The 55,928-nt window shown below is 73.2% G+C and carries 54 protein-coding genes, 2 tRNA genes and 1 pseudogene (2 of these 57 cut by a window edge); 15 read left to right on the top strand and 42 right to left on the bottom strand.

The window, feature by feature from the left end:
* The 3 genes from ABD665_RS20065 to ABD665_RS20055 form a co-directional block, all read left to right on the top strand.
* Positions 1-742, top strand: the 3' portion of a protein-coding gene (locus ABD665_RS20065) for an ABC transporter permease subunit (protein WP_204912816.1). It extends 188 nt beyond the left edge of the window; the window shows 742 of its 930 coding nt (coding positions 189-930); its start codon lies off the left edge, out of view; it ends in the stop codon at positions 740-742.
* 86 nt (positions 743-828) lie between these two features.
* Positions 829-2,340 (top strand): arabinosylfuranosidase ArfA, encoded by a 1,512-nt coding sequence (arfA, locus tag ABD665_RS20060; protein WP_204912817.1) that lies wholly within the window; start codon positions 829-831, stop codon positions 2,338-2,340.
* Between the two features lie 117 nt (positions 2,341-2,457).
* Positions 2,458-2,910: a hypothetical protein gene (locus ABD665_RS20055; RefSeq protein ID WP_204912818.1), complete on the top strand. Its 453-nt coding sequence runs from the start codon at positions 2,458-2,460 to the stop codon at positions 2,908-2,910.
* Here the strand turns inward: ABD665_RS20055 and ABD665_RS20050 are convergent.
* From ABD665_RS20050 to ABD665_RS20030, 5 genes are all read right to left on the bottom strand, one after another.
* A complete protein-coding gene (locus ABD665_RS20050; RefSeq protein ID WP_204912819.1) occupies positions 2,886-3,932 on the bottom strand; it encodes a substrate-binding domain-containing protein in 1,047 nt (348 codons plus the stop codon). The genes ABD665_RS20055 and ABD665_RS20050 overlap by 25 nt on opposite strands.
* A gap of 29 nt (positions 3,933-3,961) precedes the next feature.
* Positions 3,962-4,987, bottom strand: coding sequence for an ABC transporter permease subunit (locus tag ABD665_RS20045; protein WP_204912820.1), 1,026 nt, complete (start codon positions 4,985-4,987; stop codon positions 3,962-3,964).
* 102 nt (positions 4,988-5,089) lie between these two features.
* Complete coding sequence (locus ABD665_RS20040; protein ID WP_204912821.1) at positions 5,090-6,631, bottom strand: ATP-binding cassette domain-containing protein; 1,542 nt, start codon at positions 6,629-6,631, stop codon at positions 5,090-5,092.
* 158 nt (positions 6,632-6,789) lie between these two features.
* Positions 6,790-7,149, bottom strand: a complete 360-nt coding sequence (locus ABD665_RS20035) for a universal stress protein (RefSeq protein WP_204912822.1) — start codon at positions 7,147-7,149, stop codon at positions 6,790-6,792.
* A gap of 99 nt (positions 7,150-7,248) precedes the next feature.
* On the bottom strand, positions 7,249-8,664 hold the full coding sequence (locus tag ABD665_RS20030; protein ID WP_204912823.1) for a sugar porter family MFS transporter: 1,416 nt from the start codon (positions 8,662-8,664) through the stop codon (positions 7,249-7,251).
* Between the two features lie 170 nt (positions 8,665-8,834).
* Between ABD665_RS20030 and ABD665_RS20025 the strand changes: the two genes are divergently transcribed.
* Positions 8,835-9,647: an IclR family transcriptional regulator domain-containing protein gene (locus ABD665_RS20025; protein WP_204912824.1), complete on the top strand. Its 813-nt coding sequence runs from the start codon at positions 8,835-8,837 to the stop codon at positions 9,645-9,647.
* Positions 9,648-9,665: 18 nt separating this feature from the next.
* Here ABD665_RS20025 and ABD665_RS20020 read toward each other — a convergent pair whose 3' ends face one another.
* The 3 genes from ABD665_RS20020 to ABD665_RS20010 all read right to left on the bottom strand — a co-directional run bounded on the left by ABD665_RS20020 (position 9,666) and on the right by ABD665_RS20010 (position 12,253).
* Positions 9,666-10,520, bottom strand: a complete 855-nt coding sequence (locus ABD665_RS20020) for an NAD(P)H-hydrate dehydratase (RefSeq protein WP_344742883.1) — start codon at positions 10,518-10,520, stop codon at positions 9,666-9,668.
* Entirely contained in the window at positions 10,513-11,253 is a 741-nt protein-coding gene (locus tag ABD665_RS20015) for a histidine phosphatase family protein (RefSeq protein WP_204912826.1), read from the bottom strand. Before ABD665_RS20015 ends, ABD665_RS20020 begins: the two co-directional genes overlap by 8 nt.
* A gap of 82 nt (positions 11,254-11,335) precedes the next feature.
* Entirely contained in the window at positions 11,336-12,253 is a 918-nt protein-coding gene (locus ABD665_RS20010; RefSeq protein WP_204912827.1) for a LysR substrate-binding domain-containing protein, read from the bottom strand.
* Positions 12,254-12,358: 105 nt separating this feature from the next.
* On the opposite strand from ABD665_RS20010, the gene ABD665_RS20005 reads away from it, so the two are divergent.
* Positions 12,359-13,579, top strand: coding sequence for an MFS transporter (locus ABD665_RS20005; protein WP_204912828.1), 1,221 nt, complete (start codon positions 12,359-12,361; stop codon positions 13,577-13,579).
* A gap of 156 nt (positions 13,580-13,735) precedes the next feature.
* Here ABD665_RS20005 and ABD665_RS20000 read toward each other — a convergent pair.
* From ABD665_RS20000 to ABD665_RS19980, 5 genes are all read right to left on the bottom strand, one after another.
* Positions 13,736-13,808 (bottom strand) — tRNA-Glu (locus ABD665_RS20000).
* A 15-nt stretch (positions 13,809-13,823) separates the two neighbouring features.
* Positions 13,824-13,895, bottom strand: a tRNA-Gln gene (locus ABD665_RS19995).
* 104 nt (positions 13,896-13,999) lie between these two features.
* A complete protein-coding gene (locus ABD665_RS19990; protein ID WP_204912829.1) occupies positions 14,000-15,040 on the bottom strand; it encodes a CPBP family glutamic-type intramembrane protease in 1,041 nt (346 codons plus the stop codon).
* 1 nt (position 15,041) lies between these two features.
* Positions 15,042-16,649 carry a glutamate--tRNA ligase gene (gltX, locus tag ABD665_RS19985; RefSeq protein WP_425562192.1) on the bottom strand — a complete coding sequence of 536 codons (1,608 nt, stop codon included), beginning with the start codon at positions 16,647-16,649 and terminating at the stop codon, positions 15,042-15,044.
* A complete protein-coding gene (locus ABD665_RS19980; RefSeq protein ID WP_204912830.1) occupies positions 16,646-17,497 on the bottom strand; it encodes a fumarylacetoacetate hydrolase family protein in 852 nt (283 codons plus the stop codon). The genes gltX and ABD665_RS19980 overlap by 4 nt, the downstream gene beginning before the upstream one ends.
* Before the next feature lie 54 nt (positions 17,498-17,551).
* Between ABD665_RS19980 and ABD665_RS19975 the strand changes: the two genes are divergently transcribed.
* Positions 17,552-18,835, top strand: a complete 1,284-nt coding sequence (locus ABD665_RS19975) for a thymidine phosphorylase (RefSeq protein ID WP_204912831.1) — start codon at positions 17,552-17,554, stop codon at positions 18,833-18,835.
* A 222-nt stretch (positions 18,836-19,057) separates the two neighbouring features.
* The gene (locus ABD665_RS19970; RefSeq protein ID WP_204912832.1) at positions 19,058-19,717 is read left to right on the top strand and encodes a GNAT family N-acetyltransferase; all 660 of its coding nucleotides are present in this window, start codon (positions 19,058-19,060) and stop codon (positions 19,715-19,717) included.
* Here the strand turns inward: ABD665_RS19970 and ABD665_RS19965 are convergent.
* Positions 19,699-20,667, bottom strand: coding sequence for a helix-turn-helix transcriptional regulator (locus tag ABD665_RS19965; protein WP_344742878.1), 969 nt, complete (start codon positions 20,665-20,667; stop codon positions 19,699-19,701). The two genes, ABD665_RS19970 and ABD665_RS19965, sit on opposite strands and share 19 nt — an antisense overlap.
* Positions 20,668-20,756: 89 nt before the next feature.
* Here ABD665_RS19965 and ABD665_RS19960 point away from each other — a divergent pair, with 89 nt between their 5' ends.
* A complete protein-coding gene (locus tag ABD665_RS19960) occupies positions 20,757-21,377 on the top strand; it encodes a TIGR03086 family metal-binding protein (RefSeq protein ID WP_204912833.1) in 621 nt (206 codons plus the stop codon).
* Positions 21,378-21,398: 21 nt separating this feature from the next.
* Here the strand turns inward: ABD665_RS19960 and cimA are convergent, their stop codons facing one another.
* The 3 genes from cimA to ABD665_RS19945 all read right to left on the bottom strand — a co-directional run bounded on the left by cimA (position 21,399) and on the right by ABD665_RS19945 (position 25,311).
* Positions 21,399-23,117, bottom strand: coding sequence for a citramalate synthase (gene cimA / locus ABD665_RS19955; RefSeq protein WP_204912834.1), 1,719 nt, complete (start codon positions 23,115-23,117; stop codon positions 21,399-21,401).
* A 172-nt stretch (positions 23,118-23,289) separates the two neighbouring features.
* Positions 23,290-23,952, bottom strand: coding sequence for an HAD-IA family hydrolase (locus ABD665_RS19950; RefSeq protein WP_204912835.1), 663 nt, complete (start codon positions 23,950-23,952; stop codon positions 23,290-23,292).
* A gap of 249 nt (positions 23,953-24,201) precedes the next feature.
* Positions 24,202-25,311: a branched-chain amino acid aminotransferase gene (locus ABD665_RS19945; RefSeq protein WP_344742914.1), complete on the bottom strand. Its 1,110-nt coding sequence runs from the start codon at positions 25,309-25,311 to the stop codon at positions 24,202-24,204.
* A 133-nt stretch (positions 25,312-25,444) separates the two neighbouring features.
* Here ABD665_RS19945 and ABD665_RS19940 point away from each other — a divergent pair, with 133 nt between their 5' ends.
* Complete coding sequence (locus ABD665_RS19940) at positions 25,445-26,497, top strand: 3-isopropylmalate dehydrogenase (protein ID WP_204912837.1); 1,053 nt, start codon at positions 25,445-25,447, stop codon at positions 26,495-26,497.
* A gap of 112 nt (positions 26,498-26,609) precedes the next feature.
* Here ABD665_RS19940 and ABD665_RS19935 read toward each other — a convergent pair whose 3' ends face one another.
* The gene (locus ABD665_RS19935; RefSeq protein ID WP_204912838.1) at positions 26,610-26,768 is read right to left on the bottom strand and encodes a hypothetical protein; all 159 of its coding nucleotides are present in this window, start codon (positions 26,766-26,768) and stop codon (positions 26,610-26,612) included.
* 141 nt (positions 26,769-26,909) lie between these two features.
* Between ABD665_RS19935 and ABD665_RS19930 the strand changes: the two genes are divergently transcribed.
* A complete protein-coding gene (locus ABD665_RS19930) occupies positions 26,910-27,473 on the top strand; it encodes an O-methyltransferase (RefSeq protein WP_204912839.1) in 564 nt (187 codons plus the stop codon).
* An 85-nt stretch (positions 27,474-27,558) separates the two neighbouring features.
* Entirely contained in the window at positions 27,559-28,119 is a 561-nt protein-coding gene (locus tag ABD665_RS19925) for a hypothetical protein (protein ID WP_204912840.1), read from the top strand.
* 109 nt (positions 28,120-28,228) lie between these two features.
* Here the strand turns inward: ABD665_RS19925 and ABD665_RS19920 are convergent, their stop codons facing one another.
* The 7 genes from ABD665_RS19920 to ABD665_RS19890 all read right to left on the bottom strand — a co-directional run bounded on the left by ABD665_RS19920 (position 28,229) and on the right by ABD665_RS19890 (position 34,877).
* On the bottom strand, positions 28,229-28,414 hold the full coding sequence (locus tag ABD665_RS19920) for a hypothetical protein (RefSeq protein ID WP_204912841.1): 186 nt from the start codon (positions 28,412-28,414) through the stop codon (positions 28,229-28,231).
* 13 nt (positions 28,415-28,427) lie between these two features.
* Positions 28,428-29,135, bottom strand: coding sequence for a type IV toxin-antitoxin system AbiEi family antitoxin domain-containing protein (locus tag ABD665_RS19915; protein ID WP_204912842.1), 708 nt, complete (start codon positions 29,133-29,135; stop codon positions 28,428-28,430).
* 225 nt (positions 29,136-29,360) lie between these two features.
* Positions 29,361-30,380, bottom strand: coding sequence for a ketol-acid reductoisomerase (gene ilvC, locus ABD665_RS19910; RefSeq protein ID WP_204914680.1), 1,020 nt, complete (start codon positions 30,378-30,380; stop codon positions 29,361-29,363).
* Positions 30,381-30,454: 74 nt separating this feature from the next.
* The gene (gene ilvN, locus ABD665_RS19905) at positions 30,455-30,997 is read right to left on the bottom strand and encodes an acetolactate synthase small subunit (protein WP_204912843.1); all 543 of its coding nucleotides are present in this window, start codon (positions 30,995-30,997) and stop codon (positions 30,455-30,457) included.
* Positions 30,994-32,748, bottom strand: coding sequence for an acetolactate synthase large subunit (locus ABD665_RS19900; protein WP_204912844.1), 1,755 nt, complete (start codon positions 32,746-32,748; stop codon positions 30,994-30,996). Before ABD665_RS19900 ends, ilvN begins: the two co-directional genes overlap by 4 nt.
* Before the next feature lie 303 nt (positions 32,749-33,051).
* Entirely contained in the window at positions 33,052-33,999 is a 948-nt protein-coding gene (locus ABD665_RS19895; protein ID WP_204912845.1) for an aminoglycoside phosphotransferase family protein, read from the bottom strand.
* 59 nt (positions 34,000-34,058) lie between these two features.
* Positions 34,059-34,877: an NAD-dependent epimerase/dehydratase family protein gene (locus ABD665_RS19890; RefSeq protein ID WP_204912846.1), complete on the bottom strand. Its 819-nt coding sequence runs from the start codon at positions 34,875-34,877 to the stop codon at positions 34,059-34,061.
* Positions 34,878-34,935: 58 nt separating this feature from the next.
* Here ABD665_RS19890 and ABD665_RS19885 point away from each other — a divergent pair, with 58 nt between their 5' ends.
* Positions 34,936-35,388, top strand: a complete 453-nt coding sequence (locus tag ABD665_RS19885; protein ID WP_204914682.1) for a MarR family transcriptional regulator — start codon at positions 34,936-34,938, stop codon at positions 35,386-35,388.
* Positions 35,389-35,535: 147 nt separating this feature from the next.
* Here ABD665_RS19885 and ABD665_RS19880 read toward each other — a convergent pair.
* Positions 35,536-36,450 (bottom strand): annotated as a pseudogene (locus ABD665_RS19880) (winged helix DNA-binding domain-containing protein); the annotation flags it as partial.
* A gap of 215 nt (positions 36,451-36,665) precedes the next feature.
* Between ABD665_RS19880 and ABD665_RS19875 the strand changes: the two are divergent.
* On the top strand, positions 36,666-38,432 hold the full coding sequence (locus ABD665_RS19875) for a protein kinase domain-containing protein (protein ID WP_204912847.1): 1,767 nt from the start codon (positions 36,666-36,668) through the stop codon (positions 38,430-38,432).
* A 27-nt stretch (positions 38,433-38,459) separates the two neighbouring features.
* On the opposite strand, the gene ABD665_RS19870 is transcribed toward ABD665_RS19875, so the two are convergent.
* From ABD665_RS19870 to hisF, 5 genes are read right to left on the bottom strand one after another with little or no spacing between them, the layout of a single operon-like run.
* Positions 38,460-38,879 carry a VOC family protein gene (locus tag ABD665_RS19870; protein WP_204912848.1) on the bottom strand — a complete coding sequence of 140 codons (420 nt, stop codon included), beginning with the start codon at positions 38,877-38,879 and terminating at the stop codon, positions 38,460-38,462.
* Between the two features lie 16 nt (positions 38,880-38,895).
* Positions 38,896-40,605, bottom strand: a complete 1,710-nt coding sequence (gene ilvD / locus ABD665_RS19865) for a dihydroxy-acid dehydratase (protein WP_204912849.1) — start codon at positions 40,603-40,605, stop codon at positions 38,896-38,898.
* Between the two features lie 9 nt (positions 40,606-40,614).
* Positions 40,615-41,907, bottom strand: a complete 1,293-nt coding sequence (locus ABD665_RS19860) for a glycosyltransferase 87 family protein (protein ID WP_204912850.1) — start codon at positions 41,905-41,907, stop codon at positions 40,615-40,617.
* The gene (locus tag ABD665_RS19855; RefSeq protein ID WP_344742868.1) at positions 41,904-42,419 is read right to left on the bottom strand and encodes an HIT family protein; all 516 of its coding nucleotides are present in this window, start codon (positions 42,417-42,419) and stop codon (positions 41,904-41,906) included. Before ABD665_RS19855 ends, ABD665_RS19860 begins: the two co-directional genes overlap by 4 nt.
* The gene (gene hisF, locus ABD665_RS19850; RefSeq protein ID WP_204912851.1) at positions 42,416-43,225 is read right to left on the bottom strand and encodes an imidazole glycerol phosphate synthase subunit HisF; all 810 of its coding nucleotides are present in this window, start codon (positions 43,223-43,225) and stop codon (positions 42,416-42,418) included. The genes ABD665_RS19855 and hisF overlap by 4 nt, the downstream gene beginning before the upstream one ends.
* Positions 43,226-43,290: 65 nt before the next feature.
* Between hisF and ABD665_RS19845 the strand changes: the two genes are divergently transcribed.
* Together ABD665_RS19845 and ABD665_RS19840 are read left to right on the top strand one after the other, a co-directional pair.
* The gene (locus ABD665_RS19845) at positions 43,291-44,808 is read left to right on the top strand and encodes a metallopeptidase TldD-related protein (protein WP_204912852.1); all 1,518 of its coding nucleotides are present in this window, start codon (positions 43,291-43,293) and stop codon (positions 44,806-44,808) included.
* Entirely contained in the window at positions 44,805-46,193 is a 1,389-nt protein-coding gene (locus tag ABD665_RS19840) for a metallopeptidase TldD-related protein (RefSeq protein WP_204912853.1), read from the top strand. Before ABD665_RS19845 ends, ABD665_RS19840 begins: the two co-directional genes overlap by 4 nt.
* Here the strand turns inward: ABD665_RS19840 and ABD665_RS19835 are convergent.
* From ABD665_RS19835 to ABD665_RS19785, 11 genes are all read right to left on the bottom strand, one after another.
* Positions 46,177-47,691 (bottom strand): glycosyltransferase family 39 protein, encoded by a 1,515-nt coding sequence (locus ABD665_RS19835; RefSeq protein ID WP_204912854.1) that lies wholly within the window; start codon positions 47,689-47,691, stop codon positions 46,177-46,179. The two genes, ABD665_RS19840 and ABD665_RS19835, sit on opposite strands and share 17 nt — an antisense overlap.
* Before the next feature lie 11 nt (positions 47,692-47,702).
* Positions 47,703-50,621: a DEAD/DEAH box helicase gene (locus tag ABD665_RS19830; RefSeq protein ID WP_425562191.1), complete on the bottom strand. Its 2,919-nt coding sequence runs from the start codon at positions 50,619-50,621 to the stop codon at positions 47,703-47,705.
* A 39-nt stretch (positions 50,622-50,660) separates the two neighbouring features.
* Positions 50,661-50,987 (bottom strand): hypothetical protein, encoded by a 327-nt coding sequence (locus tag ABD665_RS19825; protein WP_204912855.1) that lies wholly within the window; start codon positions 50,985-50,987, stop codon positions 50,661-50,663.
* Positions 50,988-51,303: 316 nt separating this feature from the next.
* A complete protein-coding gene (locus ABD665_RS19820; protein ID WP_204912856.1) occupies positions 51,304-51,783 on the bottom strand; it encodes a hypothetical protein in 480 nt (159 codons plus the stop codon).
* Between the two features lie 9 nt (positions 51,784-51,792).
* The gene (locus ABD665_RS19815) at positions 51,793-52,248 is read right to left on the bottom strand and encodes a diacylglycerol kinase family protein (protein WP_204912857.1); all 456 of its coding nucleotides are present in this window, start codon (positions 52,246-52,248) and stop codon (positions 51,793-51,795) included.
* Entirely contained in the window at positions 52,241-53,122 is an 882-nt protein-coding gene (gene tatC, locus ABD665_RS19810) for a twin-arginine translocase subunit TatC (RefSeq protein WP_204912858.1), read from the bottom strand. The genes ABD665_RS19815 and tatC overlap by 8 nt, the downstream gene beginning before the upstream one ends.
* A gap of 46 nt (positions 53,123-53,168) precedes the next feature.
* Positions 53,169-53,477, bottom strand: coding sequence for a twin-arginine translocase TatA/TatE family subunit (tatA, locus tag ABD665_RS21705; RefSeq protein WP_204912859.1), 309 nt, complete (start codon positions 53,475-53,477; stop codon positions 53,169-53,171).
* Positions 53,474-53,773: a hypothetical protein gene (locus ABD665_RS19800; protein ID WP_204912860.1), complete on the bottom strand. Its 300-nt coding sequence runs from the start codon at positions 53,771-53,773 to the stop codon at positions 53,474-53,476. Before ABD665_RS19800 ends, tatA begins: the two co-directional genes overlap by 4 nt.
* Positions 53,773-54,741 carry a WYL domain-containing protein gene (locus tag ABD665_RS19795; protein WP_204912861.1) on the bottom strand — a complete coding sequence of 323 codons (969 nt, stop codon included), beginning with the start codon at positions 54,739-54,741 and terminating at the stop codon, positions 53,773-53,775. The genes ABD665_RS19800 and ABD665_RS19795 overlap by 1 nt, the downstream gene beginning before the upstream one ends.
* The gene (locus ABD665_RS19790) at positions 54,738-55,709 is read right to left on the bottom strand and encodes a WYL domain-containing protein (RefSeq protein WP_204912862.1); all 972 of its coding nucleotides are present in this window, start codon (positions 55,707-55,709) and stop codon (positions 54,738-54,740) included. The genes ABD665_RS19795 and ABD665_RS19790 overlap by 4 nt, the downstream gene beginning before the upstream one ends.
* A gap of 124 nt (positions 55,710-55,833) precedes the next feature.
* Positions 55,834-55,928, bottom strand: the final stretch of a protein-coding gene (locus ABD665_RS19785; RefSeq protein WP_204912863.1) for a VOC family protein. The gene runs 349 nt beyond the window's last position; the window shows 95 of its 444 coding nt (coding positions 350-444); its start codon lies beyond the right edge, outside the window — the gene reads right to left on this strand; it ends in the stop codon at positions 55,834-55,836.

The following is a 55,928-nucleotide window of genomic DNA, read 5'->3' as shown; positions in this document are numbered from 1 at the left end:
CTTCGGCGGGGCCCACGGGGCGCTGTGGTTCGACTCGCGGTTCAACCTGTGGAGCAACCTGCGTGAGCTCGTCACCTACAACGACGGGATCTACCTGCGCTGGATCGGCAACTCGCTGCTCTACGCGGTGACCGGCGGGCTGGGCGCCACGGCGCTCGCGGTCCTGGCCGGCTACGGCTTCGCCAAGTTCCGCTTCGGCGGCCGCCGGGTGATGCTCGCGGTGCTGCTCGGGTCGGTCATGGTGCCGCTGACCGCGCTGGTCATCCCGACCTTCGTGCTGTTCAGCAACCTCAACCTGACCGACTCGATCTGGGCCGTGATCCTGCCGTCGCTGCTCAACCCGTTCGGCGTCTACCTGATGCAGGTCTACACGGCCGACGCGGTGCCCGACGAGCTGCTCGACGCCGCCCGCGTGGACGGGGCCGGGGAGATCATGACCTTCCTGCGGGTCGCCTTCCCGCTGCTGCGCCCGGCGGTCGTCACCGTGCTGCTGCTGTCGGTCGTCGGCACCTGGAACAACTACTTCCTGCCGCTGGCGATGCTGGCCAACACCAAGCTCTTCCCCATCACCGTGGGGCTCGGGCTGTGGCAGGGTCAGGCGTCGGCCAACAACGGCGGCGGCACCTCGCTGTGGGGCCTGATCATCGTCGGCTCCCTGGTGTCGGTCATCCCGCTGGTGATCGCCTTCCTGTCGCTGCAGAAGTACTGGCAGGGCGGCCTCTCCCTCGGTGCGCTGAAGTAGCCGGTCCCCCGACCGACCCCGCTCGACGCACCCCTCAACCCCTCCCCCGAACCTCCCCGCTCCGGCCCGACCCAGAAGGACCACCCATGCCCTCCGCCGACCTCACGCTCGACCCGCACTTCACCGTGGGGCGGGTCAACCGACGCCTCTTCGGCTCCTTCGTCGAGCACCTCGGCCGCTGCGTCTACGACGGCATCTACGAGCCCGGCCACCCGAGCGCCGACCCGGAGGGCTTCCGGACCGACGTCATGGAGCTCGTCCGCGAGCTGGGCGTCTCGGCCATCCGCTACCCCGGCGGCAACTTCGTCTCGGGCTTCCGCTGGGAGGACTCGGTCGGCCCGCGCGAGGAGCGCCCGGCCCGGCTCGACCTGGCCTGGCACTCCACCGAGAGCAACGAGGTCGGGCTCGACGAGTTCGCGGGCTGGCTGGAGAAGGTCGGCAGCGAGCTGATGTACGCGGTCAACCTCGGCACCCGCGGGGTGCTGGAGGCGGTCGACGTGCTCGAGTACGCCAACATCCGCTCGGGCACCGCGCTCTCCGACGCGCGCATCAAGAACGGCCGCGTCGACCCGCACCGGATCAAGATGTGGTGCCTGGGCAACGAGATGGACGGGCCCTGGCAGCTCGGCCACCGCAGCGCCGAGGACTACGGGAAGATCGCGTCCCAGACCGCCAAGGCGATGCGCCAGCTCGACCCCGACCTCGAGCTCGTCGTCTGCGGCAGCTCCAACGCGCAGATGCCGACCTTCGGCTCGTGGGAGCACACCGTCCTGCGCCACACGTACGACGACGTCGACTACATCTCCTGCCACGCCTACTACGAGGAGCACGACGGCGACGCCGCCAGCTTCCTCGCCGTCGCCACGAACATGGACCACTTCATCGAGTCCGTGGTCGCCACCGCGGACACGGTGCGGGCCGAGCTCGGCCGGACGAAGCGGATCGACATCTCCTTCGACGAGTGGAACGTCTGGTACAACACCCGCTACCACTCCGAGCAGCAGATCACCGACATCGAGCGCTGGCCCACGGCCCCCCGGCTGCTCGAGGACGCCTACTCCGTCATCGACGCGGTCGTCGTCGGCAACCTGCTGATCTCGCTGCTCAAGCACGCCGACCGCGTCACGTCGGCCTCGCTCGCCCAGCTGGTCAACGTCATCGCGCCGATCATGACCGAGCCCGGCGGCCCGGCCTGGCGCCAGACCACGTTCTTCCCGTTCGCCATCACCTCCCGGCTGGCCGTCGGGCACGCGCTCGAGGTGCGGCTGACCTGCGACACGTACGAGACGAAGGCCTACGGCGAGGTGCCGCTGGTCGACGCCGTCGCCACGCACGACCCGGAGACGGGCCGGACGGCGATCTTCCTCGTGAACCGGTCGCTGGACGCCCCGACCACGGTCACGGTCGACGTCGGCCGCCTCGGGGCCGTGGAGCTGCTCGAGACGCACACGCTCGCCGACGACGACGTCTACGCGGCGAACACCCTGACCGACCAGGAGCGGGTCGGCGTCTCCCCGAACCCGAGCGCCACGGTCGCCGACGGGCGCCTGACCGTCGAGCTGCCCGCCTGCTCCTGGACGGCCCTCTCGCTCGGCTGACCGGACCGCTCGCACCGCGGCCGGCCTCTCGTCCGGCAGCCGCTCGTCCGTCCGGCCCCTCGTCGCCTGGCCCCGCGCCGGTCGGCGGGGGGCGCGGCCATGCCCTAGGTTCGGGTCGTGGCCGCCGCGAGCAGGGTGCCGATCGTGCTCTTCGTCGGCGACGACGCGAGCTCGACCCAGATCGCGGAGACGCTGCTGCGCCGCCTCGTCGGCGACCGGCTGCAGATCCGTACGGCGGGCGCGCAGCTGCCCGACCCCGGTGGGCGGGCGGACCAGATGCTCGTGATGATGGGCCTCGACCCGGCCCACGAGGACCGGCTGAGCGTGTCCGCGCTGCACGCCGCCGACCGCGTGGTGATCCTCTCCACCCGCCTCGACGTCGCCCGCGTGCCGGGCCGGACGTACGAGGAGTGGGACGTCGAGAACGACGACCTGGCCGCCCGCGTACGCGCCCTCGCCATCGAGCTGCTGGGGGCGGAACCGGACCGGCGCACCCGTCCCGTGGACGTGGTGCGCCGGATCCTGGCCGAGCTACGGACGCGACTTCAGAAGATGCTCTTCGGGTCGTAGTACTCGTCGATGTTCTCGCAGCCGATCCCGACCGCCTTGGTGAAGGACTCCGGCGGGTAGTCCGCCGGCTTCTTCACGCCGGTGGCGATGTCGACGGCGTACCCCAGGGCCTGCTCGGCCGCCAGGGACGGGGAGTTGAGCCCGGTCGAGATGTAGCGACCGTTGCAGCCGCCGGACTTGATCAGCGCCAGCGCCTCCTTCTGGCCGTCGGCCGAGGCGGCGACGTAGACGTTCTTGTACTGCTCCTTGCCGTTGACGACGTTGTAGCCGCCCAGGGCCATCGAGTCGTTCAGCCCGAGCACGAGGTCGGTGTCCGGGTTGGCGGCCAGCATGTTCTCGGCCGCCACCTGGCCCTTGTCCTGCGCGTAGTCGCCGGACTGCTCGCCCTTGATCTCGTACTGCAGCCCGCCCTCCTTCAGCCCGTCGAGGAAGCCCTGGCGGCGGTTCGGCCCGACGAACTCGTCGGTGGCGGGGCCGGTGAGGATCACCATCTTGATGCTCTGCTTGCCCATGTCGAGGAAGCGCTTCGCGGTGATCTTGCCCGACTCGCGACCGATGGTGAGGTTGTCCGACGACACGCTCGTGGTGCCCGTCCCCGGGACGCCGGTGTCGATGTAGATGACGGGGATCTTGGAGGCGACCTGCGTCATCATCTCCTTCTGGCCCTTGACGCTGGTGGCGTTGACGACCAGGACGTTCGCGCCCTGGGCCATCATCGCCTGCATCTGGTTCAGCTGGATCGCCGGATCCTTGTTGGCCGCCTGGAAGAGCAGCTTGAAGCCCTTGTCCTTGGCGATCTGCTCCGACTGCACCTGCATGGCGGCGAAGTACGGCGCCTGCAGCTGCTGCTGCGCGAAGCCGACGACGACCTTCGAGACGTCGGGCTGCACGCCGCCCGCGGGTCCCTGCGCGGGCGCCGACGACGGGTAGATCTGGCCGCACGCGCTGGCGGCGAGCAGCACGGCCACGCCGCCCGTCGCGGCGGCCGCCCGGGCGGCCCGGGAGCGGAGACGGTTCCTCATCGGGGTCCTCCTGCCCGCCTCGCCCGGGCTCACTTGGCCGCCGGCGCGGTGGCCCGGCGCTTGCGCGAGAACTGGATGGTGGCCAGCGTGACGGCGACCAGGATCAGCGCGCCGCGGAAGGCGTCCTGGAGGAAGGTGGAGACGTTCAGCAGGGACAGCAGGTTGGCGATCACGGCGAAGATGATCGTGCCGACGACGGCGCCGAAGACCTTGCCGTAGCCGCCCGACAGCCGCGCCCCGCCGATGACGACGGCCGCGATGGCCTCCAGCTCGAGCAGGTTGCCCGCGGTCGACGTGCCGCTGGCGAAGCGCCCCAGGAACATCCAGCCGCCGAGCCCGACGAGCAGGCCGGCGAGGATGTAGACGGACCAGAGGGTGGTCTTGACCGGGATGCCCGAGCTGCGGGCCGCCTCGACGTTGCTGCCGATCGCGTAGACGCGGCGACCCCACACGGTGCGGTAGAGCAGGAACGCGATCAGGGCGACCATGACCAGCCAGATGATGGCGAGGACCGGGATGCCGATGATCGTCGTCTGGCCGAGCTTGGCGTACGAGGCCGCGGCGGTGGGGTTGATCGGGATGCCGTTGCCGTACGCGTAGACCAGGCCGCGGGCGAGGGCCAGCATGCCGAGCGTGACGATGAACGGCTCGAGGCCCCGGAACGAGACGAGGAAGCCGTTGACCGCCCCGATGATCGCGCCGATGATCAGGGCGACGACCAGCCCGAGGAACACCGACGGCCCGCCGAACAGGCCGGCGGCGATGACCGCGGCCAGCCCGAGCGCGGAGCCCACGCTGATGTCGATGCCGCCGGTGAGGACGACGATGAGCTCGGCGAGCGTCACCACGCCGATGATCGACATCTGCAGCAGCAGGTTCGTGAGGTTGGTGCCGCCCCAGAAGATCGAGCCGCGGGTGATCGTCGCCACCAGGAGCAGCGCGACCAGGATGTAGAGCGCGTACTGGCTCTTGAGCCAGCCGACGACGGGGCTGCCCCGCTGCGCCTCCGGCTGGGCCTGTGGAGCGGGGGCGGGTGCGGTCGCGGTGGCGCTCACGGGGTGACTCCTTCGTCGGTGCTGCTGGGTCTGCTGCGGCTGCTGGGGCGGAGCACGTCGTACGGCTCCGCCGGTCCGGTCCGGCACGAGGCCGGGCGGCGGCTAGTCCTGGTGGGTGAGGGCGGTGCGGATGAGGTCGTCGGTGTCGGCCTCGGCGGGGTCGAACTCCGCCACGATCTGGCCGTTGCGCATCACGAGGATGCGGTGGCAGAGCGAGAGCAGCTCCTCGGCCTCGCTGGAGATGACGAGGACGCCCTTCTCGCGGGCGGCCACGCCGTGGATGATCTCGTAGATGTTGGAGCGGGCACCGACGTCGATGCCCTTGGTCGGCTCGTCCAGCACCACGAAGTCGGGGTCGGACTCGAGCCACTTGGCGATGACGACCTTCTGCTGGTTGCCGCCGGACAACGAGCTCGTGTACGTCTTCGGCCCGCCCTTGACCTGGAACTCGTCGATGAGCTCGCGGACGCGGGACCGCTCCTTGGTGGCGTCGATGACGCCGCCCTTCGACCACTTCGGCAGCACGACCAGGCTCATGTTCTCGCCGTTGTCGAAGTCCTTGACGAAGCCCTCGAGCCGGCGGTCCTCCGTCAGGTAGACGACGGACTTGTCGAGCGCCTGCCCCGGGGAGCTCAGCGCGACCTCCTCGCCGCGGATCAGGATGGTGCCGCTCGCCGCCTTCTTCTGCCCGGTGATGGTGCGCCCGACCGAGGACCGGCCGCTGCCGACCAGCCCGTAGAGGCCGACGACCTCGCCGGGGAAGACGTCGAAGGACACCCCGGCGGCGGTCCCGCCGTGCAGGTCGCGCACCGAGACCAGGGGCTGCTTGCCCTCGGTCTGCGCCGGCTTGGGCCGGTCGAGCGCCTTGAGCGCCTGGCCGATCATGAGCGTGGTGACCTCGTCGGGGTTGGTCTCGGACGTCTTGAGCACGTCGACGAGCAGGCCGTTGCGCAGCACCGCGATCCGGTCCGACATCGCGAACACCTCGTTCAGCCGATGGCTGACGAACATGATGTGCGTCCCGGCCCCGCGCTCGCGCCTGACGAGGTCGAGGATGTCGTTGAAGTGCTCCTCGCTGGTCGAGGCCGTGGTCTCGTCCAGGATCATGATCTTGTGGGTCGTGACCTCGGCCCGGCTGAGCGAGAGCATCTGGCGCTGCCCGGGGCCCAGGTCGCGGGCCAGCTGGTTGGTCCGCAGGCCGCCCAGCCCGACCTTGGCGAGCACCCGGCGCGTCTCGTCGCTGTTCGCGTCCACCTTGGTCGCCCACGGGCGGATGTCGCGGCCCTCGCGCAGCTTGTAGAGCCACACGTTCTCGCCGACGGTGAAGTCGTCGATGATCAACGGCTCCTGGAACATCATCAGGACGCCGGCCTGCTCGGCCTCGGCCGCGTTGCGGACCGGGTGCGGGAAGCCGGCGATCTGGATCTCGCCCTCGGTGAGGGGCTGGACGCCGGCCAGCAGCTTGGCGAAGGTCGACTTGCCGGCGCCGTTCGCGCCGCAGACCGCGAGCACCTCGCCCGCGTAGCCCTCGAGGTCCACGCCGTCGAGGGCCTTCACGCCCGGGTAGTGCTTCTTCACACCGGTCGCCCGGAAGAGGACCTCGGGCTCGTCGGGACGTCCGTCCGGGGACGTGGACGTCGTCATCGGCTCGTACCACTCAACGTTGGGTGCACCTTAACGAACCTCACGCATGGCGCAGGTCCTGTCAATGTTCCCGCGCCGGAAGTTCGCCCCGAAGCCGGAACGTGATCAACTTCCGGGCCTCACGGCCCTGCGGAGGCGGCGCAGGGCCGAACCGCCTCCTAGCGATCGGCCTTGACCGCGAGCACCGGGACCGGGGACTCCAGCAGCAGGCGCTGCGACACGCTGCCGAGCACCGCCTTGCCGATCGGGGACCGGCGCCGCAGCCCGATGACCATGCGGGTCACCCCCGGACGCTCCTCGAGGGCGTCGAGGACCGCCTCGACCGGGTCGCTGTCGTCGCTGCCGACCCGGTCGACGACCTCGTGCGGGAGGTCGACCGGCAGGGCGGAGACGTCGAGCGGACTGAGGGTCAGGTTGACCACCACGAGGTCGGTGCGCAGCTGCTGCGCCTCCTCGGCGGCGACCGACAGCGCGTGCCGGCCCTCCTTGCTGTCGGCCACGGCGACGAGGATGCTCACGGGGATCCCTCTCGGGTCGGCGACCGGCGCACCGGTCGGCGGGGTCGGGCGTGCGGGGTCTGGGGTGCGGGGTCTGGTGCGGAGCGGGGCGTCCCGGCCTCAGCTGTACTGGCGGCGGAACTGGTCCTCGAGCTGCTCCAGCGACCGCCCGCGGGTCTCGGGGACCTGCGTGTAGATGAAGACCAGCGCGAGCACGCCGAGCCCCGCGAAGATGAAGAACGTCGGGGCGATGCCGAGCGCGGTGACCACGCTCGGGAAGCCGAGCGCCACGACCGCGTTCGCGATCCAGAGCATGAAGACGCACAGCCCGATGGCGAAGCTGCGGATCTTGAGCGGGAAGATCTCGGCCAGCATCAGCCACACCAGCGGGCCGATGGTGCCCTGCATCGAGAAGACGAAGAGCACGACGAAGACGAGGATGAAGTACGCCTTGGCCTGGCCGTCGGGCAGCAGCAGCGCCGACAGCCCGACGAGCACGTGGAAGAACGTGGTGAGGGTGAAGCCGGCGAGCAGCATCTTGCGCCGGTCGATCCGGTTCATCAGCAGCAGGCCGACCGTGATGCCGAGGACGCTGAACAGGCCGTTGAGCGTGTTGGCGATGATCGCGGCGGAGGCGGAGAAGCCGGACTGCGTCAGCAGCTGCGTCCCGTAGTACATGACCGAGTTGATCCCGGTGAACTGCTGGAACACCCCCAGCCCGACGCCGATGAAGATCAGCCGGCGGATCCAGCGGACGCCGAGGTCGGACGCCCCGCCGGTCTGCGCGGCACGCTCCTCCTCGGCCAGCGTGCGCACCTCGGCCATCTCGGCCTCCGCGCGCTCGGGCGAGCGGACCTGGCGCAGCACGTCGAGCGCCTCGCCGTCGCGCTCCTTGAGGACGAGCCAGCGCGGGCTCTCGGGCATCCGCAGCATGCCCACGAACAGCGCGATGGCCGGCAGCACGGCGACGGCGAGCATGTAGCGCCAGACGCCCTCGTGCTCGCCCCAGACCTGGAAGATGATCGCGTTGATGATGAAGGCGGCGAACTGCCCGCTCACGATCATGACCTCGTTGCGGGTGACCATGCTGCCGCGCCGCTCGTACGGGGCGATCTCGCTGAGGTAGACCGGGACGGTCGCCGACGCGGCACCGACGGCCAGCCCGAGGACGAGCCGGAAGAAGGCGAGCACCGGCCAGCTCGGGCTGAAGACGCAGCCGAGCGTCCCGACCACGAAGACGACCGCGATGAGGATGATGTTGTTCCGGCGCCCGCGGAGGTCGGAGAGCTTGCCGCCCACGATCGCGCCGATCGCCGCGCCGAAGATGAGGATCGAGACCACGAGCCCCTCGGTGAACGAGGTCAGACCGAGGTCGGCCTTCATCGGCTCCAGCGCCCCGTTGATCACGCCGGTGTCGTAGCCGAACAGCAGACCGCCGAAGGTCGCGACGACGGCCACGAGCCCGAGGCGCGACGAGTGCGGCCCCTTGGTGTCCGGGGGCAGGTCGGTGACCGGTGCGGTCGTGTCGTGAGCCATCGGGGGGTCCCTCCGTCGTCGCTGACGTGCTGCCACCCCACCAGTACCCATCGACGAGAGTTCCATCTGGTGGGACATCGTTCTCTCCAGTGGGACACTAGGGCGCGGCCGTCGACAAGGTCAAGGCGGCCCACGGGTGGTAGAACGGCGGTCTCACCCAGAGGAGCACCATGAGTCAGAGCGAGCGGAGCGGCCCCTTCGTCGAGTCCGTGCTGCGCGCCGTCCGCCTGCTGGAGTGCTTCCGGACCGGCGAGCCGGAGCTGACGCTGAGCGAGCTCGTCCGCCGCTCGGGCTACTCCAAGTCCACCGCGCACCGCCTGCTGAGCACGCTGCAGGTGGCGGGCTGGCTGGAGCGCACGCCGGACAACCGGTTCCGGCTGACGATCCGGCCGTTCCAGACGGGGTCGGTGCTGGTCGAGAGCCTCGACGTCACCCGCGTCGCCCCGCCCCTGCTGACCCGGCTGTCGATCGAGTCCGGGCAGACGACCTACCTCGTGGTCGCCGCGGGGAGCGACGCGGTCTGCCTGGAGCGCGTCACCGTCGGCGCGCGGATCCGGGTGCTCGAGCTCGAGATCGGCGGTTCGCAGCCGCTGCACGTCGGCGGGGCCCCGCGCGCGCTGCTCGCCTTCGACGAGGAGGCGCTGCTGCCCGCCGTCCTGCGGACCGGGCTCCCCGGCCGCACCCCGACGACCATCACCACCGAGGACGCCCTCCGGGCCGACCTGGCGGCGACGCGGGCCCGCGGCTACGCGGTCTCCGACGGGGACAGCACCGTGGGGGTCGCGGCCCTCGGCGCGCCGGTCTTCGGCCACGGCGAGCGGGTGGTCGGCGCGGTCAGCCTGGGCGGCATCCGCGAGGACGTCCTCCCGCCGCGGCCGGAGCACGTCACCGCGCTGCTGCGCACGGCGTCGGAGCTGTCGGCGCGGCTGGGTTCGCGGACGTCGGCCGCCGCGCTGACGGCGGCGTCGCTCACGACGACCTGAGGGGAGGGCGGCCGCCCCTCAGGCGCCCAGCTCGACCAGCACCCGCGGCAGCTCCGCCAGCAGCTCGCTGGCCAGGAACCCGAGCCGCCCCACCGCGGCGGCGAGCCGGTCCCCCGCCGCGGCGTGGACGTGGCTCGCCCAGCAGACCGCCTGCGCGGGCTCGGTCCCCCGCGCCAGCAGCCCGGCGATCGCACCGGCCAGCACGTCGCCGCTGCCCGAGGTCGCCAGGCCGATCTGCCCGGCCCCGGTGCGCCAGCGACCGCCGTCGGGGTCGGCGACCAGGCCCTGGCAGGAGACCACCGCGCCGAAGGTGCGGGCGATCTCGGGGACGTCGGACTCCGCGTCCTCGAGGTCGCGGCCCAGCAGCCGGCCCGCCTCGGTGGAGTTCGGGGTCAGGACCAGGCGCCCGGCGAAGGGGGCGACGTCGTCGCGCAGGTCGGGCAGGACGCCGAGGGCGTACGCGTCGAGCAGCAGCCAGGCCTCGTCCGACACCAGCGGCAGCGCCGTGCGCACAAGGTCGCGCGTGTGGTCGGGGTCGTCGAGACCGGGCCCGAGGACGACCACGCCGGCCGACCCGAGGTCGTCCTCGAGCGCACCGAGGTCGTCGCCCCGGACGGAGCCTCGGGCGGTCTGCGGCAGCCCGACGACGCCGGCCTCGGGGGTCGCCACCGCCATGGGCACGGCCGCCTGCTCGGCGACGGCGAGGGTGAGGCGTCCGGCCCCGACCCGCAGGGCCGCGAGCCCGGCGAGCAGCGCGGCCCCGGGCGTCTTGGCCGCACCTCCGACGACGAGGACGTCGCCGCGCGAGTACTTCGAGTCCCCGGCCGACGGCAGGGCCCAGTCCCGGAGCAGGACCGGGGTCAGGTCACGCACGGGGGTGGACAGCGCCCTCACCCCCGTGGGTGGTGACCGGGAGGCCGGCGGCCTCGACGTGGGCGACGTCGTTGAACCGGGCGAGCCGCCAGGTGAGGTCGGGCTCGCGGACCAGCTGCGTGATCGAGACGTTGAGCACCGGCGTCGACGCGCCGACGGCGAGGATGCCCGCCTCGTCGAGGCGCTCGCAGACGTAGCGGAAGCTCAGCACCAGGGCGTCGTGGCACACGACGACCGCGCGGGTCCCGTCCGGCACCGCCGCCAGGTCACCGACGAAGCTGCGGACGCGGAGCACGACGTCCGCCCAGGACTCACCGCCCGGCGGCCGGTGGAAGAACTTGCCCAGCCACCGGCGCCGCTCGGCCTCCTCCGGGTAGCGGTTGGCCACGCCCTTGGTGGTCAGCAGGTCGAGGACCCCCAGCTCACGGTCGCGGAGCCGCTCGTCGACGAGGACGGGACGCTCCTCCCCCGCCGCCGCCAGCGCCAGCTCGGCGGTCTGCCGTGCGCGGACGTAGGGCGAGGACCAGACGAGGGTGGGCCGGTCGTCGGCCAGCAGCGTCCGCAGGCCGGCCCCGAGCGCGCGCGCCTGGTCCTGCCCGAGCTCGGAGAGCTCCACGTCGGCGTCGCGGCGGTCGATGTCGATCACCTCGGCGTCGGCCGCGTGCGCGGCCGCGGCGGCGATGTTCCCCCTGCTCTCGCCGTGGCGGACGAGCACGAGCTCAGCGGCGCTCAATCGTCGACTCCTGGGTCGGCGGACGCGTCCCGCGGAGGGATCCTCCCGGGACGGGTCCGGGGTGGGACCGGTCGCCCGCACGTTACCGAGGAGGCCGCTGGGGTTCCGGGGACGCGGGCGCGGCACCCGTGCGGTAGGCCGCGAGCAGGCGTTCGAGCAGCAGCGTCGCCGCCTGCCCGGGCGAGGGACGCGTGATGACGTTGAAGTCCCAGCCGACGGGGTCGGCGAGCGGGACGGTCACGGTCCCGTCGCTGGGCGGGAGCAGCACCTCGGGCAGGACGGCGACCCCGAGGCCGTTGGCGACGAAGAGCGGGATCGTGATCGTCTCGGTCACCTCGGTGCGGACGTCGCGCACGATGCCGCGCGCGCCGAGCGCGACGTCGAGGACGTCCCGGTTGCCGAAGCCGACGGGTGCGTCGACGAAGGGCTCGGACGCGAGCTCCTCCAGGTGCAGCCCGGCGCGCCCGGCCAGCGGGTGCCCGGTCGGGAGGACGACCGCGTACGGCGACGTCACGAGGTGGTGCACGGCCAGGCCGGGGGCGGACGACGCGGGCAGGCCGTAGAGGCTGATGTCGAGCCGGCCCCGCCGGACCGCCTCGGCGAGCTCCCCGGAGCCGGCCGGCGCGGCGCGCAGCCGGAGGTCGACGAGCGGGTGGTCGCGGTGGAACGCGCCGACGACCTGCGGGACCACCAGGTGGCTCACGTTGGAGAAGACGCCGATCCGCAGCTGGCCGCGGAGCTCGCCGCGCGGGTCGGCCGCGGTCCGGGCGCGCGCCTCGGCGGCCGCCAGCTCGCGCAGCGCGGGGAGGACGGCCTCGCCGGCCGGCGTGATGCGGACGCCGCGCTGGTCGCGGTCGAACAGGGCGGCCCCGAGCTCCCGCTCGAGCGCCCGGACGCCGGCCGAGACGGTCGACTGCCCGGCGTAGACGCGCTGCGCGGCCCTCGTGAAGCTCAGCTCGTCGGCGACCGCGATCGCGTACTCGACCTGTCGGGTGTCCATCTCGGCTCCCCTCCGCTCCCGCCTCACAAGGTCATCGCTCTGAGCGATGACGATGACCAACAGTATGCGTTGGACGCGATGCTGTGAGCGGTTGAGCATGGAGGGGTGACGACGACGACCGAGGCTCCGACCTCGACCTCGACCCCTGCAGCCGGACGCCTCCCCCACGGGGTGGGGTTCTGGGTGATCGCGCTGGCCTTCCTGACCGAGATGGCGTTCTGCGCCGTCCCCACCCCGCTCTACGCGATCTACCAGCAGCGTGACGGCTTCCCGACGACCGTCCTCACGGTGATCTTCGCCGCCTACGCGGTCGGGGTCATGCTGAGCCTGTACCTCGCGGGCCACGTCTCCGACTGGCTCGGCCGCCGCCGCGTTATCCTCGCCTCGCTCCTGGTCAACCTGCTCTCGGCGGGCCTCTTCCTCGTCTGGGACGACGTCGCCGGACTGGTCGTCGCGCGGTTCGTGAGCGGCCTCGGCATCGGCATCCTCACCGCCACGGCCACCGCGCACCTGTCCGAGCTGGGGGCCGCGGCCCGCCTCACCAAGGGCCGCGCCGCGATCGTGTCCACCTTCGCGAACCTCGGGGGCATCGGCCTCGGCCCGCTGGTCAGCGGCTTCATCGCCACCGGGTCCTCGCGCCCGCTGGTGACGCCGTACGTGGTCTTCGCCGTGCTCCTGGCCGTCGAGGTGGTCCTCGTCGCCCTGGTCCCGGAGACGGTCGAGCGCCGCGAGGAGGGCGTGGCCTACCGGCCGCAGCGCATCGCCGTCCCGGCCGCCGGCCGCGCGGCCTTCTGGTCGGCCGCCGCAGCGGCCTTCGCGGCCTTCGCGGTGTTCGGCACCTTCACCGGGCTCTCCTCGACGTTCCTCGTCGGGATCCTCGGGCAGCACTCGCACCTGCTGGCCGGCGTGGCACCGTTCATCCTCTTCATGGCCGCCGCCGCCGCGCAGGTCGCGACGGCCCGGGTGGCGACGAAGCGGCAGATCGGCCTGGCCATGGTGCTCGCGGCGCTCGGGCTGGCGACCATCGCCGCCGGCGGGATCGTCGCCTCGCTCGTGCTCTTCCTCGTCGGCGCCGGCGTCGGTGGGGCCGGCATCGGCATCCTGTTCCGCGGCGCGCTGACCACGGTCGCCGCGGTCGCCGACCCGACCCGCCGGGGCGAGGCGCTCGCGGGGATTTTCCTCCTCGCCTACGCGGGGATGACCGTTCCCCCGCTGCTGGCCGCCGCGGCCCTCACGGTCTGGCCGGTCGTGGCCGTGCTCGTCGGCCTCCTCGCCCTCGCGACGGCGCTCGTGCTCGTCTCGGGCTCGCGGATGCGCCGCGTCTGAGGCTCGTCGGGCGTACCAAGCAGTCCGGGCGTCCCGCCTGCGTGCGGGACGCCCGGACGTCTGCTCGGTTCAGAAGAGCTCCCAGCCCCCGGGTGTCCGGAGGGGGAAGGTGCTGCCACCGGGCTCTCGCCCTGGTGGTTCAGCTGTCGAAAAAAGTAGCCCCGACGGGATTCGAACCCGCGCTACCGCCTTGAGAGGGCGGCGTGCTAGGCCGCTACACAACGGGGCCCTAGCTTGTCCTGCGCTGGGGTACTAGGACTCGAACCTAGACTAACTGAACCAGAATCAGCCGGGCTGCCAATTACCCCATACCCCATCTCGGCCGGGTCGAAGGACCCGATCGGGAAGGATGCTCCCTGCCAGGAGCACGAGAGATGACTCTACCGGAGCGCAGCCTCTCGACTCAAACCGGCGCGGTGTTCAAGACGTCACACGTGTCGCTGCGAGGTCCACGCGGTTCCGTAGGCGCATGAGCCGGGCGACGAGCAGCGCGAGGCCGGCGGCCAGGACGAAGGCCAGGATCTGGATCCCCGACTGGGCCCAGGTCAGCGACTGCACGCTGCGCAGGGCGGCGATGGAGGTCGTGACACCGGCACCGACGAAGGCGACCACGTTGTTCAGGACGTGCGCCGCGATGCCCGCCTCCAGGCCGCCCACCCACCAGACCAGCAGCCCCGCCAGCAGCCCGAACACGAGCCGGTTCACGAAGAGCGCGAGGTTCTGGGTGCCGTGCAGCAGCGCGAAGACGAAGGCCGAGGTGACGACCCCGAACCACGGCCGCGCCACCACGCTGCCGAGCGACTGCATCAGGTAGCCGCGGAAGAAGATCTCCTCCGCCGCCGCCTGCAGCGGGGACGTCAGCACGATGACGACCAGGAACAGCCAGAAGCCGGTCTGCGGGCCCACGGAACCCGACGGCTCGAGCACCGTCGACACCACCTGGATGCCGACGAACACCACGGCCGAGGTGCCCAGGCACGCCAGCAGGTAGCGCCAGCGGACGCCGGGCAGGACGGAGAAGAGCCAGCGCGTCCGCGCGCGGTGCACGACGAGCACGAGCACGAGCGCGATCGGGATCAGCACGGCGATGGCGAGGTTGGACGCGAGCAGCCCGCTCGGGCGCTCGTACGCGATCGCCTGCGTGTAGTAGGTCCGGTAGTCGACCGGGTGCGTGAGGGTCCACGCCACCCGGATGACGAGGAGGTTGACCAGCCCGACGAGCACCGCGTAGAGGGAGAGACCGAGCAGCGCGCCCATGACCGAGCGCCACCAGACGGTCTCGGCGTTGCGGAGCGCGAGCGGGTACGGGGCGCCGTCCGCGGGCAGCAGGCCCGGGTCGACCTCTTTGCGCAGCGGTTCGAGGGGCCGGGAGGGAGCGGGGCGCGGCGGCTGCGCCCCGCCCCGGACGGCCGGGTTCCCGGAACGTCCGGCCGGTCGCGGCCGAGGTCTGTCCGCCGCCACGTCAGCGCGCCTCGGGCGCCCCGAGCCGCTCCGACGCGGCCGCGATCCGGGCCAGCGTCGAGCCCCGCCCCAGCAGCTCCAGCGACTCGAACAGCGGCGGCGAGATCTTGCGCCCCGTCACGGCCACCCGGACCGGCCCGAACGCGTTGCGCGGCTTGAGCCCCAGGCCCTCCACGAGCGCCGCCCGCAGGGCCGTCTCGATGCCCGCCGCGTCGAAGGGCTCCAGGCCCTCCAGCGCCTCGTGCGCGGCCCGCAGCGCGGCGTCCGCGCCGGAGCCGAGCAGGCCGTCCTCGACCTCGAGGTGAGCGTCGTCGACGAAGAGGAACGCCACGAGCCCGACGGCCTCGGAGAGGGTCTGGATGCGCTCCTGCACGAGCGGCGTCACGGCGGCGAGGAGCGCGTGCTGCTCGGGCGTGGGCGGGTCGGCCACGAGGCCGGCGCTGACGAAGTACGGCACCAGCGCCGCGGTCAGCTCGTCGGTGCCGAGCAGCCGGATGTGCGAGGCGTTGATGGCCTCGCACTTGCGCGGGTCGAAGCGGGCCGGGTTGGCGTTGACCCGCAGGATGTCGAAGGCGTCGACCATCTCGGCGAGGGTGAAGACGTCGCGGTCCTCGGCGATGGACCACCCGAGCAGCGCGAGGTAGTTCAGCAGGCCCTCGGGCAGGTAGCCCTGGTCGCGGTACTCGGCCAGGCCCGCGCCCTTGTCCCGCTTGGACAGGCGGCGGTTGCCCTCCCCCAGCACGGTCGGCAGGTGGCCGAAGCGCGGCGTGCGGCCGGAGCCGACGCCGATCTTCGCCAGCGCCTCGTAGAGGACGATCTGGCGCGGGGTCGACGGGAGCAGGTCCTCGCCGCGCAGGACGTGGGTGATCTCCATCAGGGCGTCGTCGACCGGGTTGACGAGCGTGTAGAGCGGCTCGCCGTTGGCCCGGACGAGGACGTAGTCCGGCACGTGCTCGGCCGCGAACCGGACCTCGCCGCGAACGAGGTCGTCGAAGACGATGTCGTCGTCGGGCACCCGCATGCGCACGACCGAGGCGGCGCCCACGGCCTCGAGCTGCTCGACCCGCTCGGCGGGGAGGTTGCGGCAGAAGCCGTCGTAGCCCGAGGGCACGCCCTTCGGTCGGGCCGCCTCGCGGGCCTCGATCTCCTCGCGGGTGCAGTAGCACCGGTAGGCGGCACCGGACTCGAGCAGCCGGGTGGCGACGTCGCGGTAGGTGTCGCCGCGCTCGCTCTGGATGTAGGGCGCGTACGGCCCCCCGACCCCGGGACCCTCGTCCCAGTCGAGGCCGAGCCAGGTCAGCGAGTCGTAGAGCACCTGGTAGGACTCGGCGAGGTTCCGGCCGGCGTCCGTGTCCTCCACGCGCAGCACGAAGGTGCCGCCGTAGTGGCGCGCGAAGACCCAGTTGAACAGGGCGCTGCGGACGTTGCCGACGTGCAGGTTGCCGGTCGGGGACGGCGGGAACCGGACCCGGACCTGCTCGGGGGCGAGGTCGCCGAGCACGCGGGCGTCGTCGCGGGGCGCGCGCAGCGGCAGGTCGGGGGCGGGGCCGCTCTCCTCGGGACCGGTCAGGTCCACCTGGGACGGGCTGGTCGTCGGGTCGGTGCTCACGCGTGGTCCTCGTCGGTGGGGCTGGGGTCGCTGCTATCCGCATTCCCGCTGCGGTCGCTCGCGACGATGTTGGTGAGGGAGCCGATCCCCTCGATCGACACGGTCACCTCCTGGCCGGGCAGCATCGGCCCGACCCCCTCGGGGGTGCCGGTGAGGATGACGTCCCCGGGCAGCAGGGTCGTGTACGAGGAGATGAAGGCGATGATCTCGGTGATGCCGAGCACCAGGTCGGAGGTGCGCCCGTCCTGCACGACCGCGCCGTCGAGGGTGGTCGTCAGGCGCAGGTCGCTCACCTCGGCGATGCTCTGGTGCGTGGTGATCCACGGGCCCAGCGGGCAGAACGTGTCGTAGCCCTTCGCCCGCGACCACTGGCCGTCGGACTTCTGCAGGTCCCGCGCGGTGACGTCGTTGGCGACGGTCCAGCCGAAGATGACGTCCTTCGCCCGCTCGACCGGGACCTCGCGGCAGATGCGCCCGATGACCACCGCGAGCTCGCCCTCGTACGAGAGGTGCTGCGTCGTCGTCGGGTAGATGATCGGCTCGCCGGGGCCGATCACCGAGGTGTTGGGCTTGAAGAAGGTCAGCGGCGTGGTGGGCACCTCGCCGCCCATCTCGGCGGCGTGGGCGGCGTAGTTCTTGCCGACGGCCACGACCTTGCTCCGCGGGATCACCGGGGCGAGCAGCCGGACGCCGTCGAGCTCGCGACGCTCCCCGGTCAGCTGGACGGGTTGGGCGATGGGGTCGCCGGTGAGCACGGAGACGGTGCCGGGGTAGCGGCCACCGTCCTCGGCCAGCTCGACGACGCCGTACTGGGGGTCGCCGTCAGCGGCGAACCGGGCAATGCGCATGGGTTCCAGCCTATCGGGGGTGGGCGGCCCGGGACTTCCCGGCAGACTGGGCGCATGGCGGCGTACGACGTGGTGGACCTGATCAAGACGAAGCGCGACGGCGGGACGCTCACCGACGGCGAGATCGACTGGGTGATCGACGCCTACACCGCGGGCGAGGTGGCCGAGGAGCAGATGGCGGCCTTCGCGATGGCGATCCTGCTGCGCGGCCTCGACCGCACGGAGCTGAGCCGCTGGACCGCGGCGATGATCGCGTCGGGCGACCGGCTGGACTTCTCCGGCCTGAGCCGCCCGACGGCGGACAAGCACTCCACCGGCGGCGTCGGCGACAAGATCACGCTGCCGCTCGCGCCCCTGGTCGCGGCCTGCGGCGTCGCGGTCCCCCAGCTGTCGGGGCGCGGGCTCGGCCACACCGGCGGGACGCTCGACAAGCTGGAGGCGATCCCGGGCTGGCGGGCCTCCCTGTCGACGGCGGAGATGATGACCCAGCTCGAGGACGTGGGCGCGGTGATCTGCGCCGCCGGGTCGGGCCTGGCCCCCGCCGACAAGAAGCTCTACGCGCTGCGCGACGTGACCGGGACGGTCGAGTCGATCGCTCTGATCGCCTCGTCGATCATGAGCAAGAAGATCGCCGAGGGCACCGGTGCGCTCGTCCTCGACGTGAAGGTCGGCGCCGGGGCGTTCATGAAGGACGAGGCGTCCGCGCGCGAGCTGGCCGAGACGATGGTGGCGCTCGGCACGGACGCCGGCGTGCGGACGGTCGCCCTGCTCACCCGGATGGACTCCCCGCTCGGGCGCAGCGCCGGCAACGCCGTCGAGGTGGCCGAGTCGGTCGACGTCCTGCGGGGCGGCGGGCCGGCGGACGTCGTCGAGCTCACGCTGGCGCTCGCCCGCGAGATGCTCGCCGGCGCCGGGCGGGACGACGTGGACCCGGCCGACGCCCTGGCCGACGGACGGGCGTACGACACCTGGCGGGCGATGGTCAGCGCGCAGGGCGGCGACCCGGACGCCCCGCTCCCCCGCGCCCAGGCGACCGAGGACGTCCTCGCGCCGGCCAGCGGCACCCTGACCCGGCTCGACGCGATGGCCGTGGGGCTCGCGGCCTGGCGGCTCGGCGCCGGCCGTGCGCGGCCCGGGGACGCGGTGCAGGCGGCCGCCGGGGTCACCTGGCACGCAGGTCTGGGCGACGAGGTCCGCGAGGGCGACCCGCTGCTGACCCTGCACACCGACACCCCGGAACGCTTCGAGCGCGCGTTCGCCGCGCTGGAGGGCGCCTTCGACGTCGAGGCCGGGGCCGCGTACGAGGCGCCCCCGCTCGTGATCGACCGCATCGCCTGACAGCGGGGCCGACCCGTCCGGGCCCCCTCAGCTGGCTCAGGACACTGCTTCGATGCGCTCTGGGGGCGTTCTCGCTGAGGAGCCAACCCGTTCCGGGCCCTTCGACAAGCTCAGGGAGCGTTCTCGCTGACGCCCCCTGAGCTTGTCGAAGGGCCTCGGAGAGGTCGGCTCGCGCGGGAAACGGCGTCGACAGACGTCCGTCCGGTGGGCGAGGCTCGGGCGATGACCAGCACCAGCGACCTCTGGCCGCCCGCCGGCCTCGTCGTGCGCAGCGGCGACCTGACGCTGACGCCGATCGTCGACGACGACCTGCCGGGACTCGTCGACCTGGTGCTCTCCGGGGTGCACGAGCCCGAGCGGCAGCCGTTCGCGACGCCGTGGACCCGGACGCCCCCGGAGCAGGTGCCGGCGATGTTCGCCGCCCACCACTGGTCGGAGCGGGCGTCCTTCGCGGTCGACCACGTCTCCGTCGACCTGGCGGTCCGCCGTGGCGGCGAGCTCGTCGGCACGCAGGGCTTCGCCGGGGGTGCGTACGCGATCACCCGGACCGCGGAGACCGGCTCGTGGCTGGCGCAGCGCTTCCAGGGCCAGGGCATCGGCACCCGGATGCGGCAGGCGGTCTGCACGCTGCTCTTCGACCACCTGGACGCCGCCGAGGTGACGTCCGCGGCCTGGTCCGACAACCCGGCGTCCCTGGCCGTCAGCCGCAAGGTGGGCTACCGCCCCGGCGACCTCGCCCGCAAGGTGCGCGAGGGCGCGCTGGCCCTCGAGCAGCGCCTGGTGCTGGCCCCGGAGGACCTCGTGCGGGGGGACCTGGTCGTGGTCACCGGCGCGGAGCCCCTGCGGGCCTTCCTCGGCCTGGGTCAGCCCGGCTCGGCGTAGCGGGCGGAGGCCGCCCGCAGGCTGGCGACGAGGTGCGCGACGACCTCGGGCGGCTCGAGCACCCGGACCGCGTCGGCGAAGCCGGCGAGCGCGGCCACCGCGGCGTGCGTCGAGAGCACCTCGACCTCGAGCACCAGCGGGTCCTCGCCGACGACGCGGGGCTGCCCGCTCCCGACGGCGCCGAGCATGATCCTGACCTCCGCCAGGTGCCCGTCGGCGACCTCGAGGCGGACCGTGAGGCCCGGCGGCCGCACAAACCCCGCCCGCAGCTCGCGCCACAGGGCCCGCAGGTCCAGGTCGGCCGGCCGGTCGCTGACCTCGTCGAGCACCTCGGCGGCCTCCACGCGGTCGATCCGGTAGGTGTGCGGGCGGCCGCGGTGGGCCGCGACGAGGTACCAGGACCGGCCCGCCTGGAGCAGCCCGTACGGGTCGAGGGTGCGCGCCGAGGGGCGCACGTCGTTACGGCCGCGGTAGCGCACCCGGACCCGGCGGTCGGCGAACACCGCCCGCTGCAGGGTGGCGAGGTGGACCAGGTCGTCCGGTCCCCCGAACCAGCCGTCCGGGTCGACGACGACCCGCTGGGCCAGCTGCTCGGCCGACCGCGCGAGCTCGGGCGCGAGCCGCACCGACAGCTTGCGTACGGCGCTGCGCAGCGCGTCGTCCAGCCCAGCCGCCTGCACCGACCCGGTGCCGCTCAGCAGGAGGGCCTGCGTCTCGGCGGGGCTCAGGTCCTCCACCGCCGGGCGGAACCCGGGCAGCAGGGCGAAGCCGCCCGTACGCCCGCGCTCCGCGTAGACCGGGACCCCGGCCGCCGACAGCGCCTCCATGTCCCGGAGCACGGTGCGCACGCTGACCTCGAGCCGCGTGGCCAGCTCGGTGGCGCTCAGCCGGCCGTGGGTGCGCAGCAGGGCCACGACCTGCATCAGCCGGTCCGCCCGCACCCTCGACATCCTGGCAGGAAACCTGACACAGGACGTCAGGTATGCCTCGGCAGGATGGGCCATCGGCCGCACCGGGCGGCCCGTCGGCAGGAGCCACCATGACCGCACCCACCACCGTCAGCGTCAGCGGCGGGGCCTCCGCCGAGCCGGTTCCGTCGGACCTCCGACCGTCCCTGCACGCGGCCCAGCTGTGGGTCGCCGACCTCCTCGGGGCCGTCGGGCCCGAGGGGCTGGACGGGGCGACCCCGTGCACCGCCTTCGACGTGGAGGCGCTGGTGAAGCACCTCTTCGGCGTGGCCGACCGGGTCGTGGCCATGGGCGCGGGGCGCCCGGCCGAGTCGGTGCCCGCGAGCGTCGCGACGCTGCCGGACGACGTCGTTGGGGCATACCGCGCACACGTGGAGGAGGGTCGGGCAGCCTGGGCCGACCCGGCGTCGCTGGGCCGGCTCGTCGAGGCGCCGTTCGGGCTCGTGCCCGGCGCGGCCGTCCTCGGCGTCTACCTCGCCGAGAACCTCACCCACGGCTGGGACCTCGCGACGGCCACCGGGCAGGACCCGGAGGCGGACGCGGCGCTGGTCGCGGCGGCGTACGCGACCATGCGGCAGATCCTGCCCGCGGCGGGTCGGGACGGCTTCCCCTTCGACCCGCCGGTCGAGCCGGCGGCCGACGCCGGGCCCACCGAGCGCCTGGCGAACTGGACGGGCCGCGTCAGCCGCTGACCCGCGCGGGTGGGCGGAGGCTCAGGCCTGCCCGGCGTGCTCGGTGGCCGAGGCCGCCGACGTGAAGCGCTCCAGGTCGGCGTCGGCCAGCCCCCGGGCGCGGGCGTCCGGCGTGACGCCGTGGTCGGCGTGCAGCAGGCCGTAGAGGTAGGCCTCGCTGAGCGCCTCCCACGACGCCTCGACCACGTTCTGCCCGACGCCCACCGTGGTCCAGAGGCGGCGGCCGTCGGAGGTCTGGATGAGGACCCGCACGGTGGCGTCCGTGCCGTGCCCCTGGTCGAGGATCCGGACGCGGTAGTCGGTCAGCTCGAACTCCTCGACGACCGGGTAGGCCGGCGTCAGGGCGTTGCGGAGCGCCTGGTCGAAGGCGTTGACCGGCCCGTTGCCCTCGCCGACGACGAGCTGGGTGACGCCCTTGGCGGTCAGCTTCACTGTGCACTCGGTGTCGCTGTCGAGCTCGCCCGCCGGGTGCACCCCGCCCGGGAAGCCCTGGGTGAAGATGCGCCACGAGGCCACGTCGAAGTACTCGGGCAGCTGGTCGAGCTCGCGGCGCAGCAGCAGCTCGAAGCTCGCGTCGGCGGACTCGTAGGTGTAGCCCGCGGCCTCGCGCCCCTTGACCTGGTCGGTGATGCGCGCGGCCAGGTCGCGGTCGGAGAGGTCGAAACCGAGCTCGGAACCCTTGATCTGGATGTTCGCGCGCCCGGCCATGTCGGAGACGAGCATGCGCATGTCGTTGCCGACGACCGCCGGGTCGATGTGCTGGTAGAGGTTCGGGTCGACCTTGATCGCGCTGGCGTGCAGGCCGGCCTTGTGGGCGAAGGAGCTCAGCCCCACGTACGGCTGGCGCCCGCTGGACGGCACGTTCGTCACCTCGGCGATCGCGTGGGCCAGCCGTGTCGCCTCACGGAGCGCACCCGGCGGCAGCAGCGACCAGCCGTACTTGAGCTCGAGGTTGGCCACGACGGAGACGAGCTCGGCGTTGCCGGTGCGCTCCCCGTAGCCGTTCACGGTGCCCTGGACGTGCGTGGCCCCGGCGTCGACCGCCGCCAGCGTGTTCGCGACCGCGCAGCCCGTGTCGTTGTGGGCGTGGATCCCGATGCGGATCCCGAGGTCCGCGGTCTCGCGCACGGTGTCGGCGACGATCTCGCCGACCCACGGCGGCAGCATCCCGCCGTTGGTGTCGCAGAGGATCACGGCCTCCGCGCCGGCCTCGGCGGCCGTGCGGACGACCTGGAGCGCGTACGCCCGGTTCTCCCGGTAGCCGTCGAAGAAGTGCTCGCAGTCCACGAAGACGCGCTGGCCGCCGGCCCGCAGGTGGGAGACGGTGTCGTGGACCATCGCGAGGTTCTCCTCGAGCGTGGTCCGCAGGGCGTGCTGGACGTGCCGGTCGTGGCTCTTGGCCACGAGGCAGACGACCGGGGCGCCCGAGTCGCGCAGGGCGGCGGTCAACGGGTCGTCCGCGGCCCGCATGCCGACGCGGCGGGTGAAGCCGAAGGCCACGAGCTGCGCGTTCGTCAGCCGTACGGCCCCCTCGGCCATCGCCGCGAAGTAGGCGGTGTCCCCCGGGTTGGCGCCCGGCCAGCCGCCCTCGATGAAGCCCACCCCGAGCTCGTCGAGCAGGGCCGTGATGGCCAGCTTGTCGGCGACGGAGAGGTTCAGCCCCTCCTGCTGCGAACCGTCGCGGAGCGTGGTGTCGAAGACCTGGAAGTCGGCCGGCGCTGGCCTGAGCTGGGCGTACATCGTGTTCCTCCGGGAAGCCGGGACTGGCGGTGGGCAGAAAAAAACCTCCTGGTGGGGCAGGAGGTTGCGCGCGCAGAGCGGGAGCCCTGCGCGCTAGAGAATGATCACCACGGCCAGCACCCGCCCATCCTCGCGCGGATCGCCCGAGAAGACCAGCACCGGCGGTCCGGGCTCATGCCGACGGCCGCTCGAGCGGGGTTCCGTCGAGCCCCGCGCGCAGCTCGGCGAGCGAGTCGAAGACGTGCGCCGCCCCGGCCTCCTGCAGCTCCTCGGTCGAGAAGCCGCCGGTCCGGACGGCCAGCGTGGGCACCCCGAGCTTGCCGGCGGCGACCGCGTCCCAGGTGGAGTCGCCGACCATCACCCCGGAGGCGCCCTCGACCTTCTTCAGCGCGGTCTCCACGAGGTCCGGCGCGGGCTTGCTGTGCTCCGCGTCCTCCGACGTCGTCCAGGCGTCGGCGAGGTCGTGGCCGCCGAAGAGGCCGAGGAAGTGCTCGACGTGCTTCTTCCTGCCCGAGCTCGCCAGCACGAGGCGGAAGCCGCGCCGCCTGACCTCCTCGAGGAGCTCGCGCGTGGCGTCGAACGCGGAGACCTCGTCGATCATCGCGTCGAACTCCTCGACCCAGGCGTCGCGCAGGGCGTCGCCGTGGCGTTCCTCGACGTCCTCGCCGCCGATCTTCGGCACGAACTGGTCTCCGCCCATGCCGATCCCGCGGTGGATCCGCCACAGGGGCCGGGTGATCCCGTAGCGCCGGAACGCCCGGTACCACGCGAGCGCGTGCTGGTAGTTCGTGTCGACGAGGGTCCCGTCGACGTCGAAGATCGCCGTGTCAGCCACGGCGCTCCCCCTACCCCGGGCGGCCGCTTCGAGACAGGTGGGGCCGCTGCCCGCACGCCCCCTGAGCTCGTCGAAGGGCCCCCACGCCCCCTGAGCTCGTCGAAGGGCCCCCACGCCCCCTGAGCTCGTCGAAGGGCCCCGGAGGGGTTGGCGCTCGTCCCACCGTCGACGACGCCGACCTCGTCGAGGCCCTTCGACAGGCTCAGGGGGCGTTGCTGCGCCCTGCGGCACGCTCGGGGGCGCGGACCCCTAGAGGATCCGGCGCATCCAGCCGTGCGTGTCCTCCGCGCGGCCGTACTGGACGTCCAGCAGGTTCTTGCGGATGGCCGCGGTGACCTCGCCGGTCACGCCGGCCGAGACCTTGTGCTCGCCGGCGTCGTCGGCCAGCAGCCCGATCGGGGTGATGACGGCGGCGGTCCCGCACGCGAACACCTCCGAGACGAAGCCGGAGTCGACGCCCGCGAGTAGCTCCTCGAGGGAGATCTGCCGCTCCACCGGCGTCAGCCCGAACTCGCGCGCCAGCGTCAGGATCGAGTCCCGGGTGACGCCCTCGAGGATCGTCCCGCTGAGCTCCGGCGTGACGAGCTCGCCGTCGGTCGTGACCAGGTAGACGTTCATGCCGCCCAGCTCCTCGACCCAGCGCTGCTCCACCGCGTCGGTGAACATGACCTGGTCGAAGCCCTTCTGCGCGGCCTCCGCCTGGGCCACGAGGCTGGAGGCGTAGTTGCCGCCGGTCTTGGCCGCGCCCGTGCCGCCGGGGCCCGAGCGGTTGTAGGTCGTCGAGACCCAGATCCGGACCGGGTGCACGCCGCTCGCGAAGTACGGGCCCGCCGGGCTCGCGATGCAGCAGTAGGTGACGCGGCGCGCGGCGCGGACGCCGAGGAAGGCCTCCGAGGCGAACATGAACGGCCGCAGGTAGAGGCTCTGCTCGGCGTTCTGCGTCGGCTCGCCGGTGCCGCTCAGCCCGGACGGCACCCAGGCCTCGTCGGCCGTGACGAGCGCGTCGATGCTGGCCAGGAAGTCCTCCTCCGACAGCTCCGGCAGCGCCATCCGCCGGGCCGACCGGTTGAGACGGGCGGAGTTCTGGTCGGGGCGGAAGAGCCACACGCTGCCGTCGGCGTGCCGGTAGGCCTTGAGGCCCTCGAAGATCTCCTGCGCGTAGTGCAGGACCGCGGTCGCCGGGTCCAGGGTGAAGGGGCCGTACGGGACGACGCCCGAGTCCTGCCACCCGTCCGTCGACGTCCACGTCGCGACGGCCATGTGGTCGGTGAAGTGCACGCCGAAGCCGGGGTCGGCGAGGATCGCGGCGCGCTCCTCGGCGGTGCGCGGGTGCGGGTTCGGGCGGAGGTCGAAGGGCAGGCTCACGAGTTCGCTCTCTGGGGTGTGGGGCGGTGGTGGGGTTCGTGGGGCGCGGGCGGAGGGCTCAGGGCCCGGGTCTGAACGGGTGGAAGACGGCACCGGTGCGCGGGTCGTGCCCCGCTACGATGCGCCGGTGACGCAGAAGAAGCTGGCCGTGATCGGGGGCGACGGCATCGGCCCCGAGGTCGTCGCCGAGGGACTGAAGGTGCTGGAGGCCGTCGCCGGCCCGGACGCCTTCGAGACCACACCGTACGACCTGGGTGCCGCCCACTGGCAGCGCACGGGCGAGGTGCTCTCGGACGAGACCATGGCCGAGCTCGCGGCCGCCGACGTGATCCTGCTGGGCGCGGTCGGTGCGGCGCCGGGCGCGACGGACGTGCCGAGCGGGCTGCTCGAGCGCGGCCTGCTGCTCAAGCTGCGCTTCGCCTTCGACCACTACGTGAACCTGCGCCCGAGCCGGCTCTTCCCCGGCGTGCCCACGCCGCTGGCCGACTCCGTCGTCGCCGGCCGCGAGGTCGACTTCGTCGTCGTCCGCGAGGGCACCGAGGGCCTCTACTGCGGCAACGGCGGGACGTTCCGCGGCGGGACGCCGAACGAGATCGGCACCGAGGTCAGCATCAACACCGCGTACGGCGTCGAGCGCGTCGTCCGTGACGCCTTCGAGCGGGCGACCCGCCGGCGCAACAAGCTCACGCTCGTCCACAAGCACAACGTGCTCGTCTACGCGGGCGGGCTGTGGCGCCGGATCTTCGAGAGCGTCGCCGCCGAGTACCCGCAGGTCAGCACCGACTACCTGCACGTGGACGCGGCGACGATCTTCCTCGCCACCGACCCGGCCCGCTTCGACGTGATCGTCACGGACAACCTGTTCGGCGACATCCTCACCGACCTGGCGGCGGCCGTCACCGGCGGCATCGGCCTCGCGGCCAGCGGGAACATCAACCCGACGGGCGCGTTCCCGTCGATGTTCGAGCCGGTCCACGGCTCCGCGCCGGACATCGCCGGCCAGGGCGTGGCCGACCCGACGGCGACGATCCTGTCCGTCGCGCTGCTGCTCGAGCACGTGGGTCTCCTCGATGAGGCGGCGCGCGTGGAGAAGGCCGTGCTGGCCGACATCAGCGCGCGTACGCCGGGGACGAAGCGCTCGACCACCGAGGTCGGCGACGCGATCGCCGCGGCGGTCTGAGCACGAGGGTCTGAGCGAAGGGGTCTGAGCGGGAGGGCCTGAGCGAGGCCCGGGCCCGTAGGGGTTCCCGCGTCCTGCGACGCGGTGCTCCCGTCCGGGCTGGATCGGTCGCTCAGGCGGTGGGACGCGTGCGGTCCGGGGCGCTCGGCGCGGCTACGAGGACGGCGGGGACGACCGGGTGCTCCTTGCGGGCGCGGCGACGGGGCCGACCTGCCGTGTCGTGGTGTCCGTCGTCGGCGACGTGCCACGTGTCCGGGTACATCTCGTACATGCCGTGTCCTGCGTTCGTAGGGCCTGCTTCGTGAGCAAGATGCTAGGACATCCGACTATCGGGCTACCGAGCATCTCGAAGAGTTCCCACATGGTGGACGCGGTGTCCACGGAGCAGACGGCCCGCGACCACACTGCTGGGATGAGTGCACCGCCCGAGCTGCCCGAGCTCGTGCTGCGCGCGCTGCGGATGTCGCTCCAGCGCGGCTACGTGCAGGCCTCGCGCACCGAGACCGGCCGGCTGCTGGCCACCCTCGCCGCGACGCGGACCGGGACCATCGCCGAGTGCGGCACCGGCTGCGGCGTGGGCGCGGCCTGGTTGCGCAGCGGCGCCCCGAAGGCCACGCGCGTCGTCACCGCCGAGGTCGACCCCGGCCTGGCCCACGGCGTGATGGACATGTTCGCCGACGACGACATCGACGTCATCCACGCCGACTGGCGCACGCTCGCCGCGCACGCCCCCTTCTCCCTCATCTTCATGGACGCCGCGAGCGCCCGCGACTGGCCGCGCGAGGAGGTCACCGCGCTGCTCGACGAGGGCGGGATGCTCGTGCTGGACGACTTCGTGCCCTGCGCGAGCTGGCCCCCGCTCCGTGGCGGACGGGTTGACGACCTCCGCGTCGCGTGGCTGTCGGACGACCGGTTCACCAGCGTGGACGTCATGGTCGCCGAGGACACCTCCGTCCTCATCGCCGTCCGCCGCTGACGGCCCGCGCCGACGTCGGGTGCCGACCCCCGGTCAGCCCCGGACGTTTCGCGTCCCCGTCCTCCCGTCAGGCATCCTGGGGCGCGTGTCAGCGCTGTCCCCCGCCCTGCGTCGTCGGGCCAAGGCGCGCAAGGCGCTGAACGTCGCCCTCTTCTGCGTCACCCTCGTGCTCGCCGTCATCGTGGCGCTGCTCGTCCTCGCGCGCTTCGCGGGCGCCTGGGGCGTCCCGTACTTCTCCACGACCACCGAGCGCGGCTCGCGCTGCGTCAACACCTTCACCGGCTTCGAGTGCCCCTCGCTGACCCTGGGTGACGTCGGCTTCTTCGGCGACGTGGAGCTGCCACCCGGCACCCGGGTCGTCAGCTCGCACTACCGCTCCACCCACGACTACCAGCTCGAGGCCGTCCTCGAGGTCCCGCCGGCCGACGCCGCCGACGCGCTGACCGCGCTGCAGGACTCGTACGGGAAGTGCGTGAAGAACCACCCCTCGCCGCTCGGCGAGCCCGACCTGCGCTCGCTCTGCATCCTGGCCAACGACCAGGACACGACCGCCACCGGGACCCCCGACAGCCGCGTCTACGTCGTCGCCACCGCCCTGCGCCCCGACAAGACCCGCGTGGTGAACCTGTCCGTCCGCTCCCGCTGACCCCGTCCCTCCCCAAGTCGCACCTTCCGCGGCCGCTCCGCCCCCAGGCGTACCTTCCACGGCGAGGCGCACGCTGCAGGGTGCGCGCGAGCACGGAAGGTACGCGCGGTCAGCCATGGGCCCGGCGGAAGGCGCGCAGCAGGCGCTCGACGATGACCTCCGGGTGCTCGAGGTCCGCCCAGGTCCAGCGCACGACCTGCCACCCGAGGTCGCGCAGCAGGTCCTCGCGGACCTTCTCCCGATGGACCACCTGGACGATGTCCTCCGGCCGGCGCAGGAGCCGCCCGTACTTCACCCGCCCGTCGAACTCACCGATCGTCCGGTGCTCCGGCCAGGCGAAGTCGACGCGTCCGACCAGCTCCGCACCGTGCACGACGGTGAGCTGCAGGTCCTCGGGCAATCAGACCGAGCCGGGCCAGGACGACCCGGCTCACCGACTCCCCGGCGGACTCGGCACGCTCGTCCGCGAAGTCGGCGACGCGGCGGGCGCGGGCGGCACCGGGCCAGCCGGCCTCCCGCTCCAGCGCCGCCTGCAGCAGGAGCGGGTCGAGGCCCTGCGCGAGGGCACGGTCCGCGGCCGCCACGCCCTGCTCGTACGGCACGGTTCGCGCGTGGTCGACCACCGTCCGAGCCAGGGTCGTCACGGGCCAGCCGTCCACCTCCGTGACCTCGTCAGGGTCGAGCGGGCTCGTGTGCCGTCGGACGACCGTCCGGCGGCCACCGCCTCCCCGCCGCGGTCGCGTGACGTGGACCGAGGCCAGCGCCTCGCGCCAGACCGGGAGGTCCTGCACCACCGCCCCAGAGGCATGACTGAGGACCGCGCCGGTGCCGAGCTGCGGCATCGTCGCCGCGACCAGCACCCGGTGCTGCTCCTCGGGTGACCGCTCGACCGGGTCCGGCCGGACGTACGCCCCGCGTCGTACGCGCTCGAGGTCGCCCGCGCGGCGGAGCCTCGCCAGATCGCCGTCGACCAGACCACGCACGGCGAGGTCGGCCCGGAGCAGGACGTCTTCCATGCGGCCAGCGGACCAGCCCAGGCACCCCGACACCAGGCCCACCCACCCGACCGGTGGACAACCCATCCGCCGCGGCTCGCCCTGTGGACGACCGAACAGAACGCGAGGCGTACCTTCCCCGGTCGCGCGCACCCTGCAGGGTGCGCGCGGCGGCGAAAGGTACGCCTCGCGGTCACGGGACGTACGGAAGGTACGCCTCGCGGGTAGAGCTGGTGCTGCGCCGGGTCAGCGGGCGGCGGAACCCTCGACGTAGTCGTCGTCGTGGCTCTTGACCCACGACATCAGGTTGCGGAGCTCGTGGCCGACGGCCTCGATCGGGCGCTTCTCCTCCTCGGCGCGGCGCGCCTTGAACTCGGGGGCGCCGGCGTCCTGGTCCTCGATGAAGCGCTTGGCGAAGGTGCCGTCCTGGATGTCCGTGAGGACGGCCTTCATGCTCTCGCGGACGTGCGCGTCGATGACCCGGGGGCCCGAGACGTAGTCGCCGTACTCGGCGGTGTCGGAGATGCTCCAGCGCTGCTTGGCGATGCCGCCCTCGTACATGAGGTCGACGATGAGCTTCAGCTCGTGGAGGCACTCGAAGTAGGCGACCTCGGGCTGGTAGCCGGCGGCCGTGAGCGTCTCGAAGCCGGCCTGGATCAGCTCGGAGGCACCGCCGCAGAGGACGGCCTGCTCACCGAACAGGTCGGTCTCGGTCTCCTCGGTGAAGGTGGTCTTGATGCCGCCGGCGCGCAGGCCGCCGATGCCCTTCGCGTACGCGAGGCCGAGGTCCCACGCCTTGCCGGTCGCGTCCTGCTCGACGGCGACGAGCACGGGGACGCCGCGCCCCTCGCTGTACTCGCGGCGGACCAGGTGGCCGGGGCCCTTCGGGGCGACCATGACGACGTCGACGCCCTCGGGCGGGGTGATGTAGCCGTAGCGGATGTTGAAGCCGTGGCTGAAGAACAGCGCGTCGCCCGGGACCAGGTTGGGCTCGATGGCCTCCTTGTAGAGCTTGCGCTGCGACGGGTCCGGGGTGAGGACCATGATCAGGTCCGCCTCCTCGCAGGCCTCGTACGGCGTCAGCACGCGGAGGCCCTGGGCCTCGGCCTTGGCGCGGCTCTTGCTGCCCTCGGGCAGGCCGACGCGGACGTCGACGCCGGAGTCGCGGAGCGAGAGGGCGTGCGCGTGGCCCTGGCTGCCGAAGCCGAGGACGGCGACGTTGCGCCCCTGGATCAGGGACAGGTCGGCGTCGGTGTCGTAGAACATCGTGGCGGGCACGGGCAGGTATCTCCTGGTCGGTCGGTCGTACGGGTGGGTGGTGCTCGGACGGGAGGGGTGGTTCAGGGGACGAGGCGGATGGACTTGTGCCGTTCCGCCGAACGTCCGCCGCGGTCGGTGATCGACCTCGGGCCGCGGCCCATGGCCACGACCCCGGACTGGACGAGCTCGCGGATGCCGAAGGGCTCGAGCAGCTGCATCAGCGCGGCGAGCTTCTCCGGGCTGCCGACGGCCTCGATGGTGATCGTCTCCGGGGAGATGTCGACGGCCTTGGCGCCCTGGAAGAGCTGGAGGATCTCCAGCACCCGGCCCCGGTGGTCGAGGTCGGCGCCGACCTTGATCAGGATCAGCTCGCGGTGCACGGCCGACGTCTCGAGCTCGACGATCTTGAGGACCTCGATCAGCTTGTTCAGCTGCTTGGTCATCTGCTCCAGCACGAGGTCGTCGACGTCGACCGAAAGCGTGATCCGCGAGATCTCGGGGCTCTCGGTGGGGCCGACGGCCAGCGACTCGATGTTGAACCCGCGCCGGCTGACCAGCCCGGACACCCGGGCCAGGACGCCGGGGACGTTCTGGACGAGGACGGACAGGGTGTGCGCGCTCACAGGTCCTCCTGCGCCCAGCTCGGGGCCATGTCCCGGGCGATCTTGATGTCGTCGTTGCTGGCGCCCGCGGCGACCATCGGCCAGATCATGGCGTCCTTGTGCACGACGAACTCGACCACGACCGGCGCGTCGTTGATCGACAGCGCCTTGTCGATCACGGCGTCGACGTCGTTCGGGTGCTCGGCGCGGAGCCCGACGCAGCCCATGGCCTCGGCCAGCTTGGGGAAGTCCGGGATGCGGTTGGTCTTGAGGTCGGTGTTGGAGTAGCGGCCCTCGTAGAACAGGGTCTGCCACTGGCGCACCATGCCGAGGCTCTGGTTGTTGATCACGGCGATCTTGACCGGGATGCCCTCGAGCGCGCAGGTGACGAGCTCCTGGTTGGTCATCTGGAAGCAGCCGTCGCCGTCGATGCCCCACACGACCGAGTCCGGCCGGCCGACCTTGGCGCCCATGGCCGCGGGCACGCAGTAGCCCATCGTCCCGAGGCCGCCGGAGTTCAACCAGCGTCCGGGCAGCTCCCAGGGCAGGAAGTGCGCGGCCCACATCTGGTGCTGGCCCACGCCGGAGGCGTAGTAGGCGTCCGGACCGGTGAGGTCGCCGATCCGCTTGATCACGTGCTGCGGCGACAGCGTGCCGTCGTCGGGCAGGTCGAACGAGGTCGGGTAGCGCTTCTTGAGGTCGTACAGGCTCTTGATCCAGGCACCGATCTCCGGCAGCGGGTGGTCGTCGGCGCGCAGCAGGGACACGAGCTCGCCGATGACCTCCTTGCTGTCGCCGACGATCGGGACGTCCGCCGTGCGGTTCTTGGAGATCTCCGCCGGGTCGATGTCGGCGTGGATGACCTTGGCCTCGGGGGCGAAGGAGGAGAGCTTGCCGGTCACGCGGTCGTCGAACCGGGTGCCGAGCGCGATCAGCAGGTCGGCGCGCTGCAGGGCGCCCACCGCGGCGACGGTGCCGTGCATGCCGGGCATGCCCATGTTCTGCGGGTGGCTGTCGGGGAAGACGCCGCGCGCCATCAGGGTGGTGACGACGGGGATGCCGGTCAGCTCGGCGAGCTCCTTGAGCTCGTCCCAGGCGCGGCCCTTGACCACGCCGCCGCCGACGTAGAGCACCGGGCGCTTGGAGGCGCCGATCAGCCGGGCGGCCTCGCGCACCTGCTTGGCGTGCGGCTTGACCACCGGGTGGTAGCCCGGCAGGTCGATCTTCGGCGGCCACGCGAACGAGCCGGTCGCCTGGAGCGCGTCCTTGGTGATGTCGACGAGGACGGGGCCCGGCCGGCCGGTCGAGGCGATGTGGAACGCGGACGCGACCGCGCTCGCGATGTCCTCGGGGTGCGTGACCAGGAAGCTGTGCTTGGTGATCGGCATCGTGATGCCGCGGATGTCCGCCTCCTGGAAGGCGTCCGTCCCGATCGAGGGCGCGGCCACCTGGCCGGTGATGGCGACCATGGGCACCGAGTCCATGTAGGCGTCGGCGATCGGCGTCACGAGGTTGGTGGCACCCGGGCCCGAGGTCGCCATGCAGACGCCGACCTTGCCGGTCGCGACGGCGTAGCCCTCGGCCGCGTGGCCCGCACCCTGCTCGTGGCGCACCAGGATGTGGCGCACGGTCGAGTCGAAGAGCGGGTCGTACGCCGGGAGGATCGCGCCGCCCGGGATGCCGAAGACGACCTCGGCCCCGACGTGCTCGAGCGATGAGACGAGAGCCTCGGCGCCGGTCTGCTCGGGTGCTGCGGAGTCGGTCCTGGACATCGCGGGTGTTCTCCCTCAGGCTCAGCGGGCCTCACGGTGCTGTCGGGAGGCCCTGGTGGATGTTACGCCGGTGCAACGGACGCCTCTGCTGCTCGCCGCGGCGTGAACCGGGGCCGGGCAACAAAAAACCCCCGCCGCCCGGAGGCAGACGAGGGAGCGTCGACGAGCGAGGTGGGCTCAGCCGACGCGGGTGCGTACGAGGAGGCGCTGCATGACGTCAAGACTCCGCGCAGCGCAAGTCCGCGTCAACTCGTGAGACGAGTTGTCCCGACATCCGGAAGGACGCTCGGACACCCTAGGAAATCACCGCCCGGCGCCGAGCCCCACGAGCACCTCGGCGGAGCGCAGGAACGGCCCGCCGACCCGGGGTGCACCGAAGGACGTCACGTAGAGCCCCGTGGAGACCCGGGTCAGGAAGGCCCACGCCCAGACGCGGTCCGGGGCCGTCCCACTGGGGGCCGCGACCGCGCGACACCAGGACCGCAGCCGCTCCCCCGCCGTGCCCGGGTCCGCCAGGAGCGTGGCGGAGAGGTCGCGGACGGCGACCCCGAGGTCGTACGCCCGGTCGGCGACATAGGGGTCCGGGTCGACGAAGCACCAGCCGGTCTCGGCGCCGGCCCGCGGGTGCGGGACCCGGAGCAGGTTCCCGGGGTGCGGGTCGCCGTGCACGACGACCAGCTCGTCCGGGTGCGGGTCGGCCAGCCGCGCCCCGTGGGCGAGCGCCTGCTCGACGACCTCCGCGCGCACGGCGTCCGGCGTCCGGGCCACGTACCGGCGGACGTCCGCGGCCAGCGCGGCGGCCCGGTCCGACGGAGGCCGGTCCGGCGCGCGCCAGGCCCGCAGCAGCGTGCTCGCCAGGGCGTCCAGCCGGGCCTCGACCGGGAGCCCCGCGTGGTCCAGCGACGGCCCGAGGCGCTCGAGCAGCAGGGCGCCCACCTCGGGCGCCGACGCGAGGACCCGGACGTAGCCCCGTCCGTCGGCCGCCCGCAGCACGGCGTGGTGACCGGCGACGTCCTCGTCCGGCAGGGCGACCTTGAGCACGGCGTCCGTGCCGTCGGCCCGCAGGACCGTCGTCAGGTAGGAGGCGGACCCGCCGGGCACCGCGCGGCCGAGCCTCAGTGCCCAGCGCGCGCAGAGCCCGGCGAGCACGTCCGGCAGCCCGTCCGCCCAGGCCCGGCCGACGTCGCCGAGCGTGGCGACCCGGGCCCGGACGAGGGGCTGGAGCCGGACGGTTCCGCCGGGCTCCGTCACGGTCGGAGGCTATCCGGCCGGTCTCCCCATCGGGCTGCGGACGAGCTGCGGGCGACGCGCTACAGGATGCCCTCGCGCGCGGCCTGCTGCACGCTCGCCACCTCGGGCCGGAAGCCCAGGTCCCGCAGGAGGGTCGGGTCCATCCGGCCCGACCACGGGTCCACGAGCGGCTCGGCGGTCGCGCCGAGCTCGACGCCGGCGAGGCGCGCCATCTCGAGCACCGTCACCGGGGCGTCGTCGGCCACGTTGACGACCCGGCCGTCCAGGGTCCCGGCCAGCGCGAGGCGGACGACCGCCGCCACGTCGCGGTGGTGGGCGACCGAGTAGGTGTGGGCGGGGTGCAGCCCGAACCGCGCGACGAGCGGGGGCATCGAGGCCAGGTGCCCGTCGCCCTCGCCGTAGACGAAAGGCAGCCGGAGGATCGACCACGTCAGCCCGCTCTCGCGGACCAGCAGCTCCGCGGCCAGCTTGCTCGCCGGGTAGGCGGCGGTGGGCGTGCACGGGTCGGACTCGCGCCCCGGGCGGGCCTGGTCGGCGTCGTAGACGTTCCCGGTGCTCGTCATCACGAACCGGGCCTGCGGCGCGTGCTCGCGGACCGCGTCGAGGAGGTTCCGGGTGCCGTCGAGGTTGGCTCGCCAGATCGCCTTCTCGTCGCCAGTCCGGAAGAACGCAGCCAGGTGCACGACGACGTCGACCCCCTCCACGGCGACGCGGAGGGAGGCCGGGTCGGCCAGGTCGCCCCGGACGGCCGTCGCCCCCGGCGGCAGCGCCGCTTCGCCCCGCACGAGCGCGCGGACGTCGTGCCCCTCGTCGACGAGACGCGGCAGGAGCCGCGATCCGACGAGCCCGGTCGCCCCGGTCAGCAGCACAGTCTTCATGTTCCTTCTTCCTGATCGTCAGTGTTACTGATGATCAGCGTAGCAGTACCCTGGCGACATGAACCGCAGCGAGGACGAGCTCGGGCCGCAGCTCAGCGCCCGGTTGACCTACCTGCTGAAGCGCGCGCTGCTCGAGCTCGAGGACCTGCACGGCGAGCACCTGGCGCCGACCGGCGTGAACGTCCGCGAGCTGGCCGTCCTGCTCCTCCTCGACGGCCACGGACCCGAGTCCCAGCAGCAGGCCGCCGCGCGGCTGGGTGTCGACCGCACGTCGATGGTCGGGCTGCTCGACGGGCTGGAGGGTCGGGGCCTGCTGGCCCGGCAGGCGGACGCCGCCGACCGGCGGCGCAACGTCGTGGTGCTCACCGATGCCGGGCGGGTCGCGCTCGCGGAAGCACGGGAGGCGAGCGACGCGGCCGAGCGCGAGCTGCTCGGGGGGCTCGATCCGTCGGAGGCCCGCCAGCTCCGCACGCTGCTCGGCCGGGTCGGCGTGGACCGGACCCGGCGCTAGGGGCCCCAGACCGCGGCGTGCACCCGTCCCGGGAACCGGACCGTCCACCGCGTCTCCCCCACCGCCGCCGCCAGTGACGCCAGGCGCTCGTCCAGCTCCACCCGCCGCCGCGGGGACCCGCTCGAAGAAGTGCGTGAGCATCCGGCCGTCCGACGCCTGCGCCCACGCCCCCACCACCCGGCCGTCGACCCACAGCGTCGGGCCGGCGTTGCCGTTCCGGTCGAACGCGGCGGCCGCCGCCTCCGGCAGGTACCAGCCGCGCTCCTTCCACCCCATCGTCGTCGGGTCGAGGCTCGGCAGCGCCGCCACCCACGGCTCCGGGTCCGCCGTGGCGCCGGCGTCGTCCGGCGCCACCCAGGCCGGGCCGCCGTCGAGGTCGATCGGCTCCGCGCGGGCGTCGGCCAGCGCCGTCCGGGTCGCCGTGACGGTCCAGCCCGCCCACCAGCGCAGGTCCTCGGTCGTGACCGGCCCGAAGCGCTCGAGGTAGCGCCCGGCCAGGGCGGCACGGGCCTCGCGCGGGTCGAGCTCCCCGAACCCGCCCGGCAGCCAGTCCTCGGCCAGGGCGTACCGGTACGCCCCGCTGACCCACGTCCCGATCGGCCGGGTCCGGACGATCGCCCCGGCGAAGCCCAGACCCAGCAGCACCCGGGTGTGCGCCGACTGCGTCGAGCCCCAGCGCGGGCCGCCGACCAGGATCGGCTGCCGGAGCGCCTCGATGCGCTGCCCCAGCTCGCGCGCGGTGCTCGGCCCGTGCTCCCGCAGGTCGGCGAGCACCCGGGCGTCGGCGTCGTCGAGCCAGGCGTCGGGGTCCTCGACCCCGCTCTCGGCCAGGTAGCCCGCGGTGCGCCGCCGGTCCGGCCCGACCAGCGCGCGGGTCGCGGCCGCGTGCAGCACCCGGACGACGTCGGGCCGGGCGACCCACAGCGTCCGCCGCATGGCGTGGTGGCGGACCAGCGCACGGTCCTCGTACAGGACCGCCTCGAGGTCGGCCGGGGTCGTCGCGACGGTGCGGGCGAGGACGGAGAGGTGGACCGTGACGGGGTCCGAGGAGTGCAGGGCCACGACGGCGTCGGCGACCGCGGCTACGTCGTCGGTCCGGGTGCCGGGGAGCAGCAGGTGCCGCCGGGCGAGCCTCGCACGACGCTCCTCGACCGTGACCCGGGTCACCGGCCGAACCGGCGGAGCACCGCGACGACGGCCCGCGACCGGCCTGCGCCAGCCGCCGGGCGACGACGTCGGCTGGACGGGACGGCCTCCACCTTCTCTATCGTGGACCCATGGCCGTCGCGACGCCCGACATCCCCGGCCTGAGCGGGTGGACCCCGCTCGCCCGGGGCGGGTTCGCCACGGTCTGGCAGGCGCGGCAGGAGTCCCTGGACCGGCTGGTCGCGGTCAAGGTCGACACCCGGACGCTCGACTCGGAGGCCGAGCAGCGACGGTTCCTGACGGAGGCCAGGACGGCCGGCGGCCTGTCCGGCCACCCCGGCATCGTCACCGTGCACGACGCGGGCGTCCTGGCCGACGGGCGCCCCTACCTGGTGATGGAGCTCTTCCGGGGCGGTTCCCTGACCCGCTGGCAGAGCCCCGAGGACCGCCCGGACGCCGAGCGCGTCCGCACCGCCGGCGTCCGGGTCGCCGACGCGCTGGCCGCCGCCCACGCGCAGGGCATGCTGCACCGCGACGTGAAGCCGGCCAACGTCCTCGTCGACGCGTACGGCAACGCGGCGCTCGCCGACTTCGGGCTGGCGGGCCCCGTCCAGGCCCCGAGCGGTGAGGGCATCACGCCGGCGTACGCGCCGCCCGAGGTCCTGCGCGGCGACGCCCCGAGCGAGGCCGGGGACGTCTACCAGCTGGCCGCGACCCTCTACGCCGTGCTCGCCGGCGAGCCGCCGCACGGCTCGGTCGACGCGGGCTCGTCGCTGGAGGACCTCTCCCGTCGGCTGGCCGAGCCGGTGGCTCCGGTCCCGGGCGTCGACCCGGCCCTGATGCGGGTGCTGCTCGACGCGCTGGCCGACGACCCGGCGCAGCGTCCGACCGCCGCCGGGCTGCGGGACCGGCTCGCCGCGGTCGACCTCGGGAGCGCCGGGGGCCGGCGTCGTCGGCCCGCGCTGCTGGTGGGGGCCGTCGCGCTCGCGACCGTGCTGGTCGTGCTGCTGGCGAGCGTCGGGGTCTACCTCTACGAGATCGACCGCAGCGTCACCGCGAACATCGCCCGCGGCATCGAGCTCCCGGGCTACCCGACCCGGCCCGAGCGCGAGGCCGCCGTCCCCGACGTCCTGGACTACGTCCTGATCGGCACCGACGACGGCGACCCGCAGCTCGACGACCGGGGGCGCAGCGACTCGGTGATGCTCGTCCACCTCAACCAGGCCCGCGACCAGGCGTACGTGATCTCGTTCCCCCGCGACCTCTGGGTGGACGTCCCGGGGCGGGGGCCGGACACGCTGAACGCCGCGTACGAGGACGACGACGCCGCCCGGGTCGTCCGCACCCTCGAGGGCGTCACGCGGACCCGGGTCGACCACGTGGCGACCATCGACTTCACCGGGTTCGTCAGCCTGACCGACGACCTCGGCGGGGTCACGGTCGACAACCCGCGGGCGTTCACGACGCCGGGCCGCTCGTTCCCGGCCGGGCGGATCACGATCTCGGGCGAGGACGCGCTCTGGTTCGTCCGGGAGCGCCGGTCGCTGCCCAGCGAGCAGGCCCGCGCGGCGAACCAGCGCCTGGTGCTCAAGGCGATCCTGAGCAAGGGGCTGTCACGCGAGGTGCTCGCGCGGCCGAAGCAGTTCACCCGGTTCGTGGGGAACGCGGCCAAGTGGATCCGGGTCGACGACGACCTCTCCGACTCCACGCTCCGCTCGACCGCCCTGTCCCTGCGCCTGACACCCGACGACGTCGAGCTCCTCGACGTCCCGGCGACGCCGGCGAAGCGGGACGGCCGCACGGTCGAGGTGGTCGAGGCGGACCAGTTCCGTGAGCTCAGCGACGCCCTGCGGAACGACCGGATGGCCGACTACGTCCGCCGGCACCCGAACGGCTGATACACCGCCCGGGCCGTACAGGCGCGGTCAGGCGGCGACGAAGATGCAGAACGGGTGCCCCGCCGGGTCCGCGTAGACGTACAGCGGCTCCTCCGGGTCGTCGAACCGGTCGTACAGCAGCGTCGCGCCCAGCCCGAGCGCCCGGACGTGCTGCTCCTTCAGGTCGGCCGCGGTGGGGACGGCCGTATCGAGGTGCAGCATCTGCGGCAGCGCGCCCTCCGGCCACGTCGGCCGGGGTAGCGTCTCGACCCGCTGGAACGCGAGGGCCCGGGTGCCGTCCGGCTCGACGAGCACCAGCCAGTCCTCCCCGCGCGGGTCCGGCTCGCCGGCCGGGGGCTGCTCGTCGCCGGCCCGGTAGGACAGCCCGAGCAGCACCCGGTAGAACTCGGCCAGCCCGCGCGGGTCCTCCGTGTCGAGGACGGTCTGCAGGATCCGGGGCAGGGTCATCGCGCCGACGCCCCGCTCAGCCGCAAACGGCGCCGACGTTCGCGGACCGGACGAGCCTCGTGTACTTCCCGAGCACGCCGCGCCGCACCGGCCGCGGCGTGGGGGTCCAGGCCGCGCGCCGACGCTCGAGCTCCTCGCCGTCCACGCCCAGCTCGAGCGTGCCGTTCGCCACGTCGAGGCTGATCGGGTCGCCGTCCTGGACGAGCGCGATCGGGCCGCCCTCGGTCGCCTCGGGCGCGATGTGGCCGACGCACAGGCCCGTGGTGCCGCCCGAGAACCGGCCGTCGGTGATCAGCATGACGTCCTTGCCGAGCCCCGCGCCCTTGATCGCGGCGGTGATGGCGAGCATCTCGCGCATCCCCGGACCGCCCTTGGGGCCCTCGTAGCGGATGACCACGACGTCGCCGGCGCTGACGGTGCCGTCCTCGAGCGCGTCCATGGCGGCCCGCTCGCCGTCGAAGACGCGCGCGGTGCCCTCCCAGACCGAGGTGTCGAAGCCGGCGCTCTTGACGACGGCCCCCTCGGGCGCGAGCGAGCCGTGCAGGATCGTGATGCCGCCGGTCGGGTGGATCGGGTTCGTGATCGCCCGGAGGATGGTTCCGTCGACGTCGGGCGGGGCGATGTCGGCGAGGTTCTCGGCCATCGTGCGGCCGGTCACCGTGAGGCAGTCGCCGTTCAGCAGACCCGCCTCGAGCAGCGCCTTCATGACCACGGGGACCCCGCCGACGCGGTCGACGTCGGTCATCACGTAGCGGCCGAACGGCTTGAGGTCGCCCAGGTGCGGGACCTTCTTGCCGACCCGGACGAAGTCGTCGAGGGTCAGGTCGACCTCGGCCTCGTTCGCGATGGCCAGGAGGTGCAGCACGGCGTTGGTCGAGCCGCCGAACGCCATCACGACGGCGATGGCGTTCTCGAACGCCTCCTTCGTCATGATCTGGCGGGCGGTGATCCCGCGGCGCAGCAGCTCGACGACGGCCTTGCCGCTCTCGACCGCGTAGCCGTCACGGCGCCGGTCCACGGCGGGCGGGGCGGCCGAGCCGGGCAGCGACATGCCCAGGGCCTCGGCGGCGCTGGCCATGGTGTTCGCGGTGTACATGCCGCCGCAGGCGCCCTCGCCGGGGCAGATCGCCTTCTCGACCTCGGTGACCTGGTCCCGCGTGATGAGGCCCTTGAGGCACGCACCGACGGCCTCGAACGCGTCGATGATCGTCACGTCCTTGTCGCCGACACGGCCCGGCAGGGTCGAGCCGGCGTAGAGGAAGACGGACGCGAGGTCGAGCCGCGCGGCGGCCATGAGCATGCCCGGCAGCGACTTGTCGCAGCCGGCGAGCAGGACGGAGCCGTCCATGCGCTCGGCCGACATGACCGTCTCGACCGAGTCGGCGATGACCTCGCGGCTCACGAGGGAGAAGTGCATGCCTTCGTGGCCCATCGAGATGCCGTCGGAGACGGAGATGGTGCCGAACTCGAGCGGGAAGCCGCCGCCGGCGTGCACGCCCTCCTTGACGGCCTTGGCCAGCCGGTCCAGGGAGAGGTTGCAGGGGGTGATCTCGTTCCAGCTGGAGGCGACGCCCACCTGGGGCTTGACCCAGTCGTCGTCTCCCATGCCGACCGCGCGCAGCATGCCGCGCGACGCGGTGGCCTCGAGCCCGTCGGTGACGACCCGGGAACGCGGCTTGATGTCCACCCCGGTGCCGATCGCTGCGTCGTTGAGCGTGTCCGTCATGCGACGAATCTAACCTCGCCGGGCGGGCGCCTCCGCCGCGTCCCCGTCCTCGGTCAGCGCACGCCGCGCCGTGGTGGCGCGGCCGCCGACGAGCAGGTGCACGGTCAGCGCGAGCACCAGGACGACGCCCGTCACCGGGCCCAGGTTGGCGACCAGCTCCTGCAGCGGCGTGTAGGTCAGCTCGACCTGCTTGCCGTACGGGAGCAGCGCCAGCGGCGGGCACAGGCAGACCCAGACGACCCAGAAGCCGGCGAGCACCCGCACCCAGCGCGGCAGCACGGCGGTGAGGACCGCGACGCCCATCGGGAGGATCCACACGTAGTGGTGGGTCCACGACAGCGGCGACGCGAGGTTCGTGCAGAGCCCGACGAGCGCGACGGCGAAGACCTTCTGGCCCGAGCGCCACCACCGCACGGCCACGACCGCGCCGAGCAGCGCGACGATCCCGGCCACGCCGAGGCCGACCAGCGTGGTCGTGCGGCTCGTGTCGCCCAGGCGGTAGAAGACGCCGAGCAGCGACTGGTTGCCGACGTAGAGGGGCGAGGCCGTACGGGTGTCGCCGCCGGACAGCCCGCCGAAGAACTCGACGGTGTTGCGGGGCAGGAAGACGTAGCCGATCCCCGTGAAGACGAAGAAGGCGACCCCGGCCGTGATCGCCGCCCGGCGCTTGCCGGCCAGGAAGGCGAACACCCCGAACAGCGCGGGCGTGAGCTTGATCGACGCGGCGAGGCCGACGAGGACGCCCTGCAGTGGCCGGCGGTGGACCGGCGCACCGGGCCAGCGCGGCAGCAGGTCGGCGACCACCAGCGCCATCAGGAAGGTGTTGACCTGCCCGTAGCCCAACGTCGTGCGGATCGGCTCGACCGCGACGAGGGCGGCCGAGCCGACGAGCGCCAGCTTCCAGCCGCGGGGGACGCCGCAGCGTCGCAGCACCGACTGCGTCGCGCCGACCCCGGCCACCGTCCAGGCGATCTGCCAGAACAGGTACGGCCCGAAGGCGAGCGGCGTCATGAGCACCGCGGCGATCGGCGGGTAGATGAAGAAGAGGTGCCAGCCGGGCGTGCTCGTGAGGAAGATGTCCTTGCCGACGAGCATGTCCTTGACCGCGTACACGTAGACCTGCAGGTCGATCGTGTTCGGCGTCCGGGGCCACCAGTGGCTGTAGGCGATGACGAACGGCAGCAGGGCCAGGGCCACGACGGCGGGCGGCAGCACCTCGACGAGCAGCAGCCGGGCCTGGTGCCCGCGCGACGGCACGACGTGCGTGCCGGGCGGCCCGGGGCTGGCGTCGAGGGCGTTCACGACCCGTCCGAGATCTGGCGCCACACCGACTCGAGCTCGCCCTCGGGGACCTCGACGGGGTTCACGAGGTGGGTGAAGCCCGGCTGGTCCGCGTAGCGCGGGATGACGTGCACGTGCGCGTGGAACACCGTCTGGCCGGCGGCGACCCCGGCCGAGGACAGGACGTTGATCCCGTCCGGCGCGAGGCGCTCCTTGAGCATCCGCGCGACCGCGTCCACGGCCGGCGCGATCTCCGGCAGCGTCGGCTCGCCGGACACGAGGTCGGAGACGTGGCGGCGCGGGATGACCAGCGTGTGGCCGCGGTGCCACGCGTTGATGTCGAGGAAGGCCACGGCGTGGTCGTCGGCGTAGACCTGGCGCGACGGCAGCTCCCCGGCCACGATCCGGCAGAAGATGCACTCCTCCGGGCCCGTGGGCGCGGGCTCGAGGTCCGCGAGCGTGGGCTTGTGCTTCTTCTTGCCCTTGTCGGGCTTCCCCGGCTTCTCGGGCTTGTCTGGCTTGCCTGGCGTCACGCGGTCAGAGTCTCCCTGGTCGGTCCCGGCACCGTCGACGTGGCGCGCCGGACGGGGTGGCCGGCGGCGGCGATCGCGTCCTTCACGTCCGCGACGCGCAGGGTGCCGAAGTGGAACACGGTGGCGGCGAGCACGGCGTCCGCGCCCGCCTCGACGGCCGGCGGGAAGTCCTCCACGCGACCGGCACCGCCCGAGGCGATCAGCGGGACGTCGACGGCGGCGCGCACGGCGGCGATCATCTCGAGGTCGAAGCCCGCGGTCGTCCCGTCGGCGTCCATCGAGTTCAGCAGGATCTCCCCCACGCCCTCGCCGACCCCGCGGCGCGCCCACTCGACGGCGTCGATGCCGGCCGCGCGACGACCGCCGTGCGTGGTGACCTCGAATCCGGACGGGGTGCCCGGCGCCCGGCGGGCGTCGACGGAGAGCACCAGCACCTGGTTGCCGAAGCGGCGGGTGATCTCGCCGATCACCTCGGGACGGCGGATGGCGCCGGTGTTGATCGCGACCTTGTCCGCCCCGGCCCGCAGCAGCACGTCGACGTCGGCGACGCTGCCCACGCCGCCGCCGACGGTCAGCGGGATGAACACGGTCTCGGCGGTGCGGCGCACGACGTCGAGCGTCGTCTCCCGCCCCTCGGTGCTCGCCGAGATGTCGAGGAACGTCAGCTCGTCGGCCCCCTCGGCGTCGTAGACCGCGCCGAGCTCGACCGGGTCGCCGGCGTCCCGGAGGTCGACGAAGTTCACGCCCTTGACCACCCGGCCGGCGTGCACATCGAGGCAGGGGATGACCCGTACGGCGACCGCCACGGGGCCAGCGTAGGGCCTGCGCGGGCGTCGGAGCCGCGGTCGGACCCGCTGGTTAGTGTGAGGTCGTGCCCCTTCCCCCGACCGGCCGGGACGTCGACCCCGGCTTCACCGTCCTGCCGCTCCGCGCGCTGGCGGACGCCGCCCTGTCCCGCGCGGACGCGCTGGGTTGCAGCTACGCCGACCTGCGGGTCGAACGGATCCGCGAGGGCGTGCGGACGTTCCGTGACCACAGCCTGGAGTCGAGCACCGACCACGCCACCCTCGGGCTCGCCGTGCGGGTCGTGCACGACGGCGTCTGGGGCTTCGCCTCGGGCATCGGGCTGACCACCGACACCGCGGCCCGGCTCGCCGAGCGGGCCGTGGCCACGGCCCGCGTGTCCAAGCCGCTGACGCCGCACCGGGTGGAGCTGGCCGACGAGCCCGTGCACGCCGACGCGACGTGGGTGTCGTCGTACGAGACCGATCCCTTCACCGTCGACGAGGCGGAGCGCCAGGGCCGGATGCTCGACCTCTCCGGCAGGCTGCTCGCGGCGCCCGGGGTCAGCCACACCTCGGCCGTCCTGCACTGGATCCACGAGAACAAGTTCTTCGCCAACCTCGCCGGCACCACGACGACGCAGGAGCGCGTGCGGATCCACCCGCAGCTCACGGCGGTGAGTGTCGGCGACCACGGCTTCGCGACGATGCGCACGCTCGCCCCGCCGGTCGGTCGCGGCTGGGAGTACCTGACGGGCGCCGGCTGGGACCTGGACGCCGAGGTCGCGGAGATGCCGGCGCTGCTGGCCGAGCACGCCGTGGCCCCGACGGTCGAGGCCGGCCGCTACGACCTCGTGATCGAGCCGAGCAACCTCTTCCTCACCATCCACGAGTCGATCGGGCACGCGACCGAGCTGGACCGGGCACTCGGCTACGAGGCCGCGTACGCGGGCACGTCCTTCGCGACGTTCGACCAGCTGGGGACGCTGCACTACGGCAGCCCGGTGATGAACGTGACCGGTGACCGCACCGTCGAGCGCGGGCTCGCCTCGATCGGCTACGACGACGAGGGCGTGGCCGCGACCCGCTTCGACATCGTCTCGGGCGGCACCCTCGTGGGCTACCAGCTCAACCGGCAGATGGCCGCGGAGAAGGACCTCGGGCCGTCGAACGGCTGCGCGTACGCCGACTCCCCCGGCCACATCCCGATGCAGCGGATGCCGAACGTCTCCCTCGCCGCCGACCCCGACGGGCCCAGCACGGAGGAGATGATCTCGCGCGTCGAGCGCGGCATCTACGTCGTCGGCGACAAGTCCTGGTCGATCGACATGCAGCGCTACAACTTCCAGTTCACGGGGCAGCGCTTCTACAAGATCGAGGACGGGCGCCTCGCCGGACAGGTGAAGGACGTGGCCTACCAGGCGACGACGACCGACTTCTGGCGCTCGATGGAGTCGGCCGGCGGGCCGGAGACCTACGTGCTCGGCGGGGTGCTGAACTGCGGCAAGGGCCAGCCCGGGCAGACCGCACCGGTCTCGCACGGCTGCCCGTCGGCGCTGTTCCGCGGGGTGAACGTGCTCAACACGGCGGCGGAGGGGGCGGCATGAGGGTCCAGGACCTGCTGACGGAGGCGCTGGCGGTCGCCACCGGTCCGGTGGTCGCGGTGCTCACCGAGCGCCACGAGACCAACCTGCGGTGGGCGGCGAACGCGCTCACCACGAACGGCGAGATGCACGCGCGGAGCCTCGCGGTCACGGCCACGGCCGAGGTCGAGGGCGGCACCGCGGTCGCGACCGTCGCCGCCGACCTGGCCGACGTGTCCGAGGTCGCCGCGCTGGTCGCCGCGGCGGAGGCGGCCGCCCGCGCCGCGTCGCCCGCCGAAGAGCCGGTGCCGCTCGTCGAGCCCGGGACCGCGTCGGACGACGGCGACGACTTCGACGCCGACCCGGTCGCCACCGGCGTCGAGACCCTCGCCCTCGTGGCGGACGGGCTCGGCCGGGCGTTCGCGCGGGCCGAGGCCGACGGCCACCTGCTCTACGGCTTCGCCGAGCACATCGTCGAGACCGTCTACCTGGCCAGCAGCACCGGCCTGCGCCGCCGCGGCGTCGACCCGGAGGGCCGGCTCGAGCTCAACGGCAAGAGTTCCGACCTCGCGCGCTCAGGATGGGTCGGGCAGCAGACCCGGACGTTCACGGACGTGGACGTCGATGCCCTCTACGCGGAGGTGTCGACCCGGCTGGGATGGGCCCGCCGCACGGTCGAGCTCCCGCCCGGGCGCTACGAGACGCTGCTGCCGCCCGGCGCCGTGGCCGACCTGATGGTCTACGCCAGCTGGACCGCGAGCGCCCGCGACGCCGAGGACGGGAGCAACGTCTACGCGGCCGGCGAGGGCCGGACCCGCGTCGGGGAGCGCCTCGCGCCGCTGCCCGTCACGCTGCTGTCGGACCCGGCGTGGCCGGGCCAGGAGACGCTGCCGTTCGTGGCGGGCACCTCCTCGACCGACGGCACGTCCTTCTCCTTCGACCTCGGGCTGCCGGTCGAGCAGGTGCGCTGGCTGGACGACGGCGTGCTGCACGAGCTGGTCCGCAACCGTGGCCACGGTGCGGCGACCGGCCTGCCCGCGACGCCCGCCGCGCACAACCTCGTGATGGACGCGGGCGGCACGGCGACGCTGGAGGAGATGGTCGCTCGGACGAAGCGCGGGCTGCTGCTGACGTGCTTCTGGTACATCCGCGAGGTGGACCCGGAGCGGCTGCTGCTGACCGGCCTCACCCGGGACGGGGTCTACCTGGTGGAGGACGGCGAGGTGGTGGCGGCGGTGAACAACTTCCGCTGGAACGAGTCGCCGGTCGAGCTGCTGGGTCGCATCACCGAGATCGGCGCGAGCGTGCCCGTGCTGTGCCGGGAGTGGAACGACTACATCACCAAGACGGTGATGCCGCCGGTCCGCGTGCCCGACTTCAACTACTCGACGGTCAGCCAGGCATCCTGATCAGCCGGTCGCCGCGCTCGGTCTCGGCGGCCGTACGGGTGAACAGCCACGTCTGCTCGGCGTCGCTCCGCTCGAGCATCTCCCCGCTGAACCCCAGCTGACGCAGCCGCCGGATCTCCAGGGTCCGGCCGGTCTCGTCGGCGGTCGGCGAGAGGTACCAGACCCTCTGGACGCCGCGGAGCCGGGGCTCGACCGCCTGCAGGGGCAGCCAGTCGTCCCACAGGTAGTGCCGGCTCAGCCGGTCGGCGCCCGCGTTGAGGACCGGTCCGGTGCCGAGCGCGCCGGGGTAGGACACCGTGATCGCCGAGACCAGCGGGTAGTCGATCACCGGGTCGCCCGGGTTGCCGCGGTAGGCGATCACGTCGGCGATCTGCTGCCAGCTGTCCCAGGCGCCCACCTCGCGCTGGTCGCGGAAGGTGACCGCCGAGGCGAGCGGCAGCGTCGCGGCCAGGCAGAAGGTCAGCCAGCGCCGGCGTACGGAGGTGAGCCCGGCGCCGGCGAGCACGGCCAGGGCGCCGACGCAGAACGACAGGTAGCGCTGGGAGTAGAGCGGGGTCCACAGGGCCGAGACGGTGACCAGCGCGAGGCCCGGGAAGACGGCCCAGCCGACCAGCAGGAAGGTGGTCCCCCGCCGCCCCCTGCGGTGCCGGGCCAGCCAGACGAGGCCGGCCGCCGCCATCGACCAGGCGAGGACCGCCCACAGCCCGTTCAGCGGGGCGACGGTCTCGGTCGCGACCTTGGCGAGCGACTCCAGCGACGGCGGGTCGATCCAGTCCACCTGCGCCTGCTGGTCCCGGGCCCGCCACGCCAGCAGCACGACCGGGACCTCCCCGACCAGCAGCCCGAGCAGCGGCGCCAGCCGTCCGCGCGGCAGCCCGAGCCGCCAGACCCGCCGCCTGCGCCCGGCGGTCTCGGGCGGGGCCCAGAGCCAGACGACGAGGATCGGCAGCAGCAGGGCGGCGTAGACGTGGAGCCCGCCCAGCACGGCGGTGACGAGGCTGACCGGCAGGAACCACGCCCAGGACGGGCGCCGGACCGCGAGCACCACGAGCAGCACCAGGAGGACGGCCGCGGCCGTGAACCAGGCCGCGGACCGGCCCTCGGTCGCCACGAGCGTGACCCGCGGGCAGACCGCCATCACCAGCCCGGCCAGCAGCCCGGCGCGGGGGTGGAAGAGCAGCGAGCCGAGCACCACGACGAAGCCGGCCGCCAGGGCGCAGGCCAGCACCGAGGGCAGCCGGAGGGTCAGGGTGGAGATGCCGACCTGGTCGAGCCAGACCTTCATCGCGGAGTAGAAGAGCGCGTGGACGACGTCGACGTTCTGCAGCATCGCGCCGAGCTGGGACCAGGACCGCGTGACCGCGGAGACGGTGGCCGCCTCGTCACGCGACTGCGTCGGGATCCAGGAGCCCGCGCCGACCAGGCCGAGGGTGAGGACGAAGACCGTCACCGCCCGCAGGAGGACCGACCCCGTGCGGAACGGGGCGGGCGTCGGCACGAGGCGAGATCCTACGTCGGCGAGACCGCGCCGCCCCCGTCCGGAACGACCACGTCGTCCGTGTCGATCTCGTCGGCCTCGAAGGTCACGACGCCGCGGCGCATCGTCCGCACCATGGCGTGCGCGGTCTCGCGCAGCGGCCCGGGCCCGGCGGCGTCGGCGACCTGGCCGGCGAAGTCGACGACCTGACGCACCCAGCGGACGAAGTCGCCCGCCGTGAGGTCGGTCTGGTCGAGGACGCTGGCCAAAGACCGACCGGCCGCCCAGCCGTACGCGACCTCGGCGAACCCGATCTCGGGCTCCCCGCTGCGGGTGATCCGGGCGTCGCGCTCGACGAGCGACACCTCGCGCCAGACCCGGCGCACCTCGGTGACCGCCGCGCTCGATGCCGCGTCCGGCATCCGCGGGCGGCGGGTGTGGTCGTCGCTGCGGCGCGCCTCGAACACCAGGGAGCTGAGCACGGCCGCCAGCTGCGGCACGGTGAGCCCGTCGAACACGCCCGCCCGGATGCACTCGGCGGCGACCAGGTCGAGCTCGCCGTAGATGCGGGCCAGCATCCGGCCCGCGTCGCTGACCTGCTCGCGCGGCGCGGCCGTCTGGCTGCCGGTGAGGTAGCCGAGCGACTCCAGCACGAGGCAGATCCGGTCGAACGCCGTGGCGATGGTGTGCGTCCGCGTGCTCGCCCGGGCCTCGAGCCGGGTGTTCTCCCGCTCGAGGCGGAGGGCCCGCTCGGCCACGCGGGCGTGCTGCTCGCGGTCGGGGCAGGAGTGGCAGGGGTCGCGGCGCTGCTGGTCGCGCAGGTCGTCGACCCGGGCGGCGACCTCGGCGTCGGCCGGCGGCCGGCGCAGCGACGGCGCGCTGAGGTCGATCTCGGCCAGCCTGGAGCGGAACGCTGCGGCGAGGTTGCGGCGCGAGGCCGCCTCCTTGGGCGAGAAGTGCTTGGGCACCCGCATCCGGCCGGCGACCACCGGCGGCGCCGGGAAGTCGACGAGCGCGAGCCGGCGGACCTGCCGGTCCTCGGTCATGACCAGGGGCCGCGGGGCCTCCGTCTCGTCGCTGCCGCCCTCGCGCGTGCCCGGGTCGAGGACGACGACCCAGCCCTGGCTGCGTCCGGCGGGCACCTTGACGATGTCGCCGGGCTTGAGGGTGAGCAGGATCTGGGTGCTCTCGGCGCGGCGGTCGGCCTTGCGCTCGCGCGCCGCGTCGGCCTCGAGGTCGGCGATCTCGACGCGACGACGGGCGTACGCCTCGAAGTCGCCCCGGTCGCAGGCGGCGGCCGCCCACTCGTCGCCGATCGTGCGCTCGTTGCGCGCCAGCGTGCGGGCGAGGCCGACGACGGAGCGGTCGGACTGGAACTGCGCGAACGACTGCTCCAGCAGCGCCCGGGCGCGGGCGCGCCCGACGCTGCCGACGAGGTTGACGGCCATGTTGTAGGTCGGGGCGAAGGACGACGTCAGTGGGTAGGTACGGCGCGAGGCCAGGCCGGCGACGGCGCGCGGGTCGAGTCCCGGCTGCCAGAGCACGACCGCGTGGCCCTCGACGTCGATGCCGCGGCGACCGGCGCGACCGGTCAGCTGGGTGTACTCCCCCGGCGTGATGTCGGCGTGGGTCTCGCCGTTGTACTTGACCAGCTTCTCCAGCACGACGCTGCGGGCCGGCATGTTGATGCCGAGCGCCAGCGTCTCGGTGGCGAAGACGACCTTGGTCAGGCCGCGGACGAAGCACTCCTCCACGCAGCCCTTGAACGCGGGCAGCATGCCGGCGTGGTGCGCCGCGACGCCGCGGGTCAGGGCCTCGGCGAAGCGCGGGTAGTCGAGCGCCTTGAGGTCGGCGGGGTCGAGCCCGCCGAGGTGGGTCGCGAGGACCCCGGCGATCTCGCTCTGCTCCTCGGGCCGGGTCAGCGTCAGGCCCGACCCGAGCACCTGGCGGACGGCCCCGTCGCAGCCGTTGCGGGAGAAGATGAAGACGATCGCCGGCAGCAGCCGGGCACGGTCGAGCTGCTCGACCATCTCGGGACGGCCCGGCACCATGGTCGACCTCGGGCGGCCTCCCCCGGCCCGCTGGCTGCTCGCGCCGCCGTACGAGCCGCTGCCGTACGCGACGTTCTTCTTCCCCTGGCCGTTGCGCCCGCGCGGGCGCCGCGAGTCGTCACGGACGTAGCGCGACTCCTCCCGGGCGACCTTGAGCAGGCCGGGGTTCACCTCGCCGCGACCCGGCGCGGCGTCGGGACGCGCGGTCGGGGCGACGTCGGCGAACAGGTCGTAGAGGGTGCGGCCGACGAGCACGTGCTGGTAGAGCGGGACCGGCCGGCGCTCGGAGACGACGACCTCCATCTCGCCGCGGACCGCGGCGAGCCACTCGCCGAACTCCTCCGCGTTGCTCACCGTCGCCGAGAGGGCCACGACCTGGACGGAGTCGGCCAGCCCGATGATCACCTCTTCCCAGACCGCGCCGCGGAAGCGGTCGGCGAGGTAGTGCACCTCGTCCATGACGACGTAGCCGAGGTTGTCGAGGGTGCGCGAACCCGCGTAGATCATGTTCCGCAGGACCTCGGTGGTCATGACGACGACCGGGGCCTCGGAGTTGATCGAGCTGTCGCCGGTCAGCAGGCCGACGTTCGCGGAACCGTGCCGACGGGCGAGGTCGGCGTACTTCTGGTTCGACAGGGCCTTGATCGGCGTCGTGTAGAACGCCTTGCGCCCCTGCTGCAGGGCGAGGTAGACCGCGAACTCGCCGACGATCGTCTTGCCGGCCCCCGTCGGGGCCGCGACGAGCACGCCCGAGCCCGCCTCCACGTGGGCGCAGGCCTCGCGCTGGTAGTCGTCGAAACCGAACCCGTACCCGTCGGCGAACTCCGCCAGCTGCGGGGAGCTGCGTCGCTCCCGGAACCGGTTGTACGCCTCGGCGGGACTGACCTGTTCCGCACTCACCCTTCGAACTTACCCGGACGGCGTCAGCGCTCCCGTGCGCTAGGACCCGGTGCGGGCCTCGGCGCGCTCCGCCAGGGCGACGCGCCAGCCGCGCAGCGTGCGCGGCACCTCGACGCCGAGGCGATAGGCCACCAGACCGGCGAACCCGGCGACCAGGGCGCTGACCGCGACACCGAGGACCACGGCGAGCACCGGGTACGCGGGGCCGGCGCCGGACAGGACCTCGACCAGGGTCGTCAGGTTCCGGACGACGGAGACCGCCGACCACAGCGCCAGGAGGCCGAACGCGACCGCGGCACCGGGCGCCCACCGCGCGAGCACCCGCAGCTGCCTCGTCGGCCCCGTCGTCTCCCGGTTCCCGTTCATCGCCCGAGCGTAGGACCGGGCGGGGTCGTCCGCCAGCCCCGACACCGAGGACCCCGAACTCATGGGTCACGCCCCCTGAGCTCGTCGAAGGGCCCGGACCGGGTTGGCTCGCTTCACAACGCCAACCTCTTCGAGGCCCTTCGGCAGGCTCAGGGAGCGTCCTCGCCCGAGCGACCGACCGGGGTACGCCCCCTGAGCTCGTCGAAGGGCCCGGAACGGGTTGGCTCCAGCTGAAGACGCCAACCTCTTCGAGGCCCTTCGACAAGCTCAGGGGGCGTGCGGCCGTACGCCGATCTCTACAGGGCCTTTGCCAGGCTCAGACGGCGGGGAGGCAGATACGGATCGCGCCGGGGACGGAGGTGGCGACGACCGGGGTCGTGCCCAGCTCCTCGCCGTCGCCGTACGCGATGCCCCCGCCGCCGGAGACGGAGACCGTGCGGGCGCGGAGCTGCTCGACGCAGGGGTCGGAGGCGAAGCGGCCGGTGCGCATCTGCGGGAGCAGCTGGAGGAGCTTGGCCCGGCCGACCGGGTGGATGACGGTGACGTCGAGCCAGCCGTCGTAGGGGTCGGCGGGCGGGCAGATCCGCAGGCCGCCGCCGTACGTGCTGGTGTTGCCGACCGCGACGAGCATCGCCTCGAGGTCGCGCGGGACGCCGTCGACGACGAGGGAGTAGGCCAGCGGACGGAACGTCCGCAGCTCGGCGAGCGCCGCGACGGTGTAGCGGGCCGCTCCGCGGGGGCGTCGCATGCGGTTGGCCCGCGCGTTGACGAGGGCGTCGAACCCGGTGGCGAGCACGGTCCCGACCTAGCGGTCGTCGACGCGGAGCAGGTCGACCGACCGGGTCGTGCCGCCCGCCAGCACCGCCGTCGCCGACGCCACGTCGTCGGGGTCGAGCCCGAGGCTGCGGGCGAAGTCGTTCCCGGTGCCCGCCGGGACCAGGCCGAGGGCCAGGGGTGGGCCGTCCGGGTGCGTGGCCGTGTGCTCGGCGACGGCGTTGACGCCGAGGTGGGCCATGCCGTCCCCACCCATCACGGCGAGGACGTCGGCGCCGCTGCCCGCGGCCTGCGCGATCAGCTCCGCGGCCTCGTCGGGGGTGCGGCTGAGCGAGATCTCCACCGCGTGCCCGGTGTCGCGCAGCCGGCCGGCGACCTCGGGCAGCAGGCGCTGGGCCCGCCCCTTGGCCGCGGCCGGGTTGACGACCAGGGCGATCGAGGCCGGACGAGCACCGTCCGAGGAGGCCGGATCGTCCGGGTCAGGCATCCTCGGGGTCGCTCAGGCCGCGCAGCGCCCGGTCCCGGGCGACCGGGTCGATCGTCCCCCGCCGGGCCTTGCGCCGGTCGAGGATGTGCGCGATGACCTCGGCCACGATGAAGAGGATCGTCATCGGCAGCGCGAGCGCGAGCATCGAGAAGGGGTCGGTCGACGGTGTCGCGACGGCGCCGAAGACGAAGGTCCCGAAGACGATCAGCGAGCGGTACTTGGAGAGGTACTTCGCCTTGAGGACGCCGACGATGTTGAGGATCAGCACGACCTCGGGGATGAGGAACGCGACCCCGAAGACGAGCATGAAGCGCATCAGGAACGACAGGAACTGGTTGACGTCCTGCAGGTTGGCGATGCCGTTCTCGGTGAACCCGAGCAGCACGACCAGGCCCTTGGGCATCACGTAGTAGCCGACGGCCACGCCGGCCAGGAAGAGCGGCGTCGCGGACCCCAGGAAGATCAGGGTCCACTTCTTCTCCTTGGCCAGCAGGCCCGGGACCACGAACGACCACAGCTGGTACAGCAGGATCGGCGACGTCGCCAGGATGCCGGCCAGCGCGGAGACCTTCAGCGCCAGCGTGAACGGCGACGCGACGCCGTTGTTCACCAGCGTGATGTCGGCGTCCGGGTTCTTGGCCCGGAGGGCGTCGGCCGCGACCTGGTACGGCCGGAAGATCAGGTCCGTGAGGTAGTCACGGAAGAACCAGGCCACCACGGTGCCGACGATGACCGTCAGCGCCATGATGATCAGGCGGTAGCGGAGCTCGGCGATGTGCTCGAACAGGCTCATCGAGCCGTCCGGCCCGGCCTTCGGCGGCTTGAGCCACGCCAGGCTCAGCCGGATGGGCCGGCCACGGACGGTCAGGGACACAGCGGTGCCAGGTTCACGGGGAGCTCGGCGCTACGGGGTCGCGGCGTCAGACGTCGCGGCGGGCGTCGGTCGGGTCGACGACGCTCGGCTCGGTGCGCGGGGGCTGCTGGTAGCCGGGGTCGGTCGGGCTGAGCGGCTCGGGGGTGACGGTCGGGTCCACGGCGGCGGGGTCGTGCGCCGCGGCGCCCTTGTCCTTGCCCGGAAGAGTCTTGGTCTCCTCCTTGAACTCGCGGAGCGCGCGCCCGCTGCTCTTGCCCAGGCCCGCGAGCCGCGAGCCACCGAACAGCAGCAGCACGACGGCCAGGATGATCAGCAGCTCGGGGACTCCGAGGCCGCCGAGAGCGAGCGGGGTCATGGTTCCTTCTTTCCCGGCGCGTCCGCGCCGCGGTCAGCGTACGACTCGACCGTACCCGGCCAGGCGTCGTCCGAGGGCACTTCGGAGCCGTGGTCCTCCATGGTTCGGGTCACCGTGCCCGGGGACGCCGCGACCTCGACCTGGGCGAGCAGGTCGGCGAGCTCTCCGGCCCGGTCCGCCATCACCCCGACCTCGTCGAGCAGGCCCCGCGCGGAGCGCCACAGCCGCAGCCCGACCCACGCCAGCACGGCGAGCCCGCCGAGGGCGATCCCGACGAACAGCAGCACCCACCACATCAGCCACGCTCCAGGGCCGCGTACGCCGCGAGGGCCTCCTGCGCGGCCTGCGCGGCGTCCTCGCCGGCCCCCTCGGGCGCGAGCACGGTCGCCGCGCCGCCGAGGCGCAGCAGGAGGTGACGCAGCCACGCCGGATCGGTCACCCGGAACGAGGCCACCACCCCGCCGTCGGGGCGGGGCGTCGTCGACTCGGTCGGGTAGTACTCCGCGACCCAGGCCGCCTCCGCGTCCAGGTCGAGGGTGACCACCGGTGCGTCGGCCATGCTCGACGACCATCCGGCGGTGAGGTCGGTCAGCACGACGTCGTCGTGGGGCTCTACCGCGACGTCGGTGACGCTGGCCGCCGCCACGCGGTCGAGCCGGAACGTCCGCAGCCCGCCCGCCCGGTAGCACCAGGCCTCGAGGTAGCCGGCGCCGTCGAGGACGAACAGCCGCAGCGGGTCGACCAGGCGCTGGGTCGTCTCGTCGCGGGTCGCCACGTCGTACGTGAGGTCGAGCCGCCGCCCGCGCTGCAGCCCGTCGGCCAGGGTCGCGCGGACGTCCTCGGCCGCCGAGGTCACGCTCACCGAGGCCTGCCCGGTCGGCGTCGTCCCCGCCGCCCGCTCGAGCTTGGCCAGGGCCCGGTCCGTGGCGGCCCGCTGGTCCGGCCCGGCGATCTCGCGCAGCGTACGGAGCGCGAGCACGAGGGCCAGCGCCTCGTCGGCGGTCAGGCGCAGCGGTCGGGTCAGGTAGTCGGCGTTGCTCAGGTGGATGACGCCCTCGCCGTCCACCGCGTCCATGTCGATGTCGATCAGGTCGCCGGGCGACAGCCCGGGCATGCCGCACATCCAGAGCACGCCGAGGTCGGCGCGCAGCGTCCGCGGGCTCACCCCGAACGCCGCGGCCACGTCGGCCACGGCGGCCCCGTCGTGCTCGCGGAGGTAGGGCACGAGGCTCAGCAGGCGCCGCACCTGCGCCTGGCTCGTCACCGGGCGGCCCCGCTCGTCGCGACGGCGCGGAGCCGGTCGACGACCGCCGTACGGAGGTCGGCGGGTTCGACGACGAGCACGTCGGCGCCGTGCCCGGCGACCTCGTCGGCCATGCCGGGCAGGCTGCCGTAGCCGACCCACCAGCGCTCGTGGCTCTCGGGCGCCCACGCCAGGTCCGGCGTTGTCTCCGCGCGGTGCCCGCGACGGGTGAGCGACGGGGCCTTGCCCGGCCGGACGGCCAGCAGGGCCTCGGCCGTGGGTTCCTTCGGGTCGAGCGAGCGGGCCAGGGCGCGCAGGTCGAGGCCGTCGGGGACCTCGTACGCCCCCGGGCGGGAGGTGCCGACCGGGACGTCGGTGATGCGCGACAGCTTGAACATGCGGGTCGCGTCGCGGTCCACGTCGCGCCCGACGACGTACCAGCGGCCGCGGCGTGAGGTGAGCCCCCACGGCTCGAACGTCCGCAGGCTGCCGTCGCGGTAGGTGAAGCGCACGCGGGTCTGGTCGAGGACCGCGTTCCAGAGCGGGCCGAAGGCGGGTTCGGTGGCCTGCACGGACGGTTCCAGGGCGGCGAGCGCCGACGGGTCCGGCTCGACCCCCGCGGCCCGCAGCTTGGTCATCGCCGACTGCGTCGACTCGGCCATGCTCGCGTGCTGCCAGACCCGCGCGGCGACACCGACGACGGACGCCTCCTCGGCGTCCAGCTCGATCGGCGGCAGCGAGAACTCGCTCGGCAGGATCCGGTAGCCCGCCTCGTCCTCGAAGAGCGGGTCGTAGCCGCCCACCTCGATCGGCACGCCCAGGGCCCGGAGCTCGTCCTTGTCCCGCTCGAACGTCCGCTCGAACGCGGCGTCGGACAGCCCGTGGTAGCCCTCGACGAGCTCACGGATCCGGCTCTTGGGCAGGTAGCGCCCAGCGACCAGCAGCGCGATCGTCAGGTTCACGATCCGCTCGGTCTTGCGCGGCGCCATGCTCTGTCCTCTGTCCTCGCTCCGCCCGGACGCTGTGGTCCGACGGAGCGAGCTGCTCGGGGGTCTGTGCGGGCATGACGGTACTACGGCGCCGCTCGACCACCCGTGCGATTCGAGGCGTGGCTCAGTCGAGGCAGAACTCGTTGCCCTCCGGGTCCTGCATGACGATGAACCCGGTCTCCATCCGCCCGTCCGGGTCGACCCGGTGCACGCGGGTCG

Origin of the sequence: Microlunatus spumicola, assembly GCF_039536445.1 — a bacterium.
Taxonomy (GTDB): domain Bacteria; phylum Actinomycetota; class Actinomycetes; order Propionibacteriales; family Propionibacteriaceae; genus Microlunatus; species Microlunatus spumicola.
This window is presented reverse-complemented; position numbering and strand designations above follow the sequence as displayed.

Coding starts and splice junctions, on each gene's coding strand:
- ABD665_RS19980 (WP_204912830.1), bottom strand. CDS start 17,497: ATGCGCATTGCCCGGTTCGCCGCTGACGGCGACCCCCAGTACGGCGTC.
- ABD665_RS20040 (WP_204912821.1), bottom strand. CDS start 6,631: ATGACGACGTCCACGTCCCCGGACGGACGTCCCGACGAGCCCGAGGTC.
- ilvD (WP_204912849.1), bottom strand. CDS start 40,605: ATGACGGACACGCTCAACGACGCAGCGATCGGCACCGGGGTGGACATC.
- ABD665_RS20010 (WP_204912827.1), bottom strand. CDS start 12,253: ATGGACACCCGACAGGTCGAGTACGCGATCGCGGTCGCCGACGAGCTG.
- ABD665_RS19930 (WP_204912839.1), top strand. CDS start 26,910: ATGAGTGCACCGCCCGAGCTGCCCGAGCTCGTGCTGCGCGCGCTGCGG.
- ABD665_RS19790 (WP_204912862.1), bottom strand. CDS start 55,709: ATGGCGCCGCGCAAGACCGAGCGGATCGTGAACCTGACGATCGCGCTG.
- ABD665_RS19935 (WP_204912838.1), bottom strand. CDS start 26,768: ATGTACGAGATGTACCCGGACACGTGGCACGTCGCCGACGACGGACAC.
- ABD665_RS19870 (WP_204912848.1), bottom strand. CDS start 38,879: ATGACCCTGCCCCGGATCCTGCAGACCGTCCTCGACACGGAGGACCCG.
- ilvC (WP_204914680.1), bottom strand. CDS start 30,380: ATGTTCTACGACACCGACGCCGACCTGTCCCTGATCCAGGGGCGCAAC.
- ABD665_RS19975 (WP_204912831.1), top strand. CDS start 17,552: ATGGCGGCGTACGACGTGGTGGACCTGATCAAGACGAAGCGCGACGGC.
- ABD665_RS19875 (WP_204912847.1), top strand. CDS start 36,666: ATGGCCGTCGCGACGCCCGACATCCCCGGCCTGAGCGGGTGGACCCCG.
- ABD665_RS19840 (WP_204912853.1), top strand. CDS start 44,805: ATGAGGGTCCAGGACCTGCTGACGGAGGCGCTGGCGGTCGCCACCGGT.
- ABD665_RS19900 (WP_204912844.1), bottom strand. CDS start 32,748: ATGTCCAGGACCGACTCCGCAGCACCCGAGCAGACCGGCGCCGAGGCT.
- tatA (WP_204912859.1), bottom strand. CDS start 53,477: ATGACCCCGCTCGCTCTCGGCGGCCTCGGAGTCCCCGAGCTGCTGATC.
- ABD665_RS19890 (WP_204912846.1), bottom strand. CDS start 34,877: ATGAAGACTGTGCTGCTGACCGGGGCGACCGGGCTCGTCGGATCGCGG.
- ABD665_RS19885 (WP_204914682.1), top strand. CDS start 34,936: ATGAACCGCAGCGAGGACGAGCTCGGGCCGCAGCTCAGCGCCCGGTTG.
- ABD665_RS19965 (WP_344742878.1), bottom strand. CDS start 20,667: ATGTCGAGGGTGCGGGCGGACCGGCTGATGCAGGTCGTGGCCCTGCTG.
- ABD665_RS19970 (WP_204912832.1), top strand. CDS start 19,058: ATGACCAGCACCAGCGACCTCTGGCCGCCCGCCGGCCTCGTCGTGCGC.
- arfA (WP_204912817.1), top strand. CDS start 829: ATGCCCTCCGCCGACCTCACGCTCGACCCGCACTTCACCGTGGGGCGG.
- ABD665_RS20030 (WP_204912823.1), bottom strand. CDS start 8,664: ATGGCTCACGACACGACCGCACCGGTCACCGACCTGCCCCCGGACACC.
- ABD665_RS20025 (WP_204912824.1), top strand. CDS start 8,835: ATGAGTCAGAGCGAGCGGAGCGGCCCCTTCGTCGAGTCCGTGCTGCGC.
- ABD665_RS19800 (WP_204912860.1), bottom strand. CDS start 53,773: ATGTGGTGGGTGCTGCTGTTCGTCGGGATCGCCCTCGGCGGGCTCGCC.
- ABD665_RS20050 (WP_204912819.1), bottom strand. CDS start 3,932: ATGAGGAACCGTCTCCGCTCCCGGGCCGCCCGGGCGGCCGCCGCGACG.
- ABD665_RS19825 (WP_204912855.1), bottom strand. CDS start 50,987: ATGAACGGGAACCGGGAGACGACGGGGCCGACGAGGCAGCTGCGGGTG.
- ABD665_RS19815 (WP_204912857.1), bottom strand. CDS start 52,248: ATGCCTGACCCGGACGATCCGGCCTCCTCGGACGGTGCTCGTCCGGCC.
- ABD665_RS19960 (WP_204912833.1), top strand. CDS start 20,757: ATGACCGCACCCACCACCGTCAGCGTCAGCGGCGGGGCCTCCGCCGAG.
- ABD665_RS19915 (WP_204912842.1), bottom strand. CDS start 29,135: ATGGAAGACGTCCTGCTCCGGGCCGACCTCGCCGTGCGTGGTCTGGTC.
- cimA (WP_204912834.1), bottom strand. CDS start 23,117: ATGTACGCCCAGCTCAGGCCAGCGCCGGCCGACTTCCAGGTCTTCGAC.